This is a genomic window from Vibrio sp. Vb2880, from assembly GCF_033337975.1.
Classification (GTDB): Bacteria; Pseudomonadota; Gammaproteobacteria; order Enterobacterales; family Vibrionaceae; genus Vibrio; species Vibrio alginolyticus.
In genome coordinates, this window is the sequence record NZ_JAWORT010000023.1 from 1 (window position 1) to 57,671 (window position 57,671).

General features: G+C 44.9%; 60 protein-coding genes (1 of these 60 running past the window's edge). 21 read left to right on the top strand and 39 right to left on the bottom strand.

Annotated features, from left to right (window positions below; translation table 11 throughout):
• From R7M92_RS19935 to R7M92_RS19950, 4 genes are all read right to left on the bottom strand, one after another.
• A partial coding sequence (locus R7M92_RS19935; protein WP_318134093.1) for a hypothetical protein occupies positions 1-273 on the bottom strand: 273 nt, incomplete at its 3' end.
• Positions 266-1,405 carry a flagellin gene (locus tag R7M92_RS19940; protein ID WP_042521439.1) on the bottom strand — a complete coding sequence of 380 codons (1,140 nt, stop codon included), beginning with the start codon at positions 1,403-1,405 and terminating at the stop codon, positions 266-268. The genes R7M92_RS19935 and R7M92_RS19940, both read right to left, overlap by 8 nt.
• A 142-nt stretch (positions 1,406-1,547) precedes the next feature.
• Positions 1,548-2,450 (bottom strand): Dyp-type peroxidase, encoded by a 903-nt coding sequence (locus R7M92_RS19945; RefSeq protein ID WP_033907102.1) that lies wholly within the window; start codon positions 2,448-2,450, stop codon positions 1,548-1,550.
• Between the two features lie 46 nt (positions 2,451-2,496).
• Positions 2,497-2,982 (bottom strand): DUF2919 domain-containing protein, encoded by a 486-nt coding sequence (locus tag R7M92_RS19950; protein WP_025768263.1) that lies wholly within the window; start codon positions 2,980-2,982, stop codon positions 2,497-2,499.
• A gap of 144 nt (positions 2,983-3,126) precedes the next feature.
• Here R7M92_RS19950 and R7M92_RS19955 point away from each other — a divergent pair, with 144 nt between their 5' ends.
• Positions 3,127-3,480 carry a DUF2956 domain-containing protein gene (locus R7M92_RS19955; protein WP_169630860.1) on the top strand — a complete coding sequence of 118 codons (354 nt, stop codon included), beginning with the start codon at positions 3,127-3,129 and terminating at the stop codon, positions 3,478-3,480.
• A 3-nt stretch (positions 3,481-3,483) separates the two neighbouring features.
• Positions 3,484-3,816: a DUF4156 domain-containing protein gene (locus R7M92_RS19960; protein WP_025768262.1), complete on the top strand. Its 333-nt coding sequence runs from the start codon at positions 3,484-3,486 to the stop codon at positions 3,814-3,816.
• A 34-nt stretch (positions 3,817-3,850) separates the two neighbouring features.
• On the opposite strand, the gene R7M92_RS19965 is transcribed toward R7M92_RS19960, so the two are convergent.
• Positions 3,851-4,138, bottom strand: a complete 288-nt coding sequence (locus R7M92_RS19965; RefSeq protein ID WP_005380433.1) for a winged helix-turn-helix domain-containing protein — start codon at positions 4,136-4,138, stop codon at positions 3,851-3,853.
• 291 nt (positions 4,139-4,429) lie between these two features.
• Here R7M92_RS19965 and R7M92_RS19970 point away from each other — a divergent pair, with 291 nt between their 5' ends.
• The 4 genes from R7M92_RS19970 to R7M92_RS19985 are packed head-to-tail and all read left to right on the top strand — an operon-like array spanning position 4,430 to position 6,848.
• The gene (locus tag R7M92_RS19970) at positions 4,430-4,780 is read left to right on the top strand and encodes an ArsC family reductase (RefSeq protein ID WP_005380431.1); all 351 of its coding nucleotides are present in this window, start codon (positions 4,430-4,432) and stop codon (positions 4,778-4,780) included.
• An 18-nt stretch (positions 4,781-4,798) separates the two neighbouring features.
• The gene (dapE, locus tag R7M92_RS19975) at positions 4,799-5,935 is read left to right on the top strand and encodes a succinyl-diaminopimelate desuccinylase (RefSeq protein WP_005380429.1); all 1,137 of its coding nucleotides are present in this window, start codon (positions 4,799-4,801) and stop codon (positions 5,933-5,935) included.
• Positions 5,936-5,949: 14 nt separating this feature from the next.
• Positions 5,950-6,648: a M15 family metallopeptidase gene (locus tag R7M92_RS19980; RefSeq protein ID WP_025768261.1), complete on the top strand. Its 699-nt coding sequence runs from the start codon at positions 5,950-5,952 to the stop codon at positions 6,646-6,648.
• Entirely contained in the window at positions 6,645-6,848 is a 204-nt protein-coding gene (locus tag R7M92_RS19985; protein WP_318072752.1) for a DUF2897 family protein, read from the top strand. Before R7M92_RS19980 ends, R7M92_RS19985 begins: the two co-directional genes overlap by 4 nt.
• Positions 6,849-6,954: 106 nt before the next feature.
• Here R7M92_RS19985 and bamC read toward each other — a convergent pair whose 3' ends face one another.
• Entirely contained in the window at positions 6,955-7,974 is a 1,020-nt protein-coding gene (gene bamC / locus R7M92_RS19990; RefSeq protein ID WP_005380424.1) for an outer membrane protein assembly factor BamC, read from the bottom strand.
• Between the two features lie 80 nt (positions 7,975-8,054).
• Positions 8,055-8,933: a 4-hydroxy-tetrahydrodipicolinate synthase gene (gene dapA, locus R7M92_RS19995; protein WP_047102853.1), complete on the bottom strand. Its 879-nt coding sequence runs from the start codon at positions 8,931-8,933 to the stop codon at positions 8,055-8,057.
• 474 nt (positions 8,934-9,407) lie between these two features.
• Here dapA and R7M92_RS20000 point away from each other — a divergent pair, with 474 nt between their 5' ends.
• Entirely contained in the window at positions 9,408-9,950 is a 543-nt protein-coding gene (locus tag R7M92_RS20000; protein ID WP_005380420.1) for a glycine cleavage system protein R, read from the top strand.
• Between the two features lie 16 nt (positions 9,951-9,966).
• Positions 9,967-10,437 (top strand): thioredoxin-dependent thiol peroxidase, encoded by a 471-nt coding sequence (gene bcp, locus R7M92_RS20005; protein ID WP_005380418.1) that lies wholly within the window; start codon positions 9,967-9,969, stop codon positions 10,435-10,437.
• A 77-nt stretch (positions 10,438-10,514) separates the two neighbouring features.
• Here bcp and R7M92_RS20010 read toward each other — a convergent pair whose 3' ends face one another.
• Both R7M92_RS20010 and R7M92_RS20015 read right to left on the bottom strand, forming a co-directional pair.
• Positions 10,515-11,588 (bottom strand): AI-2E family transporter, encoded by a 1,074-nt coding sequence (locus R7M92_RS20010; protein WP_005389843.1) that lies wholly within the window; start codon positions 11,586-11,588, stop codon positions 10,515-10,517.
• Between the two features lies 1 nt (position 11,589).
• Positions 11,590-11,826 (bottom strand): sulfurtransferase TusA family protein, encoded by a 237-nt coding sequence (locus R7M92_RS20015; protein WP_005380414.1) that lies wholly within the window; start codon positions 11,824-11,826, stop codon positions 11,590-11,592.
• Positions 11,827-12,083: 257 nt separating this feature from the next.
• Here R7M92_RS20015 and R7M92_RS20020 point away from each other — a divergent pair, with 257 nt between their 5' ends.
• Genes R7M92_RS20020 through R7M92_RS20035 form a run of 4 tightly spaced genes read left to right on the top strand, consistent with a single transcriptional unit; the run spans position 12,084 to position 14,935 of the window.
• A complete protein-coding gene (locus tag R7M92_RS20020; RefSeq protein WP_005394337.1) occupies positions 12,084-13,535 on the top strand; it encodes a tetratricopeptide repeat protein in 1,452 nt (483 codons plus the stop codon).
• Positions 13,536-13,551: 16 nt separating this feature from the next.
• Positions 13,552-13,902 carry an arsenate reductase (glutaredoxin) gene (arsC, locus tag R7M92_RS20025; RefSeq protein ID WP_005380410.1) on the top strand — a complete coding sequence of 117 codons (351 nt, stop codon included), beginning with the start codon at positions 13,552-13,554 and terminating at the stop codon, positions 13,900-13,902.
• Complete coding sequence (gene wrbA, locus R7M92_RS20030) at positions 13,903-14,472, top strand: NAD(P)H:quinone oxidoreductase (protein WP_005380409.1); 570 nt, start codon at positions 13,903-13,905, stop codon at positions 14,470-14,472.
• 22 nt (positions 14,473-14,494) lie between these two features.
• On the top strand, positions 14,495-14,935 hold the full coding sequence (locus R7M92_RS20035; RefSeq protein WP_005380407.1) for a DUF2069 domain-containing protein: 441 nt from the start codon (positions 14,495-14,497) through the stop codon (positions 14,933-14,935).
• 140 nt (positions 14,936-15,075) lie between these two features.
• Here the strand turns inward: R7M92_RS20035 and R7M92_RS20040 are convergent, their stop codons facing one another.
• A complete protein-coding gene (locus R7M92_RS20040) occupies positions 15,076-16,284 on the bottom strand; it encodes a DUF2066 domain-containing protein (protein WP_033907510.1) in 1,209 nt (402 codons plus the stop codon).
• A 365-nt stretch (positions 16,285-16,649) separates the two neighbouring features.
• Between R7M92_RS20040 and R7M92_RS20045 the strand changes: the two genes are divergently transcribed.
• A complete protein-coding gene (locus R7M92_RS20045; RefSeq protein ID WP_005389855.1) occupies positions 16,650-17,903 on the top strand; it encodes a uracil-xanthine permease family protein in 1,254 nt (417 codons plus the stop codon).
• A 116-nt stretch (positions 17,904-18,019) separates the two neighbouring features.
• Here the strand turns inward: R7M92_RS20045 and upp are convergent, their stop codons facing one another.
• Positions 18,020-18,646, bottom strand: coding sequence for a uracil phosphoribosyltransferase (upp, locus tag R7M92_RS20050; protein ID WP_005380401.1), 627 nt, complete (start codon positions 18,644-18,646; stop codon positions 18,020-18,022).
• 179 nt (positions 18,647-18,825) lie between these two features.
• On the opposite strand from upp, the gene purM reads away from it, so the two are divergent.
• Together purM and purN are read left to right on the top strand one after the other, a co-directional pair.
• Positions 18,826-19,866 carry a phosphoribosylformylglycinamidine cyclo-ligase gene (gene purM / locus R7M92_RS20055; RefSeq protein WP_005389861.1) on the top strand — a complete coding sequence of 347 codons (1,041 nt, stop codon included), beginning with the start codon at positions 18,826-18,828 and terminating at the stop codon, positions 19,864-19,866.
• Positions 19,867-20,017: 151 nt separating this feature from the next.
• Positions 20,018-20,674 carry a phosphoribosylglycinamide formyltransferase gene (purN, locus tag R7M92_RS20060; protein ID WP_005394347.1) on the top strand — a complete coding sequence of 219 codons (657 nt, stop codon included), beginning with the start codon at positions 20,018-20,020 and terminating at the stop codon, positions 20,672-20,674.
• 389 nt (positions 20,675-21,063) lie between these two features.
• On the opposite strand, the gene R7M92_RS20065 is transcribed toward purN, so the two are convergent.
• Positions 21,064-21,909, bottom strand: coding sequence for a class II glutamine amidotransferase (locus R7M92_RS20065; protein ID WP_005380394.1), 846 nt, complete (start codon positions 21,907-21,909; stop codon positions 21,064-21,066).
• A 50-nt stretch (positions 21,910-21,959) separates the two neighbouring features.
• Positions 21,960-22,535: a D-sedoheptulose 7-phosphate isomerase gene (lpcA, locus tag R7M92_RS20070; protein ID WP_005380392.1), complete on the bottom strand. Its 576-nt coding sequence runs from the start codon at positions 22,533-22,535 to the stop codon at positions 21,960-21,962.
• 376 nt (positions 22,536-22,911) lie between these two features.
• Here lpcA and fadE point away from each other — a divergent pair, with 376 nt between their 5' ends.
• On the top strand, positions 22,912-25,356 hold the full coding sequence (gene fadE, locus R7M92_RS20075) for an acyl-CoA dehydrogenase FadE (protein ID WP_054574853.1): 2,445 nt from the start codon (positions 22,912-22,914) through the stop codon (positions 25,354-25,356).
• Positions 25,357-25,558: 202 nt separating this feature from the next.
• Positions 25,559-27,334 (top strand): SulP family inorganic anion transporter, encoded by a 1,776-nt coding sequence (locus tag R7M92_RS20080; RefSeq protein WP_005380390.1) that lies wholly within the window; start codon positions 25,559-25,561, stop codon positions 27,332-27,334.
• A gap of 73 nt (positions 27,335-27,407) precedes the next feature.
• On the opposite strand, the gene R7M92_RS20085 is transcribed toward R7M92_RS20080, so the two are convergent.
• The 5 genes from R7M92_RS20085 to dnaQ form a co-directional block, all read right to left on the bottom strand.
• Positions 27,408-27,818, bottom strand: a complete 411-nt coding sequence (locus R7M92_RS20085; RefSeq protein ID WP_017633770.1) for a GNAT family N-acetyltransferase — start codon at positions 27,816-27,818, stop codon at positions 27,408-27,410.
• Positions 27,819-27,902: 84 nt separating this feature from the next.
• On the bottom strand, positions 27,903-28,295 hold the full coding sequence (locus R7M92_RS20090) for a DUF1353 domain-containing protein (protein ID WP_017633769.1): 393 nt from the start codon (positions 28,293-28,295) through the stop codon (positions 27,903-27,905).
• 191 nt (positions 28,296-28,486) lie between these two features.
• Positions 28,487-29,017, bottom strand: a complete 531-nt coding sequence (locus R7M92_RS20095; protein ID WP_130545969.1) for a hypothetical protein — start codon at positions 29,015-29,017, stop codon at positions 28,487-28,489.
• 224 nt (positions 29,018-29,241) lie between these two features.
• Positions 29,242-30,492, bottom strand: coding sequence for a TIGR03503 family protein (locus R7M92_RS20100; protein WP_318134097.1), 1,251 nt, complete (start codon positions 30,490-30,492; stop codon positions 29,242-29,244).
• A gap of 8 nt (positions 30,493-30,500) precedes the next feature.
• A complete protein-coding gene (dnaQ, locus tag R7M92_RS20105; RefSeq protein ID WP_005380385.1) occupies positions 30,501-31,223 on the bottom strand; it encodes a DNA polymerase III subunit epsilon in 723 nt (240 codons plus the stop codon).
• Positions 31,224-31,282: 59 nt separating this feature from the next.
• On the opposite strand from dnaQ, the gene rnhA reads away from it, so the two are divergent.
• Complete coding sequence (gene rnhA, locus R7M92_RS20110; RefSeq protein WP_005380384.1) at positions 31,283-31,747, top strand: ribonuclease HI; 465 nt, start codon at positions 31,283-31,285, stop codon at positions 31,745-31,747.
• Here rnhA and R7M92_RS20115 read toward each other — a convergent pair.
• The gene (locus tag R7M92_RS20115; protein WP_017636046.1) at positions 31,744-32,490 is read right to left on the bottom strand and encodes a class I SAM-dependent methyltransferase; all 747 of its coding nucleotides are present in this window, start codon (positions 32,488-32,490) and stop codon (positions 31,744-31,746) included. The two genes, rnhA and R7M92_RS20115, sit on opposite strands and share 4 nt — an antisense overlap.
• Before the next feature lie 37 nt (positions 32,491-32,527).
• Here R7M92_RS20115 and gloB point away from each other — a divergent pair, with 37 nt between their 5' ends.
• The 3 genes from gloB (at position 32,528) to R7M92_RS20130 (ending at position 35,807) form a co-directional block, all read left to right on the top strand.
• The gene (gene gloB / locus R7M92_RS20120; RefSeq protein ID WP_017636045.1) at positions 32,528-33,286 is read left to right on the top strand and encodes a hydroxyacylglutathione hydrolase; all 759 of its coding nucleotides are present in this window, start codon (positions 32,528-32,530) and stop codon (positions 33,284-33,286) included.
• A gap of 254 nt (positions 33,287-33,540) precedes the next feature.
• Positions 33,541-35,124 carry a LysM peptidoglycan-binding domain-containing protein gene (locus R7M92_RS20125; RefSeq protein ID WP_017820746.1) on the top strand — a complete coding sequence of 528 codons (1,584 nt, stop codon included), beginning with the start codon at positions 33,541-33,543 and terminating at the stop codon, positions 35,122-35,124.
• Positions 35,121-35,807, top strand: a complete 687-nt coding sequence (locus tag R7M92_RS20130; RefSeq protein ID WP_005380375.1) for a YIP1 family protein — start codon at positions 35,121-35,123, stop codon at positions 35,805-35,807. Before R7M92_RS20125 ends, R7M92_RS20130 begins: the two co-directional genes overlap by 4 nt.
• Position 35,808: 1 nt before the next feature.
• Here the strand turns inward: R7M92_RS20130 and R7M92_RS20135 are convergent, their stop codons facing one another.
• The 20 genes from R7M92_RS20135 to tsf all read right to left on the bottom strand — a co-directional run.
• The gene (locus tag R7M92_RS20135; RefSeq protein WP_213898531.1) at positions 35,809-36,654 is read right to left on the bottom strand and encodes an endonuclease/exonuclease/phosphatase family protein; all 846 of its coding nucleotides are present in this window, start codon (positions 36,652-36,654) and stop codon (positions 35,809-35,811) included.
• Positions 36,655-36,794: 140 nt separating this feature from the next.
• The gene (glnB, locus tag R7M92_RS20140; protein ID WP_005380372.1) at positions 36,795-37,133 is read right to left on the bottom strand and encodes a nitrogen regulatory protein P-II; all 339 of its coding nucleotides are present in this window, start codon (positions 37,131-37,133) and stop codon (positions 36,795-36,797) included.
• Between the two features lie 188 nt (positions 37,134-37,321).
• Positions 37,322-37,636 carry a cytochrome c gene (locus tag R7M92_RS20145; RefSeq protein ID WP_318134099.1) on the bottom strand — a complete coding sequence of 105 codons (315 nt, stop codon included), beginning with the start codon at positions 37,634-37,636 and terminating at the stop codon, positions 37,322-37,324.
• Between the two features lie 70 nt (positions 37,637-37,706).
• The gene (tilS, locus tag R7M92_RS20150; protein WP_262656586.1) at positions 37,707-39,017 is read right to left on the bottom strand and encodes a tRNA lysidine(34) synthetase TilS; all 1,311 of its coding nucleotides are present in this window, start codon (positions 39,015-39,017) and stop codon (positions 37,707-37,709) included.
• Positions 39,018-39,123: 106 nt separating this feature from the next.
• Positions 39,124-40,083: an acetyl-CoA carboxylase carboxyl transferase subunit alpha gene (gene accA / locus R7M92_RS20155; protein ID WP_005380365.1), complete on the bottom strand. Its 960-nt coding sequence runs from the start codon at positions 40,081-40,083 to the stop codon at positions 39,124-39,126.
• A 46-nt stretch (positions 40,084-40,129) separates the two neighbouring features.
• Positions 40,130-43,609, bottom strand: a complete 3,480-nt coding sequence (dnaE, locus tag R7M92_RS20160; protein ID WP_006741668.1) for a DNA polymerase III subunit alpha — start codon at positions 43,607-43,609, stop codon at positions 40,130-40,132.
• A gap of 81 nt (positions 43,610-43,690) precedes the next feature.
• Positions 43,691-44,326 (bottom strand): ribonuclease HII, encoded by a 636-nt coding sequence (rnhB, locus tag R7M92_RS20165; protein ID WP_064368715.1) that lies wholly within the window; start codon positions 44,324-44,326, stop codon positions 43,691-43,693.
• A 9-nt stretch (positions 44,327-44,335) separates the two neighbouring features.
• Positions 44,336-45,475, bottom strand: coding sequence for a lipid-A-disaccharide synthase (lpxB, locus tag R7M92_RS20170; RefSeq protein WP_053306717.1), 1,140 nt, complete (start codon positions 45,473-45,475; stop codon positions 44,336-44,338).
• Between the two features lie 119 nt (positions 45,476-45,594).
• The gene (gene lpxA / locus R7M92_RS20175) at positions 45,595-46,383 is read right to left on the bottom strand and encodes an acyl-ACP--UDP-N-acetylglucosamine O-acyltransferase (RefSeq protein ID WP_005380357.1); all 789 of its coding nucleotides are present in this window, start codon (positions 46,381-46,383) and stop codon (positions 45,595-45,597) included.
• A gap of 1 nt (position 46,384) precedes the next feature.
• Positions 46,385-46,837 (bottom strand): 3-hydroxyacyl-ACP dehydratase FabZ, encoded by a 453-nt coding sequence (gene fabZ / locus R7M92_RS20180; RefSeq protein WP_005380349.1) that lies wholly within the window; start codon positions 46,835-46,837, stop codon positions 46,385-46,387.
• 232 nt (positions 46,838-47,069) lie between these two features.
• Positions 47,070-48,101, bottom strand: coding sequence for a UDP-3-O-(3-hydroxymyristoyl)glucosamine N-acyltransferase (gene lpxD / locus R7M92_RS20185; RefSeq protein WP_005380347.1), 1,032 nt, complete (start codon positions 48,099-48,101; stop codon positions 47,070-47,072).
• 6 nt (positions 48,102-48,107) lie between these two features.
• Positions 48,108-48,617, bottom strand: coding sequence for an OmpH family outer membrane protein (locus R7M92_RS20190; protein ID WP_005391804.1), 510 nt, complete (start codon positions 48,615-48,617; stop codon positions 48,108-48,110).
• Positions 48,618-48,630: 13 nt separating this feature from the next.
• Positions 48,631-51,045, bottom strand: coding sequence for an outer membrane protein assembly factor BamA (gene bamA / locus R7M92_RS20195; RefSeq protein ID WP_005391802.1), 2,415 nt, complete (start codon positions 51,043-51,045; stop codon positions 48,631-48,633).
• A gap of 44 nt (positions 51,046-51,089) precedes the next feature.
• A complete protein-coding gene (gene rseP / locus R7M92_RS20200; protein WP_005380334.1) occupies positions 51,090-52,448 on the bottom strand; it encodes a sigma E protease regulator RseP in 1,359 nt (452 codons plus the stop codon).
• On the bottom strand, positions 52,448-53,653 hold the full coding sequence (gene ispC, locus R7M92_RS20205) for a 1-deoxy-D-xylulose-5-phosphate reductoisomerase (protein ID WP_238843869.1): 1,206 nt from the start codon (positions 53,651-53,653) through the stop codon (positions 52,448-52,450). Before ispC ends, rseP begins: the two co-directional genes overlap by 1 nt.
• 50 nt (positions 53,654-53,703) lie before the next feature.
• The gene (locus R7M92_RS20210) at positions 53,704-54,546 is read right to left on the bottom strand and encodes a phosphatidate cytidylyltransferase (RefSeq protein WP_031779042.1); all 843 of its coding nucleotides are present in this window, start codon (positions 54,544-54,546) and stop codon (positions 53,704-53,706) included.
• Positions 54,547-54,558: 12 nt separating this feature from the next.
• Entirely contained in the window at positions 54,559-55,314 is a 756-nt protein-coding gene (locus R7M92_RS20215) for an isoprenyl transferase (RefSeq protein WP_005380331.1), read from the bottom strand.
• Between the two features lie 96 nt (positions 55,315-55,410).
• On the bottom strand, positions 55,411-55,968 hold the full coding sequence (gene frr, locus R7M92_RS20220; RefSeq protein ID WP_005380330.1) for a ribosome recycling factor: 558 nt from the start codon (positions 55,966-55,968) through the stop codon (positions 55,411-55,413).
• A gap of 100 nt (positions 55,969-56,068) precedes the next feature.
• Positions 56,069-56,794, bottom strand: a complete 726-nt coding sequence (gene pyrH, locus R7M92_RS20225) for a UMP kinase (protein WP_005380329.1) — start codon at positions 56,792-56,794, stop codon at positions 56,069-56,071.
• A 147-nt stretch (positions 56,795-56,941) separates the two neighbouring features.
• Positions 56,942-57,671, bottom strand: partial view of a translation elongation factor Ts gene (gene tsf, locus R7M92_RS20230; protein ID WP_005380328.1) — the 3' portion only. It continues 116 nt past the right edge of the window; only the last 730 of its 846 coding nucleotides appear in the window; the start codon falls outside the window, past its right edge; its stop codon occupies positions 56,942-56,944.

Below are 57,671 nucleotides of genomic sequence, written 5' to 3' on the forward strand. Positions count from 1 at the left end.
ATGGTGATTTCTCCAATTGATTTTCCGGTGTAGCGGTTTCCGACGTCTCGGAAAACCAAGTAGTTCTCTCAAAGTTACTTTTATTAACGGCGCATGCCCTGTTTTCTTTAGAGAAAATTTTGGATTTTTTTGAAAATAATTCGTTTGGAGGGGTAATCGTGACAAAGCGGATAAAAAAGCAAAAAAACTTTCATTTTTCGCTAAAGCTTCTTTTCGAATTGTCGATACAGGCAGGTTTTGCGTTAAATTCGGGCAAGGCCGTTCATCAGCCAAGCAAGGTCAATGCTAGGTTTGGCGCTTGTTTTGCTTGCGCCAGAATAGAAGTACTGACCTGTTGTAAAATCTGTTGCTTCACCATTTGCGTAGTTTCTTTGGCATAGTCAGTGTCTTGGATACGACTGTTGGAAGCGGCTAAGTTTTCGTGGATGTTATCGAGATTATTGATCGCGTGATTAAAGCGGTTTTGATACGCGCCTAACTCCGCACGACTGCCATCTACCGTTTTCAAAGCATCATCTAAAATGCCGACCGCCATCTGAGCGCCACCGACCGTGCTAATATCAATACTATCTACCGTTCTATTTACGGTGACATACTTGCCAAGTTCTAACTCATCAGCCAGGCCACCACTGAAGGTTGGTCCAGGGTATTTTATGGCGTCCTTGTGGGACATGAGTAACTGCAGTTGCCCCTCTTCATTAACAGACGCTTTCACTTTATCGGTTTGCCCATTAATGTAAGTCGCGAGTTCTTCTATATCATCGCCAGCTTTAGCTTCAATACGGATCTCCTGCTCTTCAAAATTGTTATCACGGTAGCTGATAACAATTTCATTATTTCCGTTTTGAACCGTCCAATCTGAACTGACTCTTTGATATGAGCTCATTGAAAAGCTACCTAAAGATTCCGGCTGCATGGTCCGCAGGCCAATTTGTACCGCTTCACCAGCCGTTGCACCGATTTGAAAAGACGATGTACCGAATGTGCCATTCAGCAATTTACGTCCGCCAAAGGAGGTCGTTTCTGCAATACGACTTAACTCATCATTTAAAGCAGAGACTTCTTCTTGCAGTGCATTGCGCTCCGCTTTGCTGTTTGAACCATTGGCTGACTGTAGCGACAAATCACGCATACGTTGCATGATATTGGTCACCTCATTCATCGCGCCTTCCGCAGTTTGCATGATGGAAATGCCGTCATTCGCGTTACGTACCGCGACATCCAAACCACGCATTTGTGATTGCAAGCGGTTGGAGATTTGCAGACCCGCAGCGTCATCCTTTGCGCTATTAATACGCTTCCCTGAAGACAAACGCTCCATGGATTGGTTCAGCATATCCGTTGCACTGGTCAAATGACGCTGTGCGACAAGTGCTGCTACATTGGTATTAACGGTGATCGCCACGAATAAAGAGTCCTAAAATTAAGGCTTTGAGTACTTATCGACCAAGTAACAGAAAAGTTTAGTGTTTTTTAAAAAGAGATTGGAATAGAAATAGAAAACAAAAGCCCTCCATTGGAGGGCTTAAGAAATAAAGTCTGAGAACTTACTTGATGGCTAGCTCTGCGAGCATTTCTTGTGAAGGAGCGAAGAAGTACGCACCAGTTACCGCTTTTGTGAAACGAAGCATTTGGTCTGTTTTACCATCTGTCACGCCGTACATACTTTCTAGCATCACTTTAATGTTATGAAGTGTATTGCAGTAAGAAATAAACAGCAGGCCATGAGGCCCTGTTACCGTCCCGTATGGTAAGCTGTGGCGAACAATCTTCAAACCTTTACCTTCTTCTTTGATATCAACTCGACCAACGTGTGATGCAGCAGGAACGTCTTCTAGCTCGATAGAGTCTGGCTTGGTACGACCAATCACTTTTTCTTGCGCTTTGACATTCAATCGATTCCAAGCGGCAAGGTTATGTTCAAAGCGCTGAGCCATAACATAACTGCCTCCAGCAAATGGGCCCTCTTTTACTAGAGCCACATCAGCGCGAGCCTCCCCTTTCGGGTTTTCTGTGCCATCAATGAAGTCTGTCATATCACGAGCATCAAGGTAACGGTACCCATATGTTTCGTCCACAATGGTGACATCTTGTGCCGTCTCTTCTAGGAACTTACGCAACACGTAAAAATGCAAGTCGTGACGAGTCGAGTGACAGTGAATCAGTACATCTACGTCTGTTGCTGGAGCAACGATGTCACCTTCGCCAAGTTGAGTAAAATCAATAAGCTCTTCTGGCGCGTCTACATTAAGGTGTTCCCAAAACGATTTTGTGAATGCGATAGAAAGCGTCAGCGCTGCACCCGGCTGGGTAATGTTTAACTCTTCCACCAACTTTGGCAGTGCTTTCAGTTTTTCTAATACGTTTTCACGGTTTTGGTTCACTTTGAGTTGAGTGTACAGTGCAAATGGCCCGGCTTCTGGCACGATCGCCGTTTGAGCTTGTGACATTGAGGTTTCCTCTATTACTTTGCCCCAGAGTGGGAAGTTATTGTTTTTAATTCTTTGAATGCTGCTGTTCATCGTGCGCCAATTGTGGCACATGAAAACAGTCTTTTACCCATCTTCCATTTAGAAGATAGATCATAAACCAAGCTAATAAGGTAATGGTAAGGGCGTTTGCCCAATTAAACACTCCATGTTCTAGGTACACATGATACATGGTCTGAGCAAGTTGAATACCGCACAAGATCAAAGTGATCTCGCGACCATAGCGAGTAATTCTGTTTACCCATCCTCTGTCGGGATGACGAAGCCCCATTAACCACATAAGAAGCAAACTTGGAATGCCCATCGCCAAACCTAAATACAACGTACTTGAATCTGGGTAAACAATAGCGAGTAGCTTACTGCCACTATCACGACTTACACCAGCCATGGCAAACACCACCCATGAACGCACAAGAAACATCCATCCCACCCATAAAATGATCGGCGCCTTTAAAAATCCATGAGCGTCATATTGGTCAAACGAATAGCGCACAACATCTTCTTCTTTATGTGATAAAAACGTCACTTTAACCTATCGTTTCAGAGTTGCAAGCCAACAAAGATGAGAACTGAAGTTCATTTCAGCACCTTACACAGGTAAACTAAACAAAGATTTACAGCGACGTTGATGAGAAACATGAAAAAAAGAACTCCAGCTACCCCAGCGCCTTCTCAAGAAACTCAAGCCGAAGCGATGAGAATTGCCAAATCCACGCAGAAACCGGGGCAAACCAAAGAGCAAACCAAGCTTATCGCTCAAGGTATCGAAAAAGGCATCGCGCAATATAAGAAACAACAAAAAGAGCGCAACCGCCAAGCCGATAAAGCGAAGAAAAAACAGCAACGTGAAAAACAACGTCAGCATGAAGAGATTATCGAACAAGACAATATCACCGACGATGCGCCAAACCATTCATCAAGCAAACTGCCTTGGACACTACTTGTTCTGAGCTGGATTGGCTTTGCTGCTTACATAGTATTGGGGAAATAGCTAATGAAACGCCTGTTACTTGGACTTTTTGTCGTGCTTCTAACGGGTTGCACGATGCCTTCTCACCTTACTCATGCTCAAAGTCAAGATGTTCATATTCGCATTGACGCGCAATTCAACCCTGAGCGATGCGAATACAAAGGCGAAGTTACTGGAAGTGAAGGCCATTGGTATAACTACATTTTCATGACTAATGACGCGATGATGCAAGGCGCGATGAACGATTTAAAAAACAATGCAGCGGCTATCGATGCGGACACCGTTTTTATGGTTTCCCCACAAGATTTTATCACTTCATTTAGCGTGCTGGGTTCCGCCTACCGCTGCAATGGATGAGGCCTGAATATGAAAAAAGCCAGCAATTGCTGGCTTATGCACGAAATCCAAGACTGCTAGCGATATCTCTCTCCCGCTCTAGAACCCATTGGCTATCAAAAGGTCCCCAATCTGAAAGTTGATAATAGCCGTCATTATGACGTCGGCCATCTTGAACGAATATGAGTTCAATGCCGATCCCAGGTAACGCCTTGAGTACATCTTGAATAGTACGACGAGGCCACCCCGTTTTTTCGATCAACTTTGGCACATTCGGCCTTTCTAGGTTTTCCACCAACAAGGCCAAATATAGCCGCCTTGCAAAAACAGGACTCAATTCCATTGACACCTCCTAAAATTGTGCTGATTCATTATTTCGTTTTTGCTCAGCGAGGTGTTGCGTTTGATCAATAACTCGACTTTTCCATTTGATTTAGACGAATTTTTATTCGATTTATAGCGCATTCATCGTAAATAAGTTATGTGACATTAGTTATCTCAATCTATCTGAAAATATTTTCCACCGCATTTTGTCAGTTTGATTGCTTCTTGATAGGATGCTTTAACAGCCCAAATCACTTAAGTGCGTCTTAACCGCGCCAGTGAAAAATAGAACAAAGAAAAAGGAAACACTATGTCGATTACCATGTTTGGTATTCCCAACTGCGATACGATCAAAAAAGCCAAGAAATGGTTAGAAGCCGAGGATATTGCTTACGACTTCCATGACTACCGTAAGCAAGGCATTGATGCAGAAATGGTAAGTGAATTTTGTCGCGCTTTAGGTTGGGAACAGGTGCTCAATAAACGTGGCACAACCTACCGCCAATTAGCGCAAGAGCAGAAAGACACACTTAACGAGGAAAACGCCATCGCTCTTTTGGTAGAAAACCCTGCGATGATTAAACGCCCAATTTTAAAAGTGAATGATCAACTTCATATCGGTTTTAAAGCTGATCAATACGCTAGCATTTTCAACTCTTAAATAAAGGAATACTCAAGGATGACAGACAGTCCAGTATTGGCACTTGCTAAAGATCTGATCAGTAGACAGTCCGTAACGCCGGAAGACGCAGGTTGTCAGGATTTGATGATCGAGCGCTTAAAAGCACTCGGGTTTGAAATTGAAGTGATGGTATTTGAAGACACCACGAACTTCTGGGCTCGACGTGGTTCAGAAGCGCCGCTATTTGCGTTTGCTGGCCACACCGATGTGGTACCAGCTGGCAAATTGGAACACTGGAATACACATCCGTTTGAACCGACCATTATTGATGGTTACTTGCATGGCCGCGGCGCAGCTGACATGAAAGGGTCGCTAGCTGCTATGGTCGTTGCTGTCGAACGCTTCATTGAAGAAAACCCAGACCACAAAGGCTCAATTGGCTTTTTGATTACGTCAGATGAAGAAGGACCATTTATCAATGGTACCGTTCGCGTTGTAGAAACGTTGATGGAACGTGGTGAGAACATCGATATGTGTATTGTTGGTGAACCATCCAGCACCGACGTGGTTGGCGATGTAGTGAAAAATGGACGCCGTGGATCCATCACTGGTGATTTAACGGTAAAAGGAACACAAGGTCACGTGGCCTACCCTCACCTAGCCAGCAATCCAGTGCACGAGTCTCTACTCGCGATTCATGAACTCGCGACGACAGAATGGGACAAAGGGAATGATTACTTCCCACCGACTAGTTTCCAGATCCCGAATGTATCGGCTGGCACTGGTGCGTCTAACGTTATTCCTGGCGAGTTCCATGTTCAGTTCAACCTACGTTTTAGTACTGAGCTTAACAATGACGCAATTGTTCAGCGTGTTACCGAAACATTGGACAAGCATGAGCTGGACTACGACCTAAAATGGACATTCAACGGAGACCCATTCCTGACCGATACGGGCGCACTGCTAGACGCGGTTGTAGCTGCTGTGGCCGAAGTCAATGATACGAAGCCAGCGCTACTTACAACTGGCGGTACGTCTGATGGTCGTTTTATTGCTCGAATGGGAGGTCAAGTCGTAGAGTTAGGCCCTGTTAACGCTACGATTCATAAAGTGAACGAGTGTGTGAAAGTCGACGATCTTGAAAAGTTGACGGACATGTACGAAAACACGTTGAAACACCTATTGGCGAAGTAATCAGCGAGAACACAATGACACCAGAGCAACTCACCGGAATCACTGATTCCCATCTTCAATCCACACTAGTGGGGCAAAAGGCATTTATGCTTCACCCTAAAGTAGTCAATGACTTATTGAAGATGATTAATGCCGCAACCGAAGCAGGTTTCAAAATGGAAATCGCCAGTGGTTTTCGTGACTTTAATCGCCAAAAAGCCATCTGGAACGGGAAGTTTTCTGGTGAGTTGCCAATTCTCGACATAAACTCCCGCCCTTTGAATAAAGCAGAGTTAAATGACGAAGAGAAATTGATGGCCATTTTGCGCTGGTCGGCATTGCCCGGAGGAAGTCGTCATCATTGGGGTTGTGATTTTGATGTCTATGCGCGCAATTTATTGCCTGCTGACACCAAACTCAAGTTGGAACCTTGGGAGTATCTTGAAGGCCACCAGCAGGCGTTCTACCAATGGTTAAAAGCCAACCTTGGTCGGTTCGGTTTCTTCTTCCCTTATCAGCATGATTTAGGTGGCGTTTCGATTGAGCCTTGGCACATTAGTCACCGCGCTGTCGGGCAGCAATGCCTCGAGCAGTTGACGCTTGATGTACTCAGAAGCCAGTTGATTAAACAAAATCAGACCGACAACATTGCAGGGATTGACGTCATACTGAATAATTTGGATAACGTCGTTGCCAAATTTATTCACAATATCACGCCGCCGGAGGCTCTATGATAGAAATACTAACCAATCCTTGGGTCATTATTATTGTAGTGTTGAGCGTGGTCATTGGTAATATTACCGCACTCAAATATACCGCAAAAATGAAGTTTGGTCAGATGGATAAAAGCCGTAAGAACGATTTAGATAAGCTGAACACATTGGATAAACAGCGCTACGCTGAAGAAGATAAAAACAAAAACGAGCCTCGTTAGTTACTCACCAGCTTCATCTCGACACATTTAATCTAAACATCAAAAAAGGGACCACTAGGTCCCTTTTCTATCATTAAGTAAACACGCCGCGTTAAGCTCGCTTTGTTTACTGCTTCACTGTTGCAGCCAATACAGGCGCTAGTGATTTCAAAAACTCTTCTTCTACTGGCTTGCCAGAGGAGTCGGTGATATTGATAGACGTACGGTTGCCTAAATCACCAAGTAAGAATGTGTACTTACCAGCGGCTAACTCCACTGGTTTAACGCCGATATCGTTCCAGAATTCATCATCCGGAGATGCATATTTCGCAGTGATTGTGCCCTGAGACTGGCTACGCTCTTCAATCTTAAAGCCCATCTTAGGTAGAATATTAGGCAGACGTTGCCAAAGCATGTTGTATTGCGCACGCGCGATAATCACTGGAAGTCCGCTGCGGTCTTTACCCATTGTGATTGGGATCTGTTTAACCAACTCTTGCGCTTTACGCTGTGCTTCTTCACGCACTTCTTGATCGTAGCGAGCGGTGACCAAGTTCGTCATGAACACATTGTAGCGCTCACGGTTGGTCGCCGTTACTTCTTTCACTTGATTGCCTTCACGCCAGTCAATAAGGCTCACCTTAAAGCCGTGTCGACCATTTGCTTCAGCGCGTACGATTTCATATCGGCTGCCAATTTCTAGCTCTTCATCTGGCGAATCCCAAGTCACCCATCCTGTCTCGATGCGAGAGTCTGTTTGGCTTTCAACTGGAATCTCGTTAGCCGCGACCATGTTTTGCACCGTTTGCCAAACTTTATCTAGTTCATCTTTACGAAGTAGCCAAAGTGTCACTTCACCATCACTGCTGCGGTCCAAACGTGCACCGGGAATAAGCTCTAGGACTTGTTGAGGTGGACGAATGTCGACATCTTTACCGACACCACCAGCGTAGTTACCCTGAGGGATCTCGTAGTTAGGGTAAAACTGAGGCTGTGCACCCTGTGGGACATTCCACTCACCCAAATTTGGGGAGTTCAAATACTCGAAGTCATCTTTTGCTTGACGACGTTGATTGGCACCACCTGAACAGGCAGTCAATACGAATACAGCTAATGAACTTAACACTAACTGGCTTGAAAGCTTCATCTATACTCCTAAAACACCGAGGGCGCTTTGGCCCCCAGTATGAACTTCAATCCTAGTAACTCAATCTTAATAGCTCAATCTTAATAAATATGGGCGTCTGTTAGCGACTGCTCGACGATCGGCTGCGATTTTTCAGAAAGCGTAGTTAAAGGAAGACGCAAACCACCTTCTTCAATCAAACCAAGCTTTTGCGCTGCCCATTTTACTGGGATAGGGCTTGCTTCGATGAAAAGGTTTTTGTGTAGAGTCATCAAGCGTTGGTTAATCGCTTCTGCTTCTTCGTACTTACCTTCACTTGCCAAATGGAACATGTCTGCCATGTCTTTAGCTGCAATATTGTTCGTTACCGAGATAACACCATTGCCGCCAAGTTTCACAAAATCCAGCCCTGTCGCATCATCGCCACTTAGTAAGATAAAATCTTCGCCACAAAGTTCACGATGAATTGCAATTCGTTCCAAATCGCCCGTTGCATCTTTTAGAGCTACGATATTATCAAGCTTTGACAAGCGTGCCACTGTTTCTGGCTGCATATCAACAGCAGTACGGCCTGGTACGTTGTACAAAATTAGAGGCACATCACTCGCTTCGGCAATTGCCTTGTAATGTAGAAACAAACCCTCTTGAGTTGGTTTGTTGTAATACGGTGTCACACTCAGGAAGCCAGCAATACCAGAATCAGCCAGTAATTTGCTAAATGTTACTGCCTCATGGGTTGCATTTGCACCCGTGCCAGCAATCACAGGGATGCGACCGTCGGCAAACTCAACAGTTTTATTAACGACCTTTACATGCTCTTCAATGGTCAGTGTCGCTGACTCACCTGTTGTGCCTACTGCCACAATACCGTCTGTACCCGCTTCAACGTGGTACTCTACTAGCTTTTGCAGACCGTCAAAGTCTACTTCGCCATCTGCTTTGAATGGCGTAATCAGCGCTACGATACTTCCTGAAAACATGTTTATCTCCCTCATTTAACTCTTTCTGCATGGTACTGTAATGCGATTGAAAAACACAAGAGCGTAAACTCGCTTACAAAGTACAAATGAATGAATAATTACCAGTTGTTAGAGGTCTAGCAACTTAATTGCTCTATTTGGTTTGATTAACGGCAATATTGATAATCGTGTTGGGCTTTCGAGTGACTTTAGAATCTATCAGTGATTTGGAAAATACTGAAGAGCACAAGCAAGGAAAATATACTCTTTGGTCTTGTTAGCCAAGTCAGATCTAAGTGAATAAAACGGCCAGACAATAGGCAAGCACATCATGCAAACGTTTTGTTTATCCTACAGCCTGCATTTACTGTTTATTTCCCACCACTCCCCTCAACATCCTCCTGCTTTTTATAGACTAAAAAGAACTGGCTCGATATTTCTTCGCAATATCTGTGCTAACATCTCTCTATTGAAGAAAGGACAAGAAGCTCATTTATGAAGCAACATCTGGTACTTACAGCAGTTGGAACGGACCGTCCAGGCATTTGTAACCAAGTCGTACAGCTCGTTACTCAAGCTGGTTGTAACATAGTCGATAGCCGTATCGCTATCTTTGGCAGCGAATTTACGCTGATCATGCTCCTGACTGGGAACGCCAGCAGCGTGACTCGAGTTGAAACGCAATTGCCCCTGCTTGGCCAAGAACATGACCTTATTACGATCATGAAACGCACAGCGGCGCACGAACTGCTCGATAACAGCTACACCATGGAAGTGTTTATTGAGTCTGAAGACCGCCCTGGGTTAACTGAAAAATTTACTAAGTTCTTCGCTGATCAGCAGATTGGTTTAGACTCTCTTAGCGCGCAAACCATCAGCAAGTCGAAAATTCAACTCGATTCTGACCAGTTTCACATTGCGATTACTGCATCTGTAAGCGCGGATTTTAATTTGATGCAGTTACAAGAAGACTTCGATGAACTTTGTAAGTCGCTCAACGTACAAGGTTCTCTGAATTTCATTAAAAACACACTATAAAGTAAAGGAAATCAAAATGAATACGCTGACAGCAGGCTCGCCAGCGCCAGCCTTCTCTTTGCTCGACCAAGACGGAAATACCGTTTCTCTTGAAGACTTTAAAGGCAAGAAAGTACTTTTCTACTTTTACCCTAAGGCGATGACGCCGGGTTGTACTACACAAGCAAAAGGCCTTCGTGACATCAAAGCTGAACTCGATGCACATAACGTGGTGGTACTCGGCGTAAGCATCGACCCTGTAAAGCGCCTAGGCAAGTTCATCGAGCGCGATGATTTAAACTTCACTCTGCTTTCTGATGAAGACCATGCCGTTGCTGACCAGTTCGGCGTTTGGGGCGAAAAGAAATTCATGGGCAAAGTATACGACGGTCTTCACCGCATTAGCTTTCTGATCAATGAAGAAGGCGTGATCGAACATGTGTTCAACAAGTTCAAAACCAAAGATCACCACGAAGTCGTATTAAACTACTTAAACGAAAACGCTTAAACGCTATTGTTTTTCTACAAACAAAAAGCCCAGCAAACTGCTGGGCTTTCTTTTAACCATCGTACCTTTGGTAACAACTACTCTTGTTCGACAGGTTCGTTTTCTTCCGTGCTTGGTAATGCATGCCATACGGCTTTGACTAATGTCGCTAAAGGAATGGCGAAGAACACCCCCCAAAAACCCCACAGCCCACCAAAGACTAATACAGCCACAATGATAGCAACTGGGTGTAAGTTTACTGCCTCGGAAAACAGAACAGGAACCAACACATTACCATCCAGCGCCTGGATAATACCGTAAGCAAGCAACAACCAATAAAACGGAGGCGTTAAACCCCATTGGAACAAACCAACGATAGCAACAGGTACAGTAACAGCCGCCGCACCGATATAAGGAATCAAAACCGACAGACCAACGGCTACGGCAAGCAACGCCGAGTAACGAAGATCTAAAAGGGCAAAAGTCACGTAGCTCACACCGCCCACGATTAAAATCTCTAACACTTTACCGCGAATGTAATTTGATATCTGCTCGTTCATTTCATGCCAAACTTTATTCGCCAATTTACGGTTTTTCGGCAGAATACCGCTTGCGATTCGCAGCATTTCTTCTTTGTCTTTAAGCAAAAAGAAGATAAGGAGTGGCACTAAGATCAAATATACCGCTAGCGTTGCAATGCTAACTAATGAAGCAAGCGACCCTTTGACGACACTTTCACCCAGCCCCAGTGCTTGGTTTTTGGCGTTCGTCACCACGGTTTCTACTATTTCTAAATTGGCTAGTTCAGGATGGCGCTCTGGCAATGTGACAATAAACTTTTGTAGCCCGTTGTACATGTTCGGAATATCGTTAATTAGATTACCGACCTGAGTCCAAATCGTCGGAACCAAGCCAAACAACGCAATTAACATTAACCCGACAAAGACCAAGATCACGATAATAACCGACAAAGTGCGCGGCACGCCCATACGACACATTTTGACAACTGGCCATTCAAGTAGATAAGCCAAAACGATCGCGACAAGTAATGGCGCAATCAAGTGTCCAAAGAAGTAAATGGTGATAAAGCCAAACAGCAAGATCGCGACGAGACTTACTGCGTGAGGGTCAGAGAAACGTCGTTTATACCAACGACTAACCATTTCAAACATCTTATGCGGATTCCTTATTGAAGACAGTCAATGTGTAGTGCTCTGATGTAGATTGGCAATCAACCGAGTACCCTTGGGCACTAAGATAGTTCACAATGTCTCGTTTAGAGCTGTTGTCCACCACTTGAATGACAAGTTGATGATACTGCTTTGCTTCTCCTTGAAAGACCTCAGCAGCATGACGCTTTGCAAGTAACAGTGCCATAGGACAACGTTGCTCACGCAAATCAAGTAACATGGATTCCATTGTATTGCTCTGCACTTATGATAGGGTTGTATTGTAACGGCTTTTTGAGCTGGTGCTAGCACTTCTGACATGATTTAACCACATGCTGAAATAGCTCGGATGTAAAATAATTTACGAAACCAATTCATTTATTTCCGGTCTTACTGTTAGCTTATATCCTCACGGATAACCAAAACGTATGTGGCGCTGTTAATAGGCTCTCGACCTGTAACCACATGCTTATGTATTTTGGAGAACCTTTTAAACGTATGTTAAAACGCACTCGCTCGCTAGTTTGCTTATGTCTTGCTGCTGCCATCAGTTCGCCGACAACTTATGCCAATAGCATTGACTTGCCAGACATTGGCACAGCTGCTGGTGGCACGCTTTCAATAGACCAAGAGTTGATTTATGGCGACGCCTATATGCGTATGCTCAGAGCCAGTAAACCTATCGTTAATGACCCTGTCATCAATGAATATATTGACTCTCTTGGGCACAAATTAGTGGCCAATGCGAATGATGTAAAAACGCCGTTCCACTTCTTTATGATTCGCGACCGTAATATCAACGCATTCGCGTTTTTTGGTGGCTATGTAGCGCTGCATTCTGGGTTGTTTCTTCATGCTCGTTCAGAAAGTGAGCTGGCCTCTGTTGTCGCTCACGAGATAGCGCACGTCACACAACGTCACCTTGCTCGGAGTATGGAAGAACAAGCGCGTCGCTCTCCGGCCACATTAGCCGCACTTGCGGGGGCACTACTACTTTCAATTGCCTCACCCGAAGCGGGGATGGCTGCAATTACAGCAGCAACCGCGGGCAACATGCAAAGTCAAATCAACTACACTCGTGCAAACGAAAAAGAAGCGGATCGCTTTGGTATTTCGACATTAGCAAAAGCCGGCTTTGATGTTCAAGCAATGCCAAGGTTTTTTGGCCGTCTTGCTGATGAGTATCGTTATGCGAGTAAACCGCCACCAATGCTCCTGACTCACCCTCTGCCTGAAGATCGAATTACCGATAGCCGTGCGCGAGCAAGAACCTATCCTCCAATGCGTGTTGTGCCTTCAATAGACTATCATCTAGCTCGCGCGCGCATTGTGGCTCGTTACGCTGGCATTGATGGACAAGCCGCCCTGAGCTGGTTTGAGAGAACCCAAAAGAAAGCCTCTGCGGACATTACACCTGCTTTTGATTATGGTCGAGCACTCGTGCATTTAGACAATAAACGCTTATCTCAAGCGGAACCAATTTTGAAAAAGTTACTGGAACAAGACCCAAGTAACCCGTTTTACTTGGACGCTATGACGGATTTATACATCGAGAAGAAGCAGCCAGAAAAAGCAACCGAGATGCTCCGCAAAGCGTTATCTCGTAACCCTCAAAATAAAGTATTGACCATTAACTACGCCAATGCGCTACTTGAGGACAATAAAAACGATCAAGCCACGCGAGTTCTTCAAAGATACACTCATGACTATCCTGAAGATACAAATGGCTGGCACCTAATATCGAAGAGCTACCACGCGCTGGGGCGTAGCGATGAAGAGTTGGCTGCTCGAGCAGAAATTTTGGCATTGCGAGCAAATTGGAATAAAGCGATTCAATATTATAGTGAAGCAAGTAAAATGGCCAAGTTGGGCAGCTTAGAGCAAGCGCGATACGATGCCCGTATCGACCAACTCATGATCCAAAGAGATCGATTCATGGCATTACAATAACGAAATGGAGAAAACCATGTCAGTCGTGATTTATCACAACCCTCGTTGCTCAAAGAGCCGTCAAACACTTGAACTGCTTGAGCAAAATGGTGTTACACCGGAAGTCGTCAAATACCTAGACACACCACTTAACGTGGATGAACTAAAAGCGCTGTACGCCCAGCTTGGCTTTTCATCTGTACGTGAAATGATGCGCACTAAAGAAAGTGAATATAAAGAGCTTGGCTTAGGCGAAGACTCCGTCAGCGATGAGCAATTATTCGAAGCAATGGCGAAAAATCCAAAGTTGTTTGAGCGTCCGGTTGTCGTTGCTAACGGCAAAGCAAAAATTGGTCGCCCACCAGAGCAAGTGTTGGATATTTTATAAATGGATTGCCAGATCCTTATTTTGTATTTCAGCCGTCATGGCTCGACAAAACAACTGGCAAGACAAATAGCAAGAGGAGTCGAATCGACTCCTCAATGCCAAGCAATTTTGCGTACAGTTGAAGAATTGTCACCTCACTCACACTCCCCTTCTGATCCAATTGTTACTCTAGAGGAACTAAAAACGTGCGACGGTCTAGCGTTTGGCAGTCCCGTCTGGTTTGGCAACATGGCTGCGCCTTTAAAGCACTTCTGGGATCAGACTACATCTTTATGGGTCAGTGGTGACTTAATCGATAAGCCTGCTTGTGTCTTTACCTCTTCGTCCTCGATGCATGGTGGTCAAGAAACAACGTTACAAAGCATGATGACCCCTTTATTGCATCACGGGATGATGGTTTTGGGCATTCCTTATTCCGAGCCAGAGTTACACACTACGCAGTCCGGAGGCACTCCGTATGGCGCCAGCAGTGTAGGCCATGAGGCAACCCTAAGCAGTGAAGAGATTCGCCTGGCACAACAATTAGGCAAAAGGCTGGCAACTGCAGCGTTAAAACTAAAAGTCTGTTAGTAAAATCAAGGATAGTTAATCGATGTCTGACTCTTTAGACCAAACACCACTCGGTACACAGGCTAAAACCTATCGTTACCTGGCTTTATTTGGCAACTTAGCCTTATTAGCCTGGGTCGCTATTTGGCAGCTTGCGTTATCCCCTCACCCTCACCTCAGCAGCACAACACTTGCTATTGCTTGGTGTATTCCGCTACTACTTCCGTTACCTGGTATTTTAGCTGGTAAGCCTTACACTCATGCTTGGGCTAACTTTGTTCTTATGCTGTATTTCTTGCATGCGCTGACCATCCTCTATGTGGATGGGGGTGAACGCTGGCTTGCGGCAGTGGAACTGATACTGACTTCACTCGGTTTCGCTGGCAATATTTTGTTTGCTAGAGCGAGAGGCAAAGAGCTAGGCCTTAAGTTGAAACGCCTCTCTCAAGTAGAAAAAGAAGAAAAAGCGAAATTCAATAAATAACGCCAATCGCAGTCAATCACTGATCATTGGTTCGAATACGAATTTAGAAAACAAAAAGAGTCGCTATTGCGACTCTTTTTTATGCTTACCACATTGGTGTTTGATCCTTGCGTTTCACGCCTGGAACGCTACCAAGGAGATTACGATGCCGAGCGCCACTCGTAGATCAAGTCATACTGTTCTCGGACAGGCTCCACAATCATCGGCTGAGTTGGTTGTGTTTCGTCACTTGCTTCTGCCACAACATTTACTGGTACTTCAGGCTGCGCTTCTTTTGGCGTCGCGGCGTCTTTTGCTTCATTACTCTGAACCAATGGCTCTTCTTCTTGAGTTGAAGCTGGGGCATCAACTTCACCTAAAGGATCTTCAAAAACCATTAATTGAGAAATAGAAGAAGCTTCTTTCTCAAAAGCTTGTTGTGATGCCAAAAGGTGGATGTTGAGCGTTAACTCGTCCCCTTGAACACGCTTAATCTCTGTACCCGCAACCGAATTAAGTTGTTTTAGCGCATTCTCTAAACGGAAGAAGTCCGTGGCAGAGGTTACATTAAGGACTTTCACTGCTAGCGCTTTTGAAGACTTTCCTGAAACCACAACTGCACTCTTACTTGCATAGTAGTCTGCGATGCCATCCACCATTTCTGCAATAGCATTAGCACCTGATGCAGACCCGCTACGCGGAGAACGTTGCGCCTCTACAATTCTCGTTGGCGACTGGTCGTAGAGTGTCCAACGAATTTGTTCACCTTGAGCTCGTACAACCAAAACGGCGTCAGCTGGATAGCGCTGGCTAGCTTGACCAATTGGCTCAATAAAGCCGCCCCAAAGATCAGAGACATTAACACCGGTTACATCATCAAAATCCCCAACCGGGATAGTGATTGGTAGGCCTCTTAGTTTCGCTGCGCTACGAAGTGCTGCAACATTTGAAGATTCAGAATGCTCCCACGCAATGTTACGATCGTAACCCTGTTCTTCAACCATCCAAACTAAAATATTGGCACGATTTGGCGACCAAGATGGCAATTGTGCTTGTGTTAAAAGAGAGCTGATTTGGTCGTTGTTAAACAACATTTTTAAGCTCGCTTTTCCATCAACCTGCCCATAGCTCAGTTGAGAAATGTAACGCGCACTTGAGCTAAGTGCCTTTTTAATCACTGGATTGCTTAAAGAGGATTGAGAACCGGTCGCTCGAACAATCACATCCTGCATACCTTGTTGACGAGCCAAAGACTCACCGTCGTTCTGCTCACTGTCGATAACCACTTCGGCACGATAGATATCCACCTGAGTTAATGCATATACTGGTAGGGACAACCAACCTATCAGTAAGAGAGCTAAATAGCGCATAGTTTTTATAATCCTCTGAACAAGAACCCGAATAATAAGCAACTATCAAATCTTGAGCAAGGTAAGTACTGAGTAAATTGTCTGTATTATGACCAGCTTTGTTAACTCGGGCCTCAACCAGCGCTTCAGTGCTATTTTTTATAATAAACTCATTGCTTATTAAGCTATCTCAACAAGTTAGGCTGTCCATTTTTCATCTTCACGCAAGACACGTAAAAGAGGACAATTTGCAAGCAAGCAACTCTCAAAAGTGCTATTTATGGGAAAAATTCAATCGAAAGTTTGATCTATGCAACATTGCAAACGATTGCAGGATGATAGTATTCGCCGGATTTGTCTGCGTATCTTGAAAATAGGGAATTATTATGAAAAACGCGTTACAAGGCGCTCAAATGCTCTTTGTCGCTTTTGGTGCTTTGGTGCTTGTGCCGCTCCTAACTGGCCTTGATCCAAACGTAGCCCTCTTTGGTGCCGGTGTCGGTACTCTCCTCTTCCAGTTAATGACTAAACGTTCTGTTCCCATCTTCCTTGCCTCTTCTTTTGCGTTTATTGCTCCTATTATGTTCGGTATCCAAACTTGGGGTATCGGTGCAACGATGGGCGGCTTGATGGCAGCGGGCTTAGTTTATGTGGCTCTAGGGGCGATGATCAAAGTGCGTGGTGTTGGATTTATCCATAAAATTCTCCCGCCCGTTGTCGTTGGCCCTGTGATCATGGTTATCGGCCTTGGCCTTGCCCCAACGGCAGTGAACATGGCGGTAGGTAAAACTGGTGATGGAGCTGCACAGCTAGTTAATGGTGATGCTGCGATCATTATCTCGGCGGTCTCACTGCTCACAACCATTGTACTCAGCGTTTTTGCAAAAGGCTTTTTGAAGCTCGTTCCTATTGTTGGTGGTATTCTTGCTGGTTACTCTGTTTCTCTATTCTACGGTGTGGTTGATTTCACTCCCGTAGAGCAAGCGGCTTGGCTAGCCATGCCAAACTTCACCGCGCCAGAGTTCAATATCAACGCAATTTTGTTCATGATTCCTGTCGCTATCGCACCTGCGGTTGAGCACGTAGGTGACATGCTTGCTATCTCAAACGTTACAGGAAAAAACTACCTGAAAAAACCAGGCCTTCACCGCACAATCGCAGGTGACGGGGTGGCAACTATCGCAGCTTCGATGGTGGGTGCTCCACCAAACACCACTTACAGTGAAGTAACAGGAGCGGTAATGCTAACCAAAGCATTTAACCCTGTGATCATGACTTGGGCAGCAATCACCGCAATCGTACTTGCATTGGTAGGTAAGCTAGGTGCGGTTCTTCAAACGATTCCAGTTCCTGTTATGGGCGGCATCATGATTCTGCTGTTCGGCTCCATCGCAACGGTAGGCCTCAACACACTGATCAAGAATAACGTTGATTTACATAAGTCTCGTAACCTAGTGATTGTTGCCGTAACACTTGTGTTTGGCATTGGTGGTATGGCTTTCGGTATTGGTGAGTTCAGTCTACAAGGTGTGAGCCTATGCGGTATCGTGGCAATTATTCTTAACCTTGTGCTACCAAACGATTTAGGTGAAAACCACGTTGTGGATAACGCACAAATGGAAGAAGAAAGCGCGAAATAGTTCGTTTGCGCCGCTTTATTAGTTGGCGTGTCTTACTCTTCTCCTCTTGTAGATACAAAAAAGGCTTGGTTTTCACCAAGCCTTTTTCTGTTCAGTCATAGTAATACATCAAAGAATTACTTAGTACCGAAGATCTTATCACCTGCATCGCCTAGACCCGGAACGATGTAGCCTTTGTCATTAAGCTTCTCATCGATTGCCGCAGTGTATAGCTCAACATCTGGGTGTGCTTTTTCTAGCGCTTCAATACCTTCTGGTGCAGCAACAAGTACCAGCACTTTGATTTGGTTACAACCTTTCTCTTTTAGGAGATCGATCGTAGCAATCATAGAACCACCTGTTGCAAGCATTGGGTCAACAACAAGCGCAATACGCTCCTCGATGTTTGAAGCAAGCTTGTTGAAGTAAGGAACTGGCTCAAGCGTTTCTTCATCACGGTAAATACCCACAACACTGATACGTGCGCTTGGCATGTGCTCAAGAACTCCATCCATCATGCCTAGACCTGCACGTAGGATTGGCACTACGGTTACTTTTTTACCTTTAATCTGGTCTACTTCTACCGGACCGTTCCAACCATCAATGGTCACTTTTTCTGTTTCAAAGTCTGACGTTGCTTCGTAAGTAAGTAGGCTACCGACCTCAGTCGCTAACTCACGAAAACGTTTTGTGCTGATGTCACCTTCTCTCATTAGACCAATTTTATGTTTTACTAGAGGGTGCTTTACTTCAACAACTTTCATGTCCATCTCCGGCTATAGTTGGCAATATTTAAACAAACCTTCAGATTATACATGATTTTCACAGGGATATCAGGATAAATCACTAAAGAAAAAAACAGACGCAAACGTTTGCTATCTATGTTTAAGCACTGTTAGAATAGCGCCGTTTTCATATCCAACTTAATACCGAGGACTTCCCTGTGAGTGGTAACAACTCTTCTCTTAGCTATAAAGACGCTGGTGTAGATATTGATGCAGGCAACGCGCTTGTGGATCGTATTAAGGGTGCGGTAAAACGTACTCGTCGCCCTGAAGTTATGGGTGGTATCGGTGGTTTTGGCGCGCTATGCGAATTGCCAACTAAATACAAACAACCTGTACTGGTTTCTGGTACTGATGGCGTTGGCACAAAACTTCGCCTAGCACTGGATATGAACAAGCACGACACGATTGGCATCGACCTAGTGGCAATGTGTGTAAATGATCTTATCGTGCAAGGCGCAGAGCCACTGTTTTTCCTAGATTACTACGCAACAGGCAAACTAGACGTTGATACCGCAGCGGATGTTGTTTCAGGTATCGCAGAAGGGTGTGTTCAAGCAGGTTGTGCCCTAATTGGTGGCGAAACTGCGGAGATGCCTGGCATGTATGAAGGCGAAGACTACGACGTAGCTGGTTTCTGTGTTGGCGTAGTAGAAAAAGAAGACGTGATTGACGGCACGAAAGTCGCTGCTGGTGATGCACTTATCGCTGTTGGTTCAAGCGGCCCACACTCAAACGGTTACTCCCTTATCCGTAAGATCCTAGAAGTATCTGGTGCAGATAAGAGCGAAGAGCTAGCAGGCCGCACTATTGGTGAGCACCTACTAGAACCAACAAAAATTTACATCAAGTCAGCACTTAAGATGATTGAGAAACACGACATCCATGCGATTTCTCATATCACTGGTGGTGGTTTCTGGGAAAACATCCCACGCGTACTGCCTGAAGGCACGAAAGCAGTTATCGATGGTAACAGTTGGGAATGGCCAGTTATCTTCAAGTGGCTACAAGAGAAAGGCAACGTCGACACACACGAAATGTACCGCACATTCAACTGTGGTGTAGGTCTAATCGTCGCACTACCGAAAGACCAGGCAGATGCAGCAGTTGCTCTTCTTAAAGAAGAAGGCGAAAACGCGTGGGTGATTGGTCAAATCGCACAAGCAGACGCGAACGAAGAGCAAGTTGAAATCCAATAATTTGCAAATCGAGCTCAAAAGATAAGAAGAATGAGGACACTAGATGACTAGGTCCTCATTTTGCTATCTAGAACACTAAAAACCATTCTATTAGTAGGTAGTTTAGAAACTACATAACTCCAACCTACAATACCAAGGCGCTCTCGACATCATGAAAAACCATACCCTAAAAAACATTGTGGTCCTCATCTCGGGTAACGGAAGTAACCTGCAAGCTATCTTGGAAGCTTGCGAAGACAGCATGCCAAACGCACGAGTGGCAGCCGTGTTCTCTAACAAAGCAGATGCTTTTGGTTTAGAACGTGCAAAAAAGTTTGATGTGGACGGTCACTTTGTCGACCCTAAAGCATTCAGCTCGCGTGAAAGCTTTGATGCAGAGCTAATGAGTCAAATAGATGAATACCAACCAGACGTGATTATTCTTGCTGGTTACATGCGCATTCTGAGCAGCGCATTTGTTTCTCATTACATGGGTAAGATGATCAATATCCACCCTTCTCTTCTACCAAAATATCCTGGGCTACACACACACCAGAGAGCAATTGATGCTGGCGATAAAGAACATGGTACGAGTGTGCACTTTGTAACGGAAGAGCTTGATGGTGGCCCTGTCATACTGCAAGCAAAAGTTCCTGTGTTCGAAGACGATGATGCTAGTGTACTTGCGGCACGTGTTCAGGCGCAGGAGCACCGAATCTACCCTATGGTGGCTAAGTGGCTGGTAGACGAGCGGTTGATCATGAAGGATGGTAAAGCCTATTTAGATGGCGCAGAGCTTGGCGTACATGGGTACGCCTCAGATGAGTAGCCCTGAATAATAAACTCCAAGCACAAAAGAGCAGCCTGAGGGCTGCTCTTGGTTGTTTTAATACTTATAAACTTGATTCAAGAAAACCATGGTGAGACTAGAAACCTAAAACCCAACATTCTAAAAAATCCCATAACCACTTGAGTAACATAACACTCGGAAAGTAGATTCTGAATCTGGTTCGTTCTTCACCGTTCAGACTGACGAGGTGTTTTATGAGAAATTTCTATCAGTTACGTCTTTACAGCAAGCCTTAGCGAGACTAGGACTCTACTACCAGCACTCTAGAAAGTAAGAATGCTCATCCGTATCCGCCCTCGGTTTAAAACGCATAAAAATAAAGCTCGCGATTAAGCGAGCTTTATTTTTATATTCAGAGTAAGAGACCATCACTCTAACGGTTCGGTTGGCGCTTGATTGCCCGGCTTAGCCGCCGCAAACGGCACATTTACCAGTTCAGAGGCATTATTTTTGACTAGTTCACCTAGGTGAAACAAGCCGTATTCGCCAGGTTTCATACGCTGCCAAGCTTCGTTGCCCGTCAAAGGTTGAGTTGCGATCACAGAAACGATATCGTGTGGCGTTGTTTCTTCTTGGAAGTTAATTTCCACATCTTCATCAAGCAACGCGGCTTTTCCAAACGGTGCGCGTCTTGTGATCCAATACAAATGATTGGTGCAATACGTCATTACATACTCACCATCACTCAGAAGCATGTTAAATACACCCTTCTCTCTTAGCTCATCACAACATTTAGCAACATATAAGAATACCGACTCCATATCCTTTGGTGGCTCAGGATATCGATCTTCCATTTGCTTCAATAACCAGCAAAATGCCAGTTCACTATCTGTTTCACCGACAGGTCGATGTCGACCTGTATGCAAGTCTTGATAGCCAGAGAGCTGACCGTTATGCGCAAACGTCCAATACCTACCCCACAGCTCACGTGTAAAGGGATGAGTATTTTCTAAATTAACACCACCACGATTCGCCTGTCGGATATGACTAACGACCGCACGACTTTTGATGGGATAATTTTGTACCAACTCTGCAATTTTAGACTCACAACTTGGCTTGGGATCTTTGAAGGTTCGAAAGCCCTTCCCTTCGTAGAAGGTGATCCCCCATCCGTCACGGTGTGGGCCGGTTCGACCTCCACGCTGCATGAGCCCAGTAAAACTGAAACAAATATCCGTTGGAACATTAGCGCTCATACCGAGCAATTCACACATGGTTTAAAAAACTCCCTAACAACACAGCTCGAAACGGTGGCCGTAAACGATTATTCCATCTCTTTTTCGATCAACTGAATGATGATATGAATAATCTTAATATGAATTTCCTGAATGCGGTCTGCATAACCAAAGTGTGGCACGCGGATTTCAATATCTGCAAGGCCTGCCATTTTGCCGCCATCTTTACCTGTTAGCGCAATCGTCTTCATGCCTTTCGCTTGTGCTGCTTCAATCGCTTTCAGGATGTTACCTGAGTTACCTGAAGTCGACAGACCAAACAGTACGTCACCTTTTCGACCAACCGCTTCTACATAACGTGAAAACACGAAGTCATAACCAAAGTCATTACTCACACAAGAAAGGTGGCTTGGATCTGAAATAGCAATACCAGCATAGCCAGGACGATTTTCTCGGTAACGGCCTGTTAGCTCTTCGGCAAAGTGCATTGAATCACAGTGAGAACCACCGTTACCACACGACAATACTTTACCATCTTGCTTGAATGAGTCAGCAATCATTTTCGCCGCTGCTTCGATTTGCGCAATGTTATGGTCATCGCTTAAAAATTTGTTGAGCACTTCAGCAGCTTCGTTTAATTCACTTCTAATCAGATCATGGTACATAAGACGTTCTCTTTATTATTTCGGCTTCAGTCAGCTCTTGACTCACTGAGCAAATTGTTCTGATACCAATTTGGTATCGGACATTTCATAAACCGGAACTCGGGTTTGATTACTCTGAGTTTACCCACAAACGAGAATTAGTGTCGATAGTGAACCAACAGATTTAGATTAGTGATGGTAATAAACTTGTCAACTTGCTCATGAAACCATCACTCAAATCTCAACTTTAGAATTTTAACTCTACTTAGATCACTTTTTATTCAATCTTATGTTTTACATTTCCTTAATATTTTGATTACACTTAAACCAACTGGTTAGACCTCTTACCTAACATGCAGACGTACAAAACTTATAAAGTCTGAAAAGGAAAATATATATGGACATCTTGCTCTCAATCATCACGATGGCGATCGTGCTAGGCATTACGCTCTACCACCGCATGTCTCTCGTGAAATCTATTAGCTTACTCACCGCAGCCATGCTGGCTCTTACAGTAGCTGGTACTGTCGGCGTTATTGGTTGGGCGATTTACGTTCTCGCCGCCGCTGTGCTCGCGGTTCCTGGCGTACGTCAGTCTTTAATTAGCCGCAAAGCGTTAGTGCTTTTCAAGAAAGTGCTGCCAGCTATGTCTCAAACCGAAAAAGAAGCGTTAGACGCAGGTACCGTCTGGTGGGAAGCCGAACTATTTAAAGGCAAACCAGAGTGGCAAAAGCTACACGCAATTCAAGCACCTAAGTTAAGTGCGGAAGAACAAGCCTTTTTAGACGGCCCTGTGAATGAAGTGTGCGCCATGGTGAGTGATTTCCAAGTGACCCATGAACTCGCGGACTTACCGCCAGAAGTTTGGCAATACCTGAAAGATCATAAGTTCTTCGCCATGATCATTAAGAAAAAGTACGGTGGTCTTGAGTTCTCAGCATACGCGCAATCTTTGGTACTACAAAAACTAACGGGTGTTTCTGGCGTTCTATCGTCTACCGTTGGTGTTCCTAACTCTTTGGGCCCAGGTGAGCTACTGCAACACTACGGTACTGAAGATCAAAAAAATCATTACTTACCGCGTCTAGCTGAAGGTAAGGAAATCCCTTGTTTCGCCCTAACAAGTCCAGAAGCGGGTTCTGACGCTGGATCTATTCCAGATTACGGTGTGGTCTGTAAAGGCGAATGGGAAGGAAAAGAAGTACTGGGTATGCGCCTGACTTGGAACAAGCGCTACATCACCCTAGCGCCAGTCGCAACCGTACTAGGCTTAGCATTTAAACTTCGCGACCCTGAAGGTTTGCTAGGCGACAAAGAAGATCTTGGCATCACTTGTGCGCTTATCCCAACTGATGTCAAAGGTGTTGAGATTGGTAACCGACACTTCCCACTCAATGTGCCATTCCAAAATGGTCCAACGCGCGGTAAAGACATCTTTGTTCCTATCGATTTCATTATCGGTGGCGAAAAAATGGCGGGCCAAGGTTGGCGTATGCTGGTTGAGTGTCTGTCGGTTGGACGTGGTATCACGCTACCTTCAAACTCAACAGGTGGCATCAAAACTGCGGCAATGGCAACCGGTGCTTACTCACGTATTCGCCGTCAGTTCAAACAGCCTATCGGCCATATGGAAGGGGTTGAAGAACCATTAGCACGCTTGGGTGGTAATGCTTACGTGATGGATGCAGCAAGCAACTTAACCGTTGCGGGTATCGACTTAGGTGAAAAGCCTTCAGTAATCTCAGCTATCGTGAAGTATCACTGTACGCACCGCGGCCAGCAAAGCATCATCGATGCAATGGACATCGTAGGCGGTAAAGGTATCTGTATGGGACCTTCTAACTTCCTAGCTCGTGGTTACCAAGGTGCGCCAATCGCGGTAACGGTTGAAGGTGCTAACATTCTAACACGCTCAATGATCATCTTTGGCCAAGGCGCAATCCGTTGCCATCCGTACGTTCTTGAAGAAATGAACGCGGCGTATTCTGAAGCAAGTAATGCTGTCGAGAAATTTGATAAAGCGCTTGCTGGTCACGTGAGCTTTACAATGAGTAACCTAGTGCGCAGTATCTGGTTTGGTTTGAGCGACGGTCTGGGCTCTTCATCACCAACCAAAGATGCAACCAAGCGTTACTACCAACAATTGAACCGTTACAGTGCAAACCTTGCTCTGCTATCGGATATCTCAATGGCAGTGCTAGGTGGCTCTTTGAAGCGTAAAGAGCGTCTATCAGCACGTCTTGGTGACATTCTAAGCCAGCTATATTTGAGCTCTGCGACGTTGAAACGTTTTGAGCAAGATGGCCGTCCAGTTGAAGATTTGCCATTAGTACATTGGGGCTTGCAAGACAGCTTGAAGCAAACTGAAGTGGCAGTAGATGAATTCTTAGCAAACTTCCCGAACAAAGTAATTGGCCGTGCGCTACGCGTATTAATCATGCCATTTGGTCGCGTACGCAAAGCACCAAGCGATAAACTAGACAGTAAAGTGGCGCGCATTCTACAAACGCCAAGTGCAACGCGCTCACGCATTGGTCGCGGTCAATACCTTGAACCAACCGAGCACAACGCAGCAGGTAAGATTGAACTTGCACTATCAGTCATTCTTCAAGCTGAGCCTGTGTTTGACAAAGTATGTAAAGCGCAGGGTAAGCGTCGCCCATTCTTACGTTTGGATATGATTGCTCAGGAAGGGCTAGAGCAAGGCTTTATCACGCAAGAAGAAGCCGATCTACTCAGAGAAGCGGAACAGCATCGTCTAGATACAATCAACGTTGACGATTTTGAGCCGGAACTGCTTGCCGCAAAGCCGCTATACCCTCAGATGGATAGTGTCGCGTAACTCTAGAATCTGAGACCACAAACGGGAGTATCAGCTCCCGTTTTTTATTGCTTCCAGAATCGGATTCATAACACCTCACACTACAAAGCCCCCCTGCGCAATAAAATCCTCGCACTCCAATCTTTTCCCCGATTTCCAGTGATAACTAACTCACAGACGTTCCAACTAAGCGGTGTATACTTTAAGTAACTCACTCACATATATGGTAAATCCGTTGGCTAAAATATTACTCGCACAGTGGTTCCCAGGGCTTGTTCAGCTTAAGCATTATCAAAAAGAATGGTTTGTTAACGACTTTAGAGCCGCCTTTTCTGTTGTCGCGGTTGCACTGCCAGTTGCCATAGCTTACGCACAATTAACTGGTGTATCCGCAATTGTCGGTCTGTATTCGTGTGTACTGCCAATGTTGGTTTACGCCATGATGGGCACATCTCGACAACTCATTGTCGGACCCGATGCAGCAACCTGTGCAGTGATTGCTGCTGTTGTGACACCACTTGCCGCAGGTGACCCCACAAAACATTGGCAGTTGGTTATGACCATGACAGCGATGACGGGGATTTGGTGTGTACTGGCAAGTCGTTTCAAGCTAGGGGTATTTGCAGATTTCCTTTCTCGTCCGATTCTTTTGGGTCTACTCAACGGTGTTGCTCTCACAATTATCGTTGGTCAGTTTGCGAAAGTAGTCGGTTTGAAATACGAGCAACGTTATTTACTAGAACGTTTATGGGAAGCTCCACAACGATTAACCGATCTTCATTGGCCTACTGTAACTCTGAGTATCGTGACAGTTGTCGTTTATTTGCTCACCAAACGCTACCGACCAACTTGGCCTGCTGCCATGCTGGCGATCCTCGTAACTACTGCGTCAGTTTGGTTTTTCCATTTACAAGAGATGGGCGTATCGGTTGTCGGACTCACTCAAGGTGGCTTCCCTCAGTTTCAAACACCGGAGTTTGAGCTAGGTGAAGTCCGTGAACTAGTGGTCCCGGCGCTCAACCTTGCGATTGTCAGTTTTGTTAGCATGATGCTCACCGCCCGCAGTTTCGCTGCTAAAAACGGTTATGATATTGATGCTAATAAAGAGTTTCAGGCGTTGGGTTTTGCCAACATTGCCTCAGCGTTTTCGCAAGGTTTCGCGATAAGCGGCGCTGACTCACGCACAGCCGTCAATGATGCAAATGGCGGTAAATCTCAATTAGTTTCGATTGTCGCCGCAATCACCATTGCCATTATTGCGGTATTTATTTACGAGCCTTTACAGTTCATCCCTATCGCTTCACTTGGTGTTGTATTGATCATTGCGTCCCTATCGCTGCTCGATCTTAAAGCAATTTGGAAATTAAAATCTCGTGACAAAGATGCATTTTATCTGGCCATCATTACTTTTATTTCTGTGTTGATCGTGGGTGTAATACCGGGGATCACTTTGGCGGTACTGTTAGGGCTGTTTCAATTTTTACGGATTGTCATGCGACCGAGTGATCAGCTACTTGGCTTGGATGAAAAAGGTACCATTCGGACCATCGACGACTCAGGAAAAGCTTCGCCTATTCCTGGAATGGTGATTTACCGCTTTAACTCACCGCTAACTTACTTCAATGCTCCTTACTTTAAACGTAGAGTGTTAGAGCAGGCAGAGCATCACAAAGACGCAAGTTGCGTTGTCATCGACGCCGTATCGAGCTTTACTCACTTGGATCTCAGTGTGATGGCAACACTGGCAGATATTCACAATACTTTGAAAAAGAGAGGCGTACGCTTAATCCTCGCAGGAAGGAAACGACGTCTTCGTCAATGGTGTGAGCTTACTGGTATCAGCACCAGTGAAGGAGGCATCTTACTGCGAGCTGATATGTACCTTGCCATTAAACTTAGTGGCTGTTACATCAGTGCTGTGGGTGAGGGACAAATTCCTACTGTTCAAAAAGAGCCTGATTTAGAGCAGCCACCCAAACCAATTCCAGAAGTGGCTTAAATACAAATTTAATATAGAAAACAGGAAATTAAACTCCTGTTTTCTAGTGCTTATCTTCACAGCTGAATACGTGTTACGCCTTTGGCTTAAACTTTTTTGTCATCCCTTGGCTTTTAGGAGCCACCAGCCTATAACCAAGCTTTTCGTAAAAGACCGGTTCATCAGCAATCATAGAAACGTAAGAGCCTTCAAGTGCAACAGAAGAAAGATAACCGTCGATGTATTCCATGACTTTTCTACCTAAACCGTTGCCTTGATAATCAGAATCAACGGCAACGTCGACAATTTCGAAGTTACACGCCCCGTCACCAACAACCCGACCCATTGCAATGAGCTTTCCTTCATCCCGAACAGATACGCCATATAACGAATTGGGTAGACCAATTTCAGCAGCTTTCAACGATTTGGGTGATAGCCCGGCTTTGACACGCATATCACAGTATTCTTTCGGGCTTGGCACATGCTCTTCATATCTTATTGTCATTATGTACTACTCCTTTGTATCACCTTGGAGCTTACATAACTAAACTGTATGAATAAACAGTTAAACGTTGGAAAGATGTTCCCATTAAGCACACAAAGTATCAGGTCTAGAAAAGAAGCCACCGACAACTCTGACGCCATAATAGATATAAGTTGCTCTGAAGCTAGACATTCCTTTTTCTAAACATGTTTCTCTCAACAACGTATCCGCATGCTTTCGAGCACTTTGTGGCAACACCTCTTCCCTCATGAGTTGGTAAAGAGCATCATGCACTAAAGAAGCTTTCATAATGTTTTTTGTGTCTAACGCTGGCCCACTCGCTCCATCCCATGCATAGCCCTTTTTAATCGTTAACACGCCTTGTTTGGACAAACTAAGAAAAGGGCTGTCATACGCGTTACTCACTGAAATGTGAGTCTCAATCTTTTCTTCAGAATGGAGAGTGTATTTATACTTCTGACGCTTTTTGTATTTCATCAGAGACCTCGCGTTTACTTATTCTTATTTATCACGCACAGCTGAATATTTATCCAGAAACCCTACAAGATCGGCTCTTGTTATTATGGCGTACTACCTATTACAAAGCCCAAATCAATATAAATAGAACTCCATGCAATCAATAAAGCCAGAACCCCTGACTTTATTGATCAAAATTCAACCAGCAATCCTTATTCTGAAGGAAGTCTACTCAATTTTTTATGGATATCTTCTACAAAATTGGCTTGTTCACTTGGAGAAACCTCTAGAACATAATGAAAAAACGGACTTGTATGCTCAGTAATTTTATACTCTTCACTTAACAGCTTAATTACTTGTTCATGATTAAATCGTGCGGAGACTAAGCCACTCTCGGTTTCTTGAGTTATAACTATATAGTGAGCGGTTGGAAAAACCGTAAACCTTCCTTCGACAGGAAACCAGGGAGCAAAAGAAATAATCTCGTCATCAATTATGTATGCTTGAGGTTTACTGACATAAGTGTAAGGGTACTTTTCATCTAAATAGGGTCTTGCTGTATCAAACAAGCCATCATAATAAGTTGGTATTTCTACTTTTTGGATTTTACTTAAGGGATCAAAAGTGAAGGTATCAAGTGATTTTAAATTATTACTTCCCGCACCTGGATTATTAATACCATTATCAATAGAAGAGCAACCTACAATTATCACTGCACAAAAAAAAGCTAAAATTTTATTCATTATTTCTTTATCTTTAATTGATTATTTTGAAAGTTAGTCACATTAAAAATGCAACCAATTTAGAAAGTAAAAATGATATATTATTTATATAAAATCCCAAACATATATTTGAGTACAGTAAACTTAAATATTCATAATTTATCCATTTTTCTTCTTCCAATTTGGTAACTTGAAAAAAAACGGAGCCGATTGGCTCCGTTTCTCGCTTTATGTGTGTGTTACTACTATTTCTTTGGTACTTCTAATTGCATCTCTGGCATGGCATCGCGCTTCGCTTTAATTTTGCGCCAGACTATCCATGCAATGATCACAATCAGCAGCATTATCACGTTACCCACCGCGATAATAATCATGCTGCGCTTACGCTCAGCCTCCCGCTCAGCGATAATTTGCTTTTCCATTTCAATACGGCGCTGCTCGGCTAATTCAGCTTCTTTTGCAATTCGAGCAGCTTCTAGATCAACTTCATCAACAACACTGAAGGTTTGCTCTGGAATAGGAAACACCAACGGACGCTGGGTTGCAAAATCAGTGGCAAAGATCTCGCCGCGCCATGCGTACTTACCAAGCTCAGCATCGTTATTGAGGTTCAACGTAACTCTCATTCCATCTTTAGAGACCTGTCCTTGGCGGTAACTAATGAAACCATCGGGAGCGTCCTTTTTCACTGTGACTGCAATAGAGCCTGGTGCAATCATACCTTGCTCGCCACTCACCACTAATTGGTGTGGCTTATCGGGATTACGAGCCTGAATAAAAGTACGAGAGATTGGGTTCGGATAAACCAAGATGACTTGTTCTTGCGCTCGTAAGAATACGCCATTGCCAGACGTGATGCGCGCGCGGTACTTACCAGGCTCAACGTCTATTGGGAGCTGAACCGTAAACACACCATCCCCTGCTTTTTCATCCAAGCCTCGGCCGTCATCAGAAAACTCACCCACAACCATCGGCACTGGACGTGCTTCTTTGATCAGCTCATCTTCATTTTCGACAAACTTGGTAAATGTCACGCGCAGATTCACGCGATCAAGGAAGTCGCGCAATACAAGAGGTTTGCCGTCGGAGGTCAGGCGAGCTGTAAACTTAAGCGCTTCCCCATTATATAATCGGTTTGGGAACAGATCCGTACTGAGCTTTAGGTGAGAAATTAAGCGGATGTTATTTTTAGGCGTAACTTTCCCCACAGCCTGCCATGGACCTGGCATCGGGCTATCAACGGAAACTATATCGAGTGAGGCTTCTTGATACCAACGTACATTGTCGTAAGAGCCCCAGGCATAGTATTTTTTACCGTCAGGACGGACTAAAACAACTGGCTGAGAACTTTGCTCACGATAAACCAAAAACGTGATCTGCTCGATGGTTGGATCAACTCGAAAGCGATTGTCTAACAAAGACATTGTAGATTCACTCGCAGCACTCGAGAGACTACTCCATATCGCTAAAAACGCGACCAACAAAGCCCTCAACATAGCTTCTCCTATTGATGCCAAATACAGTCGTTCACCAACTCTAATCTTTTTTGGTGAGCTTCTAGTTCATCGGCACTTGCGCGCAAAACCTTTAGCGCTTTTCTTCCTTCAATACGACGAATGGTTTCTACTCCACCCTCTTGTTTATTCGCGTTAAATTCTAGACTCGTTTGACCACCCGTCATAAAGAGGTAAACGTCGGCTAGAATCTCCGCATCGAGCAAAGCTCCGTGGAGAGTACGGTGCGAGTTATCAATACCGTAACGTTCACATAAGATATCAAGGTTGTTTCGCTTACCAGGGAAGATTTTCTTCGCCATAGCAAGGGTGTCGGTCACCTTGCAGTAGTCGTCCGTTTTGCCGATGTTAGGATCGAGCATGCCAAACTCGTAATCCATAAAGCCGGTATCGAAGGGCGCGTTGTGGGCAACAAGTTCTGCGCCTTTAATAAACTCAAGAAACTCTTGGTGCACGCTCGCGTATTCCGGTTTATCAACCAAGAATTCATCCGTAATACCGTGAACTTCAACCGCTTCTGGTTGGATTTCACGATCGGGTTTTAAATAAACGTGGAAGTGACGACCAGTCAGCTTACGGTTGATGATCTCCACGGCACCGATTTCAATAATGCGGTGTCCCATGTAGTGAGGACCACCCTCGCGGTTCATACCTGTGGTTTCGGTATCGAGAACGACAATGCGGTTATATTCAGAATTGCTGCTGGTATTCATAAGGTTATGTATGTCAGACTATGCTTTATTAAATGTTTCGGCTAATAGTACCAAAAAATATGACCAAACACGTTGAGATTTTCACTGACGGTTCTTGTTTAGGTAACCCAGGACCAGGTGGTTACGGCATAGTATTGCGTTACAAAGACGTAGAAAAGACACTTTCCAAAGGCTATACGTTAACTACCAACAACCGCATGGAAATGTTGGCAGCTGTCGTCGCGCTACAGACGTTAAAACAACCTTGTAAAGTCACTTTAACGACTGACAGCCAATATGTGCGCCAAGGTATTACTCAGTGGATCCATAACTGGAAGAAGCGTGGTTGGAAAACAGCGGATAAAAAACCCGTGAAGAATGCCGATTTATGGCAAGCTCTAGACAAAGAAACCGCACGCCATCAAGTTGAATGGCATTGGGTAAAAGGCCACGCAGGCCATCGTGAGAACGAAATGTGTGATGAGCTAGCCCGTACTGCTGCAGAAAACCCAACTGAGGAAGATACAGGTTACCAACCCTCTTAGCGAGATTCTTTCCTCATAGTGTTACCCTCTCGATTCATCACCCCAAGTGGTGTGAGCTTTTTCTTCAAGCGCCAATGCGGTTTGATAGGCTTGAGAGGGTATGTCCGTTTCCGCGCGACTATGTAATACAAACTCCCAGCGGGTGATGCCCAATCACCAAGACTATTTTCCAACCATGTCCACATCGTACGGTAACGTTTCATCGGAAACAGCGCATAACGATCACAATGAATCACTTGATAATTAAGTAACCCTAACCAATCTTTGATGCGGTTCGACGTAAACATTCGTCCACTCCAAGGCAAATTATGTTTACGCCATGGAAGCAAACTCGCTAATCCAGTCAAGCTTAATGGGTTGAATCCAGTAATAATTACATAGCCATCATCCATCATCACTCTATCGACTTCACGCAACAAACGGTGTGGATCGCTTGCATAGTCGAGCTGATGAGCGAGTATCACAACATCAAAGCTTTTTTCCAAAAAGGGTAATTCGTAACCATCTGCAATCACATTATGCAACGGGTTCTGGATATCTACGTTGACTTGGTGTTGAATGTTACAATTACAGCTGGTTAGCTCACAGCTCAACCCGCCCAGTTTGAGCATATGGTAGCCGAAGAGTTTCGGGCACCATTCATCAAGTCGGGTCTGGATTGACTCAAGCACCCACGGACCGTTGTTCATTGCTGACCAAGTCGACGGGTGTGGTATAGTTTTGTTGCTGAGTGCTGGTTTCATTAACCACCTGACTAAAATGGGTGACGGAGAACGAATCGTGTTAGAGATCAAAAGCATACCCGCATTTAATGATAATTACATCTGGCTGATACAAAATAGCGATAAGCGCTGCGCAGTCGTTGATCCGGGCGATGCGAAGCCAGTATTAGAATTTCTGCAGGCTAACGAATTAACTTTAGAAGCGATTTTAATTACGCACCACCACAACGATCACATTGGTGGCGTTCCAGACTTAGTGCGTGCATTTCCTGACGTCGCCGTTGTGGGCCCAAAATCAGAGCCAATTCCAACCCTAACGACACCAATGGAAGAAGGCGACAAGCTGGAGTTGTTTGGTGAGATTTTCTTAGTACTTGGGTTACCCGGCCATACTTTGGGCCATATCGGTTACGTTGGGGACGGAAAACTGTTTTGCGGTGATGTGCTCTTTTCTGCTGGCTGCGGTCGTATTTTTGAAGGTACGCCTGAGCAAATGTTTGAATCACTGAGCAAACTAACGTCTCTACCAGAAGAAACTCAAGTCTTCTGCGCGCATGAATACACGGCGAGTAACGTGGCGTTTGCTCTAGCGGTTGAACCTGACAATGAGCAACTTCGCCAATATCGCGACGATGTAAACCGACTGCGAGCACTCAACATTCCGACACTTCCAACAACAATACGCAAAGAAAAGTGGATTAATCCGTTCTTGCGAACCTCTAACCCTGACGTGGTTCAATCTGTTGCTAGTCGCATTAAAAATAGCGATCCATGCTCAGTTTTTACTGCTTTACGCGAGTGGAAGAACGAATTTTAACCATTTTCTGCTTGTAAGTTTGCAAGACCCCAGTATTATCAGGGACTGATTTTTCGAGAAGCGCCACTGGCGCTTCTCTTACGTTTGGGGTTGATATAAATCTATTTGAATTTCTCCCCATTGCATAATTAGAAGCTCTTTGCCTCTATAAATTAGTTAGTGTTTAAAAGATGTCTATTATCTTGCGACTGCCACGCACATTACGTTGCGCGACAGGCAGGTGAAGATAAACAGGCCCTAAATAGGCTGAATCCATGCGTTTGAAGTATACTTGGGCGTTGGCGTTGTTATTATCTGGCTGTCAATTGACTCAGTCAGATTCAACGTCTTCTACACCAGAAACCAATAAATCTGAGCAGACTGCAAAGCAAAATGCAGTAAAAGCTCAACCGGGCAATAAATCGTCACTAGCAAAAAAATCCGCTAACGACGCGCCTAAAGTTCTCTCCCCCCAAGAACAAGAAGATGTGTGGCAACGTATCGCCATGCAGCTGGACATGGATATCCCAAACCACAAGAAAGTGGACTACTACCGTACGTGGTATTTAAAGCACCCAAATCACCTTTACACGGTATCTAAGCGTGCGACTCCTTTTCTATACATGATCACAAAACGTATCGAAGAGCGCGGACTTCCAATGGAGCTTGCTTTACTTCCTGTAGTGGAAAGTTCATTCGATGCCTTTGCCTACTCACATGGTAGCGCGGCTGGGTTGTGGCAATTTGTCCCTGGCACCGGAAAAATGATGGGACTAGAGCAAAACTACTGGTATGACGGTCGCAGAGATGTGGCAGCAGCAACGGATGCAGCGCTGGACTACCTAGTACAACTAAACGAGCGTTTTGATGGTAACTGGGAACATGCAATCGCCGCTTATAACAGCGGTGGTGGCCGTGTTTCTAGCGCAATTCGTAAGAATAAAAAGCTCGGTAAACCTATCGATTTCTTCTCATTAGACTTACCAAAAGAGACCAGTAGTTACGTTCCTAAGCTATTGGCCTTGGCTGACGTTATCGCAAACCAAGACAAGTACGGACTTAATATTCCTGCAATTCCAAACAAGCCTGTTCTAACGCTTGTTGATCCAGAAGAGCAGTTAGATCTGGCTATTGCCGCAGATTATGCTGGCATTAGCGTAAAAGAGTTGCAGAGTTACAACCCAGCATACAACCAGTGGTCGACAGCGCCTGAGGGGCCGCACCAACTTTTGATTCCCGTAGAGAAAAAAGAGACTTTTCTCACCAAGGTGGAGAAAAATCGCGGTAAAGGGATGAAGGTCGCTCGCTACAAGGTGAAATCTGGTGACTCTTTAAGCGTGCTAGCTAATAAATACGGCACAACCACGAAAGTCATTCGACGTGCCAACGGCCTATCGAATAACAACATTCGTATTGGTCAATACCTATTGATTCCGACATCAACAAAAGACGATGCAAAATATGCATTAACGGCACAAAACCGATTAAACAAGACTCAATCTCGTGCTCGTGGTCAACTCAAGCTCACCCATGTCGTTCAGTCTGGAGAAAGTTTGTGGTCAATCGCACGTAACAATAAAGTGTCGTATAAATCGTTAGCTAAATGGAATGGTATGGGCCCTAAAGATCCATTGCGTGTGGGTCAAAAGCTAGTGATTTGGAAGGACTCAGACAAAGGCTCTGTGATCCGTACCGTTTTCTACAACGTTCGCTCTGGCGACACTATTAGCGGCATTGCAAGCAAGTTCAAAGTAAAAACGAACGACATCGTGAAATGGAACTCGCTACACAAGAAAAAATACTTACAACCAGGTCAAAAGCTTAAGTTGTACGTTGACGTAACGAAGGTAAGTGTATGAACCCATCAAGCAATCCACTTGTGATGCTGTTGGACATTTTTCGTTCTCCAACATCTTGTTTTCTTGCGCTTTATCAACGCGGTGGATGGGGATGGCAACCGTTCATCTTCCTGATGCTTAGTCCGTTTTTATTCTGGGGTGCTTACTTTTCGAATGTCGATTTCACGTGGCTCAGTGACCAACTTGCTGCGCAATTTCAGCAAATCGACCCGAAGCAGATTGAGCTATTAGAACCAAACACGCTAATGGCAAGCGCGATCATCAATGATGTATTCAACCGCTTTGCCACCTTACTATTGCTCGCGCTTTGGTTCTTTCTTGCAACAAAGGCAAGCAAACAACAATACGGTTACTGGAAATGGTTTGCCGCATCGTGTGCTATCTTATTCCCAGCAGTATTGGGCGATGTAGCAAGCTACGCGAGCTTGCTACTCAAGCATGGTCAGGTAATGACTTACGCTGCCGATTTAAATAGCCTCAATGGTCTATTAAAGCTGCCTCTTACTAACGAATGGTCTCATTTCGCTAGCTCGTTACCTTTGCTTCTGCCTTGGTACATTGTGCTCGGCTACGGCGTTGTACTGACGTGGACGGAGTTTGAACGTGGCCAAGCTTTGGTGATAGCAAGCCTGCCATGGGTATTCTTCTACGTTATTTGGGCGCTTTATATTGTGGTAACCTAAGCTAGTTATTTAACGTAAATGACAATAACAATGGGTTATGATCGGAAGCGTCGCTCTGCGGCGCTTTTGCGTACTTAAGCGTCAGACCTCGGTAAAACACATGGTCCAGTGGTAACCCTGTTATAAATTGGACTCGATGATCCGGCAAGAACGTCACCTCTTGTAAGTCCGCAGCCTTTAAGGCCTGCCTCATCGCATTAACGCGAGATTCACTCCAGCTATTGAAGTCTCCAGCAAATAGAATTGGCCCCACATGATGCTTTAAAAGCATTTCAAGCGCCGTTAACTGCGATACATACTCTTTTGTACCTACGGTGAAGTTAATCGCATGTACATTCACCACTGCGAGTTTCTCGCCATTACTCAAGTGATACTGGCTATATAATGCAGACTTAGGTAAGCGAAGCCACGGCTCTTTAGAGGTGTAAGCGCAGGCTTTTTCTGGTTGCCCTTGAGCAATACTAATTACACCGGCACCGCTACCCAGCGCCTTAAAAGCACTCACTTGATTACTAACCCAGCGACCATCCACCAACCACTGTTTAAATGATGGTGTCATGCTGGCTTCTTGCAATAACAGCAGCTGCTTATCAGCAGAGAATTCATTGAGTGCACTTTGCCAATTCGTTCGGTTCTGTTTGTAGATATTCCAGACAAGTACATTGATTTCACCGCCCTGATCCAAAGCTTTTGAGCCGCTAAATTCGATACACCTAATATCCTGCGTCAACTCTGAGCCTGTTTGAGTAATGATTTGCGGCTGATCTGGTACGGTGAAAATAACTTGGAAGCCGACCAATACCGCCATAATAAGAAAAGCTAACGCCAGAAAAAAACGCTTAAACATACGACAAACCTGAATGTAGGCACCCGAAATCTAGAACAACCAATCTCGGGTTAAATGATTTCACTAATAAGCAAACAACAAAAAAGGAGCCACTTGGCTCCCTTTTAGCATAATAAATACGAAACAGGTGACAAGAAACCTTAGATCGCGTCTTCGTCTTCTTCACCAGTACGAATACGAACCACACGCTCAATATCAGTGACGAATATTTTACCATCACCAATCTTACCAGTTTGCGCGGTTTCAATGATTGTCTCTACGCATTTATCAGCCACATCTTCCGTTACAACGATTTCGAGCTTCACTTTAGGTAGAAAGTCCACCATATACTCTGCACCACGGTAAAGCTCTGTGTGACCTTTTTGGCGACCAAAACCTTTCACTTCAGAGACAGTCATCCCTGTAATGCCAACTTCAGCTAGCGCTTCTCGAACATCATCCAGTTTAAATGGCTTGATAATCGCTTCAATTTTTTTCATGTTCATCCCTTAAGCTTCAATCGATTGCGCTTATTATCGTTTAGCGTTTCGCAACATTCAATGTTTGTCTCTGCTCCACCAGCGAAAATCCAGGCTGAGCAAATTAACATAGCGAATATCGTGAGTTGATAAAACCCAATGAGGACTGCTCAATGCCCAATCGTCCAAGCTTTACTTCAGGCTCACGTTTACTTCAAACTTGCGTAGTAAGCCGCTACGTTAGCGATGTCTTCATCAGACAACAATGAAGCTTGAGCTTGCATCACAGCAGCAAGTCCACCTGTTCGCTCTTTATTTTTATAAGCTTTAATTGAACTGATAATATATTGCTCATTTTGCCCTTTCAGATTTGGGTAACCCGGAATGACAGCAATACCATCAGCGCCATGACACGCCGCGCATACTCCCGACTTTGCTTGACCTGCTGCAGCATCTCCCGCAGCTAGAGCTTGCCCACTGAACATGGTTAGCGCCACCATTGCGCCCATGATTGTTTTCTTCATTGCTTCACCTAATCAATTATTATTTAAGGATTTTTATATTTTATAATCGACATTGTGGCATGAATTTTCATTACCTGCGCCAAATAAGTTCACAATCTTGACCATTAAACGCCTGATCAACGAACAGATCTGCCACAGCAACGACTCGGTCTTGATACATCAAAATCGGAACTTGACGACGCAGCCAGCTTGGCACATTGTATTCTTGGAACAACTTCTTCAGTTTTCGACTGTGATTACGCGTGGTTGGATGCGCTGATAAGCCTTCCGGATTAAAGGTCACGCGAAGCAATTCTGGCTGACTCGGAAGCGCAATCGTTGCGTTGCTAGAACTCGTCGTTAAGGTCAGCTCCCCTAGCCGCTCTGGAAGCGATAAAACGGTATCGACTTGAATCGTACTTTGCCACTCAGTGACGTCAGCGATTTCCGTTACCCAATAGAGACGATTTCGAAAACGGCGCACTTCACCTTGTTTAAGTTGTAGTTTGGGGTTGGCATCTTGCTGAGCTAATGCGACTTCATTCCAGATAAGATTGAGTTGTACCTGAGTCGGCATACTAGTATTAAGCTTAGCCAGCCACATACGAATCAAGCGCGCACGCGCTAATCCACTGTGCTTAGCCAGTTCTTCAATACTCAAACTTAGATCCGTTTGTAAAGCGCGTTCAAACACCGCGCTCAATAGTTCATCCAATAGCGCTTCTTGTTGAGCACATAAACTTGCACTGCGCTGAACCGCTTGATGGATACTCGGCCAGCGACCAGACAATTCAGGAATAACACAATGACGAAGAAAGTTACGATCATAACGGGTATCTTGATTGCTTTCGTCTTCCACCCACTCCAAGCCTAATTTAGTAGCGGCTTCTTCGATGGTCTTCCGCTTGATAGTAAGCAATGGTCGAACTAGAGATCCGCAAGAAAACGGCATACTCTCCGCCATCGAAGATAACCCTTTAGGCCCGCTGCCGCGCTTAAGCGCAAGGAGAAAAGTCTCTATTTGATCGTCGGCATGTTGACCAGTCAACAGTATATCGCCTTCTTGAATGTACTTAGTTAAGGCTTGGTAGCGAGCTTCACGAGCAAGAAGTTCAATACTTTCACCATTGCTGATGTCTAAGCTCACTCGCTCAATCGAGCATGATATGCCCACTTGTTTTGCCCAAAGTAAGCATTTATCGGCCCAATCATCGGCGTTCGAGCTTAAACCATGGTGCACATATACGGCGTGGCACTCTATCGAATGCGCTTGTTGATAGCGACGGAGTAATTCGAGTAAAAGACGTGAATCCACTCCTCCGCTAAACGCCAAGACAACCTTAGTGCCTGATTGATAGTAGCGGTCGAGAACTTTAGCAAAATGCGGGTAAAGCGATTCCATAAACGATCCGATAGATGCAAAAAAGGGCTGGACTCTCATCCAACCCTTTCTATTTTAACTGTTATCACTTGAGATATCAGCTAACACTTAATAGCAATCACCGAAATTAACAGTAACCGTAGCTCATTAGGCGCTGGTAACGACGCTCACGTAGCGTCTCTTCATCCAATTGTTCTAGATCTTCTAGCTGACGAAGTAGTGTCGCTTTCATATTCGCTGCCATTTGAACATGATCTCGATGAGCGCCGCCTAGTGGCTCTTCAATGATTTCGTCGATCAGTTCAAGCTCTTTAAGACGCGGAGCAGTTAGACCCATTGCCTCTGCCGCTTGTGGCGCTTTGTCTGAATCACGCCATAAGATTGAAGCACAACCCTCAGGAGAAATTACCGAGTACGTAGAGTACTGAAGCATGTTCACGTAGTCGCCTACACCGATTGCTAGTGCACCACCAGAACCGCCTTCACCAACAACGTTACAGATTACTGGCACTTTAAGACCAGACATCACTTTTAGGTTTTTCGCGATAGCTTCAGATTGACCACGCTCTTCTGCGCCCACACCTGGATACGCGCCAGCCGTGTCGATAAATGTGATGATCGGCATGTTGAAACGCTCTGCCATTTCCATCAAACGTAGCGCTTTACGGTAACCTTCTGGTTTCGGCATACCAAAGTTACGTTTCACCTTTTCTTTGGTCTCACGACCTTTTTGGTGACCAATGATCATCACAGGGCGGCCTTCAAGGCGAGCCATGCCACCCACAATCGCTTTGTCGTCTGCAAACGCGCGGTCACCCGCTAATTCATCAAACTCCTCAAAAGCGTGTTGGATGTAATCCAGCGTGTAAGGACGTAGTGGGTGACGAGCCAGTTGAGCTGTTTCCCATGCACCTAGGTCACTGAAGGTTTTTTTCTTCAGCTCTAAGCTTTTCTTCTCAAGCTGTTCGATTTCTTTATCCAGGTCAATCGCAGAATCACCACCGTGACGAGAGACATCACGTAATGCTTCAATTTTCGCTTCTAGTTCTGCAATTGGCTTTTCAAATTCAAGAAAGTTTAGGCTCATCTATGAATCCTTGTTTACTCAGCGTCTAACATATTGCGCTGAATTTTTAGTTAAATTCGAGTTCTACCTGGCTTTTGCCAAGCAACTGTTTTAAATCGTCGAGTAATGTATCACTTGGCGTTACTCGCCACTCGGTGCCCAATGTTAACCGCGCTCTGGCGTCGGCACGCTGGTAGTATACATTGACGGGTACGGTTCCGGCTTTGTGCGGTTCTAAAATACGGCTGAACTGCTCAAAAAACTGATCGTTGATCTGAGTTGCATCTATCGATACCGACAAACCACGAGCGTATTTCTCGCGCGCACTGCCGAGATCCATAACTTCACGCGCCGACATTTTAAGGCCACCGTTGAAGTCATCAAAGCTGACCTGTCCAGAAACGACCAAAATTCTGTCTTTTTCGAGAAGTTCAGCGTATCGATCCAGCGCATCGGAGAACAACATCACTTCCATACGACCACTTCGGTCATCCAGTGTCATAATACCAATTCGTGTACCACGCTTGGTCGTCATTACACGAGCGGCAATAACCAGGCCGGCTACCGTGACAGATTGATCGCGGCGAGTGGGCGTTGCGTCTTTTAGTCGACAACTGGTGTATTTGTTTAGTTCCTTTACGTAGGCGTTAATTGGGTGCCCTGTCAAATATAGACCTAGGGTATCACGCTCGCCCTCTAACCACACTTTTTCTGGCCAAGGCGGAACCTGCGTATACTTATGCTCTACTTCTTCAGGTGCATCCGTTAGCACACCAAACATATCCGTTTGACCAAACGCCTCAGCTTGGTGATGTTGACTTGCTGCTTTTACCGCATCATTGAGTGACGCCATCATCGCCGCACGGTGTGGGCCTAGTCGATCCAACGCGCCCGCGTAAATCAGCTTCTCTATCACTCGTTTATTGACGCGTTTTAGATCAACTCGAGCACAGAAATCAAATAGGTCTTTAAAGTGACCACCTTTATTTCTCGCCTCAAGAATAGCATCGATAGGACCTTCACCTACCCCTTTTATCGCACCAATACCGTAAACAATTGCGCCATTTTCATCAACATTAAAGCGATATAGGCCAGAGTTGATGTCTGGTGGCAGCACGGTAAGCTTCATACGGAAACACTCATCGACCAAGCCAACGACTTTTTCCGTGTTATCCATATCGGCTGTCATTACCGCAGCCATAAATTCGGCAGGATAATGTGTTTTCAGCCAAAGAGTTTGATAAGAAACCAATGCATAAGCAGCAGAGTGCGATTTGTTAAAACCATAACCGGCGAACTTTTCTACCAAGTCGAAGATTTTCATCGCCAACTCGCCATCGATACCGTTCTTTATTGCACCTTCTTCAAAGATAGCACGTTGTTTTGCCATCTCTTCTGGCTTTTTCTTACCCATTGCACGACGAAGCATGTCCGCACCACCTAGCGTGTAACCTGCTAAGATCTGCGCAATCTGCATTACCTGCTCTTGGTACAGGATGATGCCGTAGGTTGGATCAAGCGTCTCTTTTAGCGACTCGTGTTGCCACTTTTCATCTGGATAAGAGATCGCTTCTCGACCATGTTTACGGTCGATAAAGTTATCTACCATGCCCGATTGCAAAGGACCCGGACGGAAGAGTGCTACCAATGCGATAATGTCTTCGAAACAGTCTGGCTGAAGTCGCTTGATCAGCTCTTTCATGCCTCGAGATTCAAGCTGGAATACTGCTGTCGTTTCAGAGTTTTGCAACAAACGGAAGGAGGCAGGGTCTTCTAACGGTATGGATTCAATTTGAACCGGTTCTTTACCTTCTCGCTCTAGACGTGGATTAATCAGCCCTAACGCCCAGTCAATAATGGTTAAGGTACGTAAACCCAAGAAGTCAAACTTAACTAGGCCAGCGGTCTCAACATCGTTTTTATCAAATTGAGTAACCGGGAAGTGACCTTCAGCGTCTGCATAAATTGGCGCAAAATCGGTAATTGTTGTAGGTGAAATTACAACACCACCAGCGTGTTTACCGGCGTTTCGCGTACAGCCTTCCAAAATATGACACATGTCGATGAGTTCTTTAACTTCCTCATCGGCCTCATACAATTCAGGTAGTGCAGGTTCAGCTTTAAACGCTTTATCTAGCGTCATACCTGGATCGGGCGGGATCAGCTTTGAAATACGATCAACAAAACCAAATGGGTGGCCCAATACGCGGCCAACGTCACGGATTACCGCTTTTGCCGCCATGGTACCAAACGTGATGATCTGAGACACCGCGTCACGACCGTACATTTCCGCAACGTGGTCAATAACCTGGTCACGTTTATCCATACAGAAATCGACGTCGAAATCGGGCATCGAAACACGTTCTGGGTTCAAGAAACGTTCGAACAGCAAGTCGTATTCTAGTGGATCCAGATCGGTGATTTTTAGTGCGTAAGCCACCAAAGAACCAGCACCGGAACCACGTCCAGGACCGACAGGAATTCCATTATCTTTTGACCACTGGATGAACTCCATTACGATCAAGAAGTAACCAGGAAATCCCATTTGGTTGATAACATCTAGCTCTATCTGAAGACGTTCATCATATTCAGGGCGGCGACGTTTTCTCTCTTCCTCATCTGGAAATAGGAACTCTAAACGCTCTTCCAACCCCTCTCGGGATTTCATGACTAGGAACTCAGTCTCTTTCATCCCTTCGGTTGGGAAAGCTGGTAGGAAGTACTCCCCTAAGCGCACAGTCACGTTACAACGCTTCGCTATCTCGACACTGTTTTCTAACGCTTCAGGAATATCAGCAAACAGCTCGCACATTTCTTCTTCTGTACGAAGATATTGCTGCGGACTGTAGTTTTTTGGCCTGCGCGGATCTTCTAATGTGTAACCATCGTGAATCGCTACGCGTATTTCATGAGCATCAAATAGGTCTGGACTCAGGAATACAACTTCATTGGTCGCCACTACTGGCAAGTCTTGCTGCTCTGCCAATTCAACCGCAAAGTGAAGATAAGTTTCTTCATCTGGACGACCGGTACGAAGTAGCTCAAGATAAAAGCGATCTGGAAAATGCTGTTTATAGAAATCAACACACCCTTGCACTATTTGACGGTTGCCTTTCAAAAGGCCGCGACCAATTTCCCCGCTTTTACCACCGGATAATACAATCAGGCCTTCAGACATTTCAGCCAACCAGGCTTTGTCAATCACTGGGTGGTGTTGAACATGTCCACGTAAGTACGCTTTTGATATCAATAACGTCAGGTTCTTATAACCCACATTATCCGCCGCAAGCAAAGTCACTTGTGTCAGCTCTTCACCAAACTCGTCCGACTGCATTTTAAAGTCAGCACCAATGATCGGTTTAACACCACTGCCATGCGCCGTACCGTAAAACTTCACCAAACCACATAGGTTGGTAAAGTCGGTCAACGCCATTGCGGGCATACCGAGCTCAGCAACTTTCTTTACAATTGGCGGAACTTTGTTGAGGCCATCCACCATCGAGAAGTCACTATGAACACGCAGGTGGATGAATTTGGGATCTGACATTAACAGGTACCGTGTAACTCTATTTTGTTGGGGATTCTAACCTAAAGAGGTTGGGTTTATAACACCAATTAGATCGTTTGATTATTCTATGCCTAACGCTTTTTTTACTGGCTTGAAACTCTTGCGGTGTTCACTGATCACTCCGTGTTGCTCAATCGCTTCAAAGTGCGCTTTAGTTGGGTAACCTTTGTGCTTCGCGAAGCCAAATTGTGGATGAAGTTTATCCAACTCTTCCATCTCTTGGTCACGCACGACTTTGGCAATAATTGAAGCCGCACTGATTTCGGCAACACGTAGATCGCCTTTTATTACAGCTTGAGCATCCATTGGCAGCTCCGGACAACGGTTACCATCAATCAACACTAAATCAGGTTGAACCTGTAACCCCGCCACTGCACGCTGCATCGCAACCATAGTCGCCTGCAAAATATTCAGTTGATCGATTTCTTCAGGAGAACAACGCCCGACCGCCCACGCCAATGCTTTTTCTTTGATTTCAGGAAGCAGCGCCATGCGTTTCTTTTCGGTCAATTTTTTCGAATCGTTCAACCCTTCAATAGGATTGTTAGGATCAAGGATAACCGCAGCGGTGACGACGTCTCCTACCAAAGGGCCACGTCCTACCTCGTCGACTCCGGCCACAAGCTGATAACCTTGCGGATATTCAAACGGAGGGAGTTCAACTTTGGTTTTGGTCGCTTTTGGTTTAACAGCCATGATAAATCTCTATTTTTCAATCAGTTTTAGAACCGCGTTTGCGGCTTGTTGATCCGCATCTTTACGAATCCAATGATGCATTTCCGTAAACTTATCTAACATCGGTTTATTATCGCTTTCCAATAAGCGAGAAACCTCAGTAAACAAATTGTCTGGTGTGCACTCATCTTGTAGATATTCTTTGACGAGCTCATCATCCGCCAAGATATTCGGCAATGACACATACTTCGTTTTCAATAGACGTTTAGCTAAAAAAGCAGTAAATGCATTCACACGATAACCCACCACCATTGGACGCTTGAGAAGCATACACTCCAACGCTACGGTACCGGAGGCCAACATCACGGCATCGGATGCGGTGATGACGTTGCGTGCGGTGTCATCAACTAACTTGAAGTCCAACTCTGGCGCTAGCTCTTTCCATGCTTGTTCAAACTGCTCACGGCGTTTTTGATTAACAAGCGCGACAACAAACCCCAGTTCTGGAAATTTGTTATGGAGTAACTTGCAGGTTTCAATAAATGGCTCTGAGAGCATTTTTAACTCGCTACCACGACTGCCTGGCAGGACAGCAAGCCACTTTTTATCTTGTTCTAAACCAAGCAACTCACGTGCAGGCGCTTGTTCTGATTCTAGTGGGATGGCATCAGCCAAGGTATGACCAATGAACTCGCAAGGTACATTAAATTTGTCGTAAAACGCTTTCTCAAACGGAAGAAATGCTAGCACCAAGTTCGTTGCCGCTTCTATTTTAAAGATGCGCTTCTGACGCCAAGCCCAAACAGACGGACTCACGTAATGAACGGTTTTAATGCCCGCTTGCTTGAGGTCAAGCTCCAAGCGTAAGTTGAAGTCAGGAGCATCGATCCCGATGAAAACATCAGGCGGATTCTGAGTAAAATACTGAACGAGCTCAGCTTTCACTTTAAGAAGTCTCGGTAAGCGGCCTAAAACCTCGACTAATCCCATCACCGCAAGCTCTTCCATATCAAACAGAGACTCGCAACCTTGGGCTATCATTTTCGGACCGCCAATGCCTACGAACTCTGCGTCTGGATATTGCTGCTTTACTGCTTTGATAAAGCCTTCACCTAGCGTATCGCCAGACAATTCTCCGGCAATGATGCCAATACGTAATGGTCTTTCCATATCTACTTCGCTATTTTTCCTGTGCGCTATGGATAACGGTTTGCCTTATCCATAAAACACAAAAAGATCGTAACCTCAAATTCGGTCACGATCTTTTTATTTATTGGTTCATTCGCCAATTAACGAATAATGCCACGTTCCGTCGTTTCCAGAATATCTGAGAAACGCTTCACAGCCGGCCACTCTTGAGCCATTTCAGCCAGAATAGGCTTCACTTCTTCTAGCGTCTTACCTGAACGGTAGATTTCTTTATACGCTTTTTGCAGCGCACGAATCTCTGGTTTCTCAAAGCCATTACGCTTCAAGCCAACAAGGTTCAAGCCGAATGGAGTAGCGTGGTTACCTTGCGCGAGTACATAAGCTGGGACATCTTGCACCACAGCTGAACAGCCGCCAATGTAAGCGTAAGCGCCCACTGTACAAAACGGATGAATCGCAGACAGTGCCATCACACCGGCATAATCATCAACAGTAACGTGACCACCAAGAATCGAGTTATTACCGATATGAGTGTGGTTACCAATAACAACATCATGCGCAACGTGTGCATTCACACACAATAAGTTGTCATCACCAATGATCGTGGTTGCTTTGTCCTGCACTGTGCCGCGGTGAACTTGGACCGCTTCACGAATGACGTTACGGTCACCGATAACCACAGTTGTGTCTTCACCACCGTATTTTTTGTCTTGGTTTTCTTCGCCGATGACAGCATGTGGGAAAATACGGTTATCTTTGCCAATAGTCGTGTGACCTTTGATCACAACGTGAGACATCACTTCTGTGCCTTCACCAATTTCAACCGTAGAGGTGATGTACGTAAAAGGACCTACTGTTACGTTAGCACCAATTTTGGCGCCCTCTTCTACCACCGCTGCCGGGTGGATTTTAGCGGTTTCATGAATCATATTAAAACTCTCGACGAGCACACTTCAGTTCTGCAGAACATACCACTTCGCCGTCAACTTTTGCTACACCGCTAAATGCAGCAATGCCGCGACGTTCTTTCAGAAATTCTACCTCAATAACCAATTGGTCGCCCGGAACCACTGGTTTACGGAATTTCGCGCCGTCTACGCTTGCAAAGTAGTACAGTTCATTTTCTGTTGGTGCACCAAATGATTTAAATGCAAGTAAGCCTGTTGCCTGAGCCATTGCTTCTAAAATCAAAACACCTGGGAATACTGGTAGTTGAGGAAAGTGACCTGTGAACTGAGGTTCGTTAACCGACACGTTTTTAATCGCGTGAAGGTACTTCTCTTCTTGGAAGTCTATCACTCGGTCGATCAATAAGAATGGGTAGCGATGAGGTAGTAGCTCTTGAATTTCAGAGATGTTCATCGTTTTCTTTTCAGTAGTCAAAGTCGTCTTCCTATATCAATTTTTTGCCGCCAAGATGGCAAACGTGGCAACAGGTCGTAAAGCCGAATCGCTTTGCAATATACTAGCAAAATACGCACCATCTTGGAGTTAAATCTACTTAGAGCGCGTCATTATAGAAGAAAAAGACCCGCATTTCGCGAGTCTTCTTACAGAATATGGAACTAGAGCTTGTTAGCCTTCGTGTTAAATACAGAGCGAAAGATAACTTGTTCTAAATTTCTTCTTTCTGTTCCAGCTGTTTTTCAACCGCTTTTAGGCGCTTATTCATCTCATCAATACGGTGAACTCGAGTCGCGGTCTTACGCCACTCTCTGTTCGTTTGTAGTGGGATACCTGATGAGTAAAGGCCTTTTTCTTCGATACTGCGCATTACCATGCCCATACCTGTAATAGCCACACCATCTGCGATAGTGATATGGCCATTCAGAACAGACGCGCCGCCAATCTGGCAGTACTTACCAATTTTTGTACTGCCCGCGACAATAGTACCACCAGGCATCACGGTACCATATCCGATCTGCACGTTGTGCGCGATTTGAAGTTGGTTATCCAGAATGACATTGTCTTCAATGATAGTATCTTCGAGTGCACCGCGGTCAATCGTAGTACAAGCACCAATCTCAACGCGGTTACCGATACGCACTGAACCAAGCTGAGGAATTTTGATCCACTCGCCTTTGTCATTCGCATAACCGAAGCCATCAGAGCCAATGACGGTACCCGATTGAACGAGACAGTCATCACCCAATGACACTTCATGATAGATAGTGACATTAGCCCAAAGCTTGGTGTTATTCCCTAGCTTGGCGTTCTTACCGATAAAACAACCAGCGCCAACGCTTACGTTATCGCCGAGTTCTACGCCCGTTTCAATCACAGCGTTAGCGCCGATTGTAACGTTCTCACCCATCTTAACGTCAGCGGCAATCACAGCACTTGGTGCAATATCGTCTGCCGGTTTTGGTGTGGTATCCATCGCTTGGACCACACGAGCAAATGCGACATAAGGGTCTGAAACCACTAGCGCATTTCCAACGCATTGATCTTTATGCTCAGCCTTTACCATAACGACGGTAGCTTGGCACTCAGAAAGGTGTTTTGCGTATTTTGGGTTAGACAAGAAGGTTACGTCACCTTCTTGTGCTTTATCCATTGGAGCAACACGGCTTACAACGAGAGACTCGTCACCAAACAGCTCACCCCCGGTAATTGTCGCCAATTCGGCTAATGTTAATGTCTTCATAACTTCTTATTTTAGAGCTTTAATTACGTCTTCAGAAATATTGTATTCTGGCTTGCCGTACTGCAAAGCAGAGATATCAATCACAAGATCGTAACCATTTTTGTCTGCGACTTTCTTAACTGCATCTTGAATCGTTTTGAAAAGCTTCGCTTTTTCTTCAGCTTCACGACGCGCACTTGCTTTTTCAAGTGCTTGTGCTTTCACTTTGTACTCGCTGTCTAGCTTCGCGATATCGATACGTAGCTTTTCTACTTCGTCTTGACCCAAAAGCTCACCGTCACGTTGTAGCTTTTCGATCTTTGTTTTAGCTTGCGCTTGGATTGACTTCAGTTCATCAGCTTTGCTTTTGAAGTCTTTCTGCATTTTTTGTAGTACAACTTCACGTTGAGGAAGAGCTTGGAAAACTTGAGCTGTATTTACGTAAGCAATTTTCTGTGCAGCTTCTGCCGCATTTGCAAACATTGAAGAGCTCAGTACAAGAAGGCCAATCCCAGCCGCTTTGATCATTTTATTCAAAATATTTTCCTCTTTAGAAAGTTCTACCGATAGTGAATGTGAAGAACTCTTCATCATCGCCATCAAATTTCTTAATTGGTTTCGCTAGTGAGAAGACTAGTGGCCCCATTGGAGACATCCACTGCAACGCCGCACCGTAAGAAGAGCGGTAGTTGGTTGGATCTGAGTAATCGTAGTAGTAACGGTCACCATATTCCGCACCTGAATCGCGGTAGTCAAACTCCGTATCCCAAACACTTGCCATATCAAAGAAGATACTGGTACGAATTTGGTTTTGTACTTCTTCTGATGCAAATGGTGTTGGGACAATCAACTCAACACTTGCTAGCGCTACGGCGTTACCACCAACAGAGTCATCTGTTGCTGTATCTGCGCCATTGTTTGAACCAGATGTATCACGGTAAACCGCTTTAGGACCAACAGAGTTTGAGCCAAAGCCACGAAGCGATGTAAAGCCACCTGCGTAGTAGTTTTCGTAGAATGGGAACAAGTTATCGTTACCATCCGTTTGACCGTAACCATTACCGTAACCTAAGCGGCCACGGAACAAGAGGGTAAACTCGTGCTTTTTAGTCAATGGCACATACTGGCGAACATCGTACTGCATTTTGAAGTATTGAACGTCAGAGCCAGGTACGGTCATTTTATAGAATGCACGCTGATGGTTACCTGCCGTTGGGAAGTAACCACGGTTTAAGTTATTACGTGTCCAAGAGATATTGAAGTCGAAGTCGTTTGTGTTCAACGCCCCACTAGAATCAATGTTGTCTGCTTGTGCTCGTAAGAACTGCTCTACCTGCAAGTAAGGCGATAAGTTACCGATCTTGTTGTGCGTATAACCGACACCGAATTCAAAACGGTTCAACTCATCGAATGGGAAGCCCCACGTTAAGCTCGCGCCATAGCTTTCGTTGGTATAGTCAACGATATTGGCTTCTTTCGCTTCAAATTCGTTATAGAAAACCTTACCACCTAAGCTTACACCGTCTAAGTTCCAGTACGGATCACGGTAATCTAGACTGATGTTTTTCTGGTAGTCATTCATCATCGCATTGATACCAACACGGTTACCGCTACCAATAAAGTTATCTTGTTGCAGGCCAACCTGGAAGCTCACACCCGATTCTGTACCGTAGCCAACACCGAAGTTAACGCTACCAGAGTTCGCTTCTTTGACAGAGTAAACTAGGTCAACTTGATCATCACTACCAGGAACTCGAACCGTCTGTACTTCAACATTTTCAAAGTAGCCCAAACGATTTAGACGAGTTTTACCCGTTTCAATCGATTTCGAGTTCAACCAACTGCCTTCCATCTGACGCATTTCACGACGAAGGACTTCATCTTTGGTTGAGTTATTACCCGTGAAGCGAATATCACGAACATAAATTCGGTTACCCGGGTCTACGTTAACGACCAAAGAAACTTCTTGATTCTCGTCGTCAAACTCTGGAATGGTATTCACTTGAGGATAAGCATAACCGGACTCACCAAGCACACGCTTAATCCCTTCTTCCATTGAAGTCACCAACGAGCCGTTGTATGTCTCATTGTCTTCAAATGGCACAAGTCTTTCGAACGTCGCTTCCTCACCAATCAAATCACCACGGAACTTCACGTCCTTAACGGTGTAAACCTCGCCCTCTTCTAGACCAAGAGTAATGTATACCCCTTTCTTGTCAGGAGAGATTGCAACTTGTGTCGAATCAACGTTAAATTTTAAGTAACCACGATCCAGGTAGAATGATTTGAGTGCTTCAATATCACCTGCAAGAACTTGCTTTTGATACTTTTCATCAGAAAGGAAATTCCACCACGGCACATCAACATTTAAGTTAAAGCGCGAAAGCAGTTCTTCATCACTGAACACTTCATTACCGATAAAGTTGATTTGCTGAATTTTTGCCGACACACCTTCAGTAAAGACAAACTTAAGATCAGAACGATTACGTGGTAGTGGAGTCACCACCGCTTTTACTGTTGCGTTGTATTTACCTACGCTGTAGTAAAAGTCTTCTAAGCCTTTTTCAATGTTGCTTAGCGTGGTGCGGTCAAGCGCTTCACCTTCACGAACGCCAGACGCGTTCAGGTTTTCTTGTAGCTGCTCGTCCTTGATTGCTTTGTTACCTGAAAAAGAGATGCTTGCAATGGTAGGACGTTCTTTGACTTGAACCATCAGAACACCACCGTCACGCAACACTTTCACATCTTCAAAGTTACCAGATGCATACAGGGCGCGGATAATTTCTGCAACATCGCCTTGGCCAATGGTATCACCGACACGTACAGGCATTTTCAACAATGCAGCACCCAGTGCTACACGCTGCAATCCATCGATTTCAATATCTTGAACTACGAAGTTCTCTGCTCCATTTGCAGATACACTGGTCGCCAGTAAACTTGCAAATAGAATTCGCTTAATCGCCATACTTGTTCTAATTATTCCTTGCTACTGCTTTTGTCTCTGAACTATCACAGACGAGTAAAATCATTAAATAGCGCTAACGCCATGAGCGAGAAGATGATCGCACCACCAATTCTAAAGCCCATTTCCTGCACTTTCTCAGGAACAGGACGTCGAATGACTGCTTCAATTGCAAAAAACAACAAATGACCGCCATCCAACATTGGTAAAGGAACGAGATTAATAATACCTAGGTTAACACTAATTAGAGCGAGAAAACCTAAAAAGTAGACCAAACCATAATCTGCTGTCGCGCCTGCGCCTTTGGCTATTGATATTGGTCCACTCAGATTATTCAGACCAACGTCTCCAACAATCAGCTTCTTAAGCATGCTGATTGTCAAACCAATGACTTGGCCAGTTTTGTCTACTGCTTTACCTATTGACTCGAATACACCAAACTGAAGATCGAAGCGATAACTTTCTGGCCATTCTGCGACTTTAGGTGCAATACCTGCAAAACCAACGACTTCTTTGTTAGCTAGCTCACGGCTACCGGGCGTCAGCGTCAATGTTTGCTCATAACCCTGACGCAACACCGTCAATTCAAGGGGTGTATCAGGATTAGAACGAACCGCTTCAACCACTTGCTTCCATTCGGTTACGCGTTGTTGACCAATTGCGACAACCTCATCACCTGGAAGCACACCGGCTTTTTCCGCCGCTCCACCTTGCGAGACCTGCTCGATAACTCGATACACCTCCGGTGTATACGGAGCAAAACCTAACGACTGCATCGCTGACTGAGTTTCTGGGTCGAACTTCCACTCACGTAAATCGAGCGTTTTCGTTACTTCTGAACCAACTTCATTCGCTGACGTTAGTGTTACCGTCATCAAATCATCGCCAATATGAGAAATCAATCCCATATTTACTGATTCCCAATCCGGAGTTTTGATACCAGATATCGATTTAAGTTCCATTCCAGATTCAATTCCAGCTTCCGCGACAATCGAATTGGGCGTAACTTCACCAATTACAGGCTTAACAGCCGGGATACCAATTAGAAATACCAGCCAATAGGCAAAAATTGCGAAAAGAAAATTAAAGATGGGGCCAGCCGCAACAATAGAGGTTCGCTTCCATAACGGCTTCTTATCAAACGCTAGGTGCTTCTCATGTTCTGGCACCTCATCGACACGGCTATCAACCATTTTCACATAGCCACCGAGAGGGATCATTGAGATGCTGTACTCCGTTCCGTCTTTGCCTACTTTACTCCAAATAGACTTGCCGAAACCGATTGAAAACTTTTCAACTTTAACGCCGCAACGGCGAGCAACCCAAAAATGCCCAAATTCGTGCACGGCAACAAGAATGCCCAGTGCGACGATAAAAGAAATGAGATTCCACAATATACCAGTCATCAGCTACGCTCGCGTATGGTTTCTAGGGCAATAGTTCGTGCCATTCTATCTAGCTCGAGCAAGCTTTCCAAGCTATTCGCATTCTCAGCTTTGCAGCTTGCGTTGATTTTATTCAACACAGACTCATTGATGCGAGCAATATCGGTAAAACCTAGTCTGTTATTTAAAAATGCATCAACAGCGACTTCATTAACTGCATTCAATGCCGTTGTTGCGTGTTGACCTTCATAACAAGCATCAATTGCGAGTTTTAAACATGGGTAACGAGCAAAGTCAGGCTGCAAAAACGTCAGCTCACCAACTTTCGTGAAGTCTAGCGGCTTAACCCCAGCTTCTACTCTTGACGGGTATGACATGGTGAGCGCAATTGGCGTCGCCATATCCGCTTCTCCCATTTGTGCCAAGACCGAACCATCACGATACTGAACCATAGAATGAATCACAGATTGAGGATGAATAATCACCTTCAGTTGTTCGCGAGCAGCATTAAATAGCCACTTAGCTTCGATATACTCAAGGCCTTTATTCATCATCGTGGCAGAATCAACAGAAATTTTTGGCCCCATCGACCAGTTTGGATGAGCAATCGCCTGCGCGGGTGTCACCTGCTCCAGTTCTGCGATGTCAGTGTAACGGAAAGGGCCACCAGATCCAGTCAACAAAATATGAGAAATGCCATGTTCTTGTAAATTGCAACGACCCAGATTGGTTTGTACTTGCTGTGGTAAACATTGGAAAATGGCGTTGTGTTCACTGTCGACGGGAAGTAGCTCTGCGCCAAATTCTTCAACGGCATCAATAAATAGCTGGCCTGACATTACAAGTGCTTCTTTATTTGCCAACAAGACTCGCTTACCTGCTTTCACGGCAGCCATGGTAGGCAATAAGCCAGCGGCTCCTACAATAGCAGCCATTACACTGTCGACCTCGTCCAGCGAAGCAATATGGCATAGCGCATCAACACCACCTAGCACTTCGGTACCTGGCGAAACCGAGTGTAGCTCAGCTTGAAGTTGAGACGCCGCAGCTTTATCTGCCATGACCGCATACTTAGGTTGCCACTGACGACATAAACCGATCATCTTTTCAACGTTAGTGCTTGCCGCTAAGGCAACGACAGAAAACAGATCTGGGTTTTGTTCGACCACTTTAAGCGTGCTTGCACCAATTGATCCAGTAGCACCAAGAATCGTTAACTTTTGCATGTTGTAAGACCGTTAGAAAGCTCAGGAGCGACGACGCCGCTCCTGATAAATTAGAATACGTAGTAAAGAAGAGCAAAAACTGGGAATGCTGCGGTTAGGCTGTCGATACGATCTAGCACACCACCGTGCCCTGGGATAATGTTACTGCTGTCTTTAATGCCTGAGACACGTTTGAACATACTTTCAACCAGATCACCAAGCACTGAAACAACGACAGTAACCAGCGTAATCAGCACCATATGGACAGGGCTAGTGAACTGGATATCGAACCAATCAGCAAATGCCCACGCTACGATTAATGCCGTGATAATGCCACCAATTAACCCTTCAATGGTTTTATTGGGGCTTACATGAGGAGCCATCTTACGTTTGCCTAAGCTTTTGCCTGCAAAGTAGGCGCCGCTATCTGCAGCCCATACCAAGAAACAAACGTACAACACAAGCTTTGCGCCGTGGTATGGATCTACAGTGATGTCATACGCTCTGAGAATAATCACACTCCAAAGGAATGGGATTAATGTCAGAAAACCAAATACATGACGTAAAACAAAATTACTTTGCCAAGATTTCGTCGTTTTGGGGTAAGTAATCGCCATTAAGCTAGCAATAATCCACCAAACAAAACCAATACCCAAGACGACATAATGAGGTGTCGTTAAGTGATTGAGGCTATATGCATCAGGCGAGATGTATAGAAAACTAAGTCCGGTAATAATGATTGCCGGCACAAGGGCAGCAATGCGAGAGTTGCTTCCTGTAAACTGAGTCCACTCCCAAAAACCTAATAGCGTTATTGCAGTTAAAGCGGCAATAAAGCCCATTAGCGGTAATTTAAAAATGCCTAAAATAACCAGGGGAGCTAAAATTAGTGCTGTTATTATTCTCTGTTTCAAACTAACTAGTCCTTATTGAGCTGCCATCAATGCCTTTATTTGTTCACCTGTACAGCCAAAACGACGTTCTCGGTTGATAAACCAAGTCACAGCTTCTACCAAACTGTCTTCATCGAATTCTGGCCAGTACTCTGGTGTAAAGTACATTTCTGCATAAGCCATTTGCCATAACATAAAGTTGCTGATGCGGCACTCTCCACTGGTGCGAATTAAAAGATCCACTTCCGGTAGGTCTGCCATGGTCAAATGCTCAGTGATTAGCTGCTCATTGATATCCTCTACACGAATTTCACCGTTACGTGCTTTTAGCGCTAACGTTTTAGCAGCTTCTGTGATGTCCCATTTACCGCCATAGTTGGCTGCAATGTTGATCACCATACCCGTGTTATCTGCCGTTAGGTTTTCTGCTTCTACAATTTTCTTTTGTAGACGCTCACTAAATCGACTGGTATCACCGATCACGCGCAACCGTAAGTTATTTTTGTGTAGTTTTTTTACTTCACTAGACAGGACCGTGATAAACAGTTCCATCAAAAGACCCACTTCTTCCTCCGGACGACGCCAGTTTTCACTACTAAAAGCAAACAGCGTCATGGCTCTAATGCCTAGTTTTGAAGCAGCAGCCACGGTCTTACGAACGGCACTAACGCCTTTTTTATGACCAAATACGCGAGGTTTTCCTTTGGACTTAGCCCAACGGCCATTACCGTCCATAATGATGGCAATATGCTTAGGAAGGGAATCAGAGAAGGCTTGAGAATTTTGCATAGGGAGTTAATTGAGTTCCATCAGTTGGATAGACTAACATAAAAAAACGCTGAGCTGTGAGCACAGCGTTTTCCAACAGTGATGTGTGTGGGAGTATTAAACTTCCATCAACTCTTTTTCTTTTGCAGCAAGAACTTCATCGATCTTCTTAACTGCAACGTCAGTTAGCTTTTGAATTTCGTCTTGTGCTTTACGGTCTTCATCTTCAGAGATTTCTTTATCTTTTAGAAGCGCTTTAAGATCGTTGTTTGCGTCACGACGGATGTTACGAACAGCAACACGACCACCTTCAGCTTCACCACGAACGATCTTAACTAGGTCTTTACGACGCTCTTCCGTTAGCGGTGGAAGTGGAACGCGGATGATAGTGCCAGCTGACATAGGGTTTAGACCAAGGTCAGACGTCATGATCGCTTTTTCTACTTTCGGCGTCAGCTCTTTATCAAAAACCGTGATTGCAAGTGTACGCGCATCTTCAGCAATAACGTTTGCTACTTGGTTTAGAGGTGTTGCTGCACCGTAGTATTCTACAGAAATACCAGATAGTAGGCTTGGGTGTGCACGACCTGTACGAATTTTAGAAAGGTTGTTCTTAAGCGCTTCAACGCTTTTATCCATGCGCTCTTGCGCGTCTTTTTTGATTTCGTTAATCACAGTTTCACCTTAAAAATGTCATCTTTCCTGAAGAAAGCCTAAAACGGTTGAGCAAAGCAAGCACCACCCTAACGCTTTGGAGTGGCACCTTAAGCCAAGCTTATTCGTTGATGAGCGTGCCTTCTGCTTCGCCCATAACCACGCGACGTAGTGCGCCTGGCTTGTTCATATTAAATACGCGGATTGGCATTTTGTGGTCACGAGCTAGCGTAAACGCCGCCAAGTCCATAACTTTCAGCTCTTTATCCAGAACTTCTGCATAAGATAGCTTATCATACAGCTCTGCGTCTGGGTTTGCTACAGGGTCAGCAGTAAATACACCATCAACTTTCGTCGCTTTTAGTACAACATCCGCTTCAATTTCGATACCACGTAAACAAGCAGCAGAATCCGTTGTAAAGAACGGGTTACCAGTACCAGCAGAGAAGATGACAACTCGGCCTTGGCGAAGCTCACGGATCGCATCAGCCCAATTATAGTCGTCACATACGCCTTTTAGAGGGATTGCAGACATAACGCGCGCATTTACGTATGCACGGTGAAGAGCATCACGCATCGCTAGGCCATTCATTACTGTAGCAAGCATACCCATGTGGTCACCAACTACGCGGTTCATACCAGCTTCAGCTAGGCCTGCACCACGGAACAAGTTACCGCCACCGATAACTACACCAACCTGAACACCCAGTTCAACCAGTTCTTTAACTTCTTGTGCCATACGATCAAGGACCGCAGGATCAATACCAAAACCGTCTTCACCTTGAAGAGCTTCACCACTCAGTTTTAATAGAATACGTTGATACGCTGGTTTAGGGTTCGTAGTCATGGAGTTTACCTTCCAAAGAGAGTTGTTGATTAACAGTCATGAATAGACACAACTTCAGTTATGGCTATTCATCACGGCTAATCGTTCACTGCTCATAAAAAGACCGCAGCCTTGGCTACGGTCTAATCTTTATACAGTCTCTAAGGATTAACCTTTTTGAGCTGCTGCAACTTCTTCAGCGAAGCTCATTTCTTCTTTCTTCTCGATACCTTCACCTACTTCTAGGCGAACGAACGTAGAAACTGAAGCGCCTTTTTCTTTCAGCATTTCGCCTACAGTTTTCTTAGGCTCCATGATGAAAGCTTGACCTGTTAGAGAGATCTCGCCAGTGAATTTCTTCATGCGGCCAACAACCATCTTCTCAGCGATTTCAGCAGGCTTGCCTTCGTTCATTGCGATTTCAACTTGAACCGCTTTCTCTTTTTCTACTACGTCAGCTGGTACGTCTTCTGGGTTAACGAACTCTGGCTTAGAAGCAGCAACGTGCATTGCAACGTGCTTAAGAGTTTCTGCGTCGCCTTCACCAGCAACAACAACACCGATTTTCTCACCGTGACGGTAAGAAGCGATTGCAGTGCCTTGAACGTATTCTACGCGACGGATAGTGATGTTTTCACCGATTTTAGCTACTAGAGCTACACGTGCGTCTTCGAATTGTGCTTGTAGTTCTTCAACAGAAGCTTTTGAAGCTAGAGCTGCAGCTGCAACTTCTTCTGCGAATGCAGTGAAGTTACCGTCTTTAGCAACGAAGTCAGTTTGGCAGTTAACTTCAAGAAGAACAGCAACGCCGTTTTCTTCTTTGATGATGATTGCGCCTTCAGCTGCAACGTTACCAGCTTTCTTAGCTGCTTTCGCTGCGCCAGATTTACGCATGTTT

Excerpts from the sequence above, each read along its gene's own strand:
- dnaQ (WP_005380385.1), bottom strand. The coding sequence starts at position 31,223 with ATGAATACCAGCAGCAATTCTGAATATAACCGCATTGTCGTTCTCGAT.
- rnhB (WP_064368715.1), bottom strand. The coding sequence starts at position 44,326 with ATGGCTGTTAAACCAAAAGCGACCAAAACCAAAGTTGAACTCCCTCCG.
- R7M92_RS20015 (WP_005380414.1), bottom strand. The coding sequence starts at position 11,826 with ATGTTACTTGATTTGCGTGAGCAACGTTGTCCTATGGCACTGTTACTT.
- R7M92_RS20035 (WP_005380407.1), top strand. The coding sequence starts at position 14,495 with ATGTCTGACTCTTTAGACCAAACACCACTCGGTACACAGGCTAAAACC.
- R7M92_RS19945 (WP_033907102.1), bottom strand. The coding sequence starts at position 2,450 with ATGTCACAAGCTCAAACGGCGATCGTGCCAGAAGCCGGGCCATTTGCA.
- pyrH (WP_005380329.1), bottom strand. The coding sequence starts at position 56,794 with ATGACTACGAACCCTAAACCAGCGTATCAACGTATTCTATTAAAACTG.
- bcp (WP_005380418.1), top strand. The coding sequence starts at position 9,967 with ATGAATACGCTGACAGCAGGCTCGCCAGCGCCAGCCTTCTCTTTGCTC.
- ispC (WP_238843869.1), bottom strand. The coding sequence starts at position 53,653 with ATGCAAAAGTTAACGATTCTTGGTGCTACTGGATCAATTGGTGCAAGC.
- R7M92_RS20135 (WP_213898531.1), bottom strand. The coding sequence starts at position 36,654 with ATGTTTAAGCGTTTTTTTCTGGCGTTAGCTTTTCTTATTATGGCGGTA.
- purN (WP_005394347.1), top strand. The coding sequence starts at position 20,018 with ATGAAAAACCATACCCTAAAAAACATTGTGGTCCTCATCTCGGGTAAC.
- rnhA (WP_005380384.1), top strand. The coding sequence starts at position 31,283 with ATGACCAAACACGTTGAGATTTTCACTGACGGTTCTTGTTTAGGTAAC.
- R7M92_RS19955 (WP_169630860.1), top strand. The coding sequence starts at position 3,127 with ATGAAAAAAAGAACTCCAGCTACCCCAGCGCCTTCTCAAGAAACTCAA.
- R7M92_RS20125 (WP_017820746.1), top strand. The coding sequence starts at position 33,541 with ATGCGTTTGAAGTATACTTGGGCGTTGGCGTTGTTATTATCTGGCTGT.
- lpxA (WP_005380357.1), bottom strand. The coding sequence starts at position 46,383 with ATGATTCATGAAACCGCTAAAATCCACCCGGCAGCGGTGGTAGAAGAG.
- wrbA (WP_005380409.1), top strand. The coding sequence starts at position 13,903 with ATGGATTGCCAGATCCTTATTTTGTATTTCAGCCGTCATGGCTCGACA.
- bamC (WP_005380424.1), bottom strand. The coding sequence starts at position 7,974 with ATGAAGCTTTCAAGCCAGTTAGTGTTAAGTTCATTAGCTGTATTCGTA.
- R7M92_RS20020 (WP_005394337.1), top strand. The coding sequence starts at position 12,084 with ATGTTAAAACGCACTCGCTCGCTAGTTTGCTTATGTCTTGCTGCTGCC.
- R7M92_RS19985 (WP_318072752.1), top strand. The coding sequence starts at position 6,645 with ATGATAGAAATACTAACCAATCCTTGGGTCATTATTATTGTAGTGTTG.
- dapE (WP_005380429.1), top strand. The coding sequence starts at position 4,799 with ATGACAGACAGTCCAGTATTGGCACTTGCTAAAGATCTGATCAGTAGA.
- accA (WP_005380365.1), bottom strand. The coding sequence starts at position 40,083 with ATGAGCCTAAACTTTCTTGAATTTGAAAAGCCAATTGCAGAACTAGAA.
- R7M92_RS19970 (WP_005380431.1), top strand. The coding sequence starts at position 4,430 with ATGTCGATTACCATGTTTGGTATTCCCAACTGCGATACGATCAAAAAA.
- R7M92_RS20085 (WP_017633770.1), bottom strand. The coding sequence starts at position 27,818 with ATGACAATAAGATATGAAGAGCATGTGCCAAGCCCGAAAGAATACTGT.
- R7M92_RS19965 (WP_005380433.1), bottom strand. The coding sequence starts at position 4,138 with ATGGAATTGAGTCCTGTTTTTGCAAGGCGGCTATATTTGGCCTTGTTG.
- arsC (WP_005380410.1), top strand. The coding sequence starts at position 13,552 with ATGTCAGTCGTGATTTATCACAACCCTCGTTGCTCAAAGAGCCGTCAA.
- R7M92_RS19960 (WP_025768262.1), top strand. The coding sequence starts at position 3,484 with ATGAAACGCCTGTTACTTGGACTTTTTGTCGTGCTTCTAACGGGTTGC.
- R7M92_RS20080 (WP_005380390.1), top strand. The coding sequence starts at position 25,559 with ATGGTAAATCCGTTGGCTAAAATATTACTCGCACAGTGGTTCCCAGGG.
- bamA (WP_005391802.1), bottom strand. The coding sequence starts at position 51,045 with ATGGCGATTAAGCGAATTCTATTTGCAAGTTTACTGGCGACCAGTGTA.
- R7M92_RS20145 (WP_318134099.1), bottom strand. The coding sequence starts at position 37,636 with ATGAAGAAAACAATCATGGGCGCAATGGTGGCGCTAACCATGTTCAGT.
- R7M92_RS20095 (WP_130545969.1), bottom strand. The coding sequence starts at position 29,017 with ATGAATAAAATTTTAGCTTTTTTTTGTGCAGTGATAATTGTAGGTTGC.
- upp (WP_005380401.1), bottom strand. The coding sequence starts at position 18,646 with ATGAAAGTTGTTGAAGTAAAGCACCCTCTAGTAAAACATAAAATTGGT.
- tilS (WP_262656586.1), bottom strand. The coding sequence starts at position 39,017 with ATGGAATCGCTTTACCCGCATTTTGCTAAAGTTCTCGACCGCTACTAT.
- glnB (WP_005380372.1), bottom strand. The coding sequence starts at position 37,133 with ATGAAAAAAATTGAAGCGATTATCAAGCCATTTAAACTGGATGATGTT.
- R7M92_RS20045 (WP_005389855.1), top strand. The coding sequence starts at position 16,650 with ATGAAAAACGCGTTACAAGGCGCTCAAATGCTCTTTGTCGCTTTTGGT.
- R7M92_RS20215 (WP_005380331.1), bottom strand. The coding sequence starts at position 55,314 with ATGCAAAATTCTCAAGCCTTCTCTGATTCCCTTCCTAAGCATATTGCC.
- lpxD (WP_005380347.1), bottom strand. The coding sequence starts at position 48,101 with ATGAAGACATTAACATTAGCCGAATTGGCGACAATTACCGGGGGTGAG.
- dapA (WP_047102853.1), bottom strand. The coding sequence starts at position 8,933 with ATGTTTTCAGGAAGTATCGTAGCGCTGATTACGCCATTCAAAGCAGAT.
- R7M92_RS20090 (WP_017633769.1), bottom strand. The coding sequence starts at position 28,295 with ATGAAATACAAAAAGCGTCAGAAGTATAAATACACTCTCCATTCTGAA.
- dnaE (WP_006741668.1), bottom strand. The coding sequence starts at position 43,609 with ATGTCAGATCCCAAATTCATCCACCTGCGTGTTCATAGTGACTTCTCG.
- R7M92_RS20000 (WP_005380420.1), top strand. The coding sequence starts at position 9,408 with ATGAAGCAACATCTGGTACTTACAGCAGTTGGAACGGACCGTCCAGGC.
- R7M92_RS20100 (WP_318134097.1), bottom strand. The coding sequence starts at position 30,492 with ATGTTGAGGGCTTTGTTGGTCGCGTTTTTAGCGATATGGAGTAGTCTC.
- R7M92_RS20010 (WP_005389843.1), bottom strand. The coding sequence starts at position 11,588 with ATGTTTGAAATGGTTAGTCGTTGGTATAAACGACGTTTCTCTGACCCT.
- rseP (WP_005380334.1), bottom strand. The coding sequence starts at position 52,448 with ATGACTGGTATATTGTGGAATCTCATTTCTTTTATCGTCGCACTGGGC.
- R7M92_RS20130 (WP_005380375.1), top strand. The coding sequence starts at position 35,121 with ATGAACCCATCAAGCAATCCACTTGTGATGCTGTTGGACATTTTTCGT.
- R7M92_RS19980 (WP_025768261.1), top strand. The coding sequence starts at position 5,950 with ATGACACCAGAGCAACTCACCGGAATCACTGATTCCCATCTTCAATCC.
- R7M92_RS20065 (WP_005380394.1), bottom strand. The coding sequence starts at position 21,909 with ATGTGTGAATTGCTCGGTATGAGCGCTAATGTTCCAACGGATATTTGT.
- fadE (WP_054574853.1), top strand. The coding sequence starts at position 22,912 with ATGGACATCTTGCTCTCAATCATCACGATGGCGATCGTGCTAGGCATT.
- lpxB (WP_053306717.1), bottom strand. The coding sequence starts at position 45,475 with ATGGAAAGACCATTACGTATTGGCATCATTGCCGGAGAATTGTCTGGC.
- R7M92_RS20040 (WP_033907510.1), bottom strand. The coding sequence starts at position 16,284 with ATGCGCTATTTAGCTCTCTTACTGATAGGTTGGTTGTCCCTACCAGTA.
- lpcA (WP_005380392.1), bottom strand. The coding sequence starts at position 22,535 with ATGTACCATGATCTGATTAGAAGTGAATTAAACGAAGCTGCTGAAGTG.
- R7M92_RS20115 (WP_017636046.1), bottom strand. The coding sequence starts at position 32,490 with ATGAAACCAGCACTCAGCAACAAAACTATACCACACCCGTCGACTTGG.